Here is a 57671-nt window from a genome sequence, read left to right on the forward strand (position 1 = left end):
ACCCGCCACGAGCCTGACCAGCGCTTCGCCCAGGTCAGGCCCTGCGTGAGCAGCCGCGCAACCTCCTCATACCCCTGCCCGGAGAACAAGCACATCGCCAGCACGAAGTAGACCACCACCCGCGGCGGCAGCAGCCGAGTGCGCTGACCCGAACGACCGGACTCAGCGACCACCCGGTCCACCAGCTCCGGCGGAAATGTACGCGTTAGCAGCCCGACCGCGATCCGGTCCGACAACCGCTCATCCGTCTCCGGCTTGACCTGCCCAGGGCGTGGCATCCAGGCACCTCCTGGATGCCACGCTACCAGTCGAGACCCTTAAGTCACTGGTATTGCACGTAGCCCAGTTCTTCGATGGCTCGCCGCACGGTCTGGCGTGTCGACTCCTTCACGCCGGCCGCGTTGTTGATGACCCGGGAGACCGTGCCTCGTCCCACCCCGGCGTGGGCGGCCACTTCTTCCAGAGTCGGCGCTCCGGGTCGCCGCTTGGCCATGACCACCTCCCCACCCGCGAGATCACCGATCTTACGGGGAGGAGGACCCGGGCACATGCCTTCCGCACATGAACGACCGGACTCGGCACGAAGGGAAGTTGCGGTAGCGATGGTCCGCTGCGGACGAGCCCGCCGAAACCCGGGAAGAAACCCGCGGACCCACCCCGCCTGACAGAAGTGTCAGCCGGATGGATCCGCGGTACCGGGTGCACGCGGTTGGACGCGGGCCGGGCAGGCCTTCCAAGCGGCCGGTCAGACTGCCCGTCCCGGTGCCCTCACGCGGTGGCGCAGGACGTGCCGTTCAGGCTGAATGCGGCTGGTTCGGCGAAGGCGCCGTCATAGGTGCCCTGGAACCCGAAGGAGAACTGGCCGCCCGGTGCGATGGACGCGTTGTAGGCCATACCACCAGCCGTAACAGATCCCGACGAGGGTGAGATCTCGGCGCTCCACGCACTTGTGACCTTCTGCCCGGGCGGCAACGCAAAAGTGAGTTTCCAGGCGTCAACGGGCGACGAGCCCGTGTTGGTCACGGTGACGTCCGCCGTGAACCCTCCCTGCCACACGTTCGTGCCGTAGCCCACCTTGCAGGCCGACGAACCGCCCGAGCCACCCGTGCCGCTGCCGCTGCCGCTGCCGCTGCCGAGATTCACGCTGGACGAAAACGAGTTCACGGCCAGGCCCGCGCCGTTCTGCCAGGGCTCGAAGCCTGCCTGAATGCTCGTCAGGTACCAGTTGTCCTGGGCGAGTCCGCGGGAGACGGCCTGCCGGACGAAGTCCATCACGTCGAAGTTCCAGCTGTCGATCGCCGAGGGTGCGACGAAGGACAGGACGTCGTTGGAGCCGTTGTTCCCGGACCACACCTGCCAGTTGCGTCCGCCCACCGTGGCGGAACCGACGGGCGATCCCACCGGCTGCACGGGCCCCACCCGGTTGAACCAGATCATGATCTCGGTGATGTTCACGCCGTCGGTGCGTGGCGTCGGGTCCAGCCAGATGTCGTAGGCGGCGTCGTAGGCCGCACCGCTCACGTAGCTGTAGGAGATGCCTGAGGGCGCGCTCGCGATGGAGTTGAGCCGGGCGGGGAGGTTCGTTCCGGGCGAGCAGTTGGTGTAGTGGCCGTGCCTCGGATCAGCGGACGGCTCCTCCGAGCCCTTCCTGACCTTCGGCCACGAGGCCACGTCGACCCGTACACAACAAGGCAAGCGATCTCCTGCGCGCGCGCAACCAGCGGAGAAACCCTCCAACCAGAAGGAATGCTTCATCATGAGTCGCACCAAAACCTCATTGCTCGCGGCCCTCGCGCTGCTCAGCGGGACCTCAGCGGCCGCGCTCGTCTCGGCGCCGGCCGGAGCCGCCGCCGCGGCCGCACCCTGCACAGTGGACTACAAGGTGCAGAACCAGTGGGACACCGGCTTCACGACAGCCGTCACGATCACCAACAACGGCGCGGCCAAGTCGAGTTGGTCGCTGCAGTGGTCGTACGCCGGAAACCAGAGGATCAGCAATGGCTGGAACGCGAAGGTCAGCCAGAACGGTTCGTCCGTGACGGCCGCCAACGAGAACTACAACGGCACGCTTCCCACCGGGGGTTCGGCGAGCTTCGGTTTCCAGGCGTCCTACAGCGGGGCCAACGCCGTCCCTTCCACGTTCACCCTCGATGGCGTGACCTGCAACGTCGACGGCGGGCCGACCGACCCGGGGCCGACGGATCCGGGGCCGACCGACCCGGGACCCACCGACCCCGGTCCGGGTGGGTCCAAGGTCGCCAACCCCTATGTCGGCGCCAAGGCCTATGTGAACCCGGAGTGGTCCGCGAAGGCGGCCGCCGAACCGGGCGGCAGCCGCATCGCCAACCAGCCCACCGCCGTGTGGCTGGACCGGATCGCCGCCATCAACGGCGTCAACGGCGGCATGGGCCTGCGCGCCCACCTGGACGAGGCGCTGAAGCAGAAGGGCAGCGGCGAACTCGTCGTCCAGCTCGTCATCTACGACCTGCCGGGCCGCGACTGCGCCGCCCTCGCCTCCAACGGCGAACTGGGACCGAACGACCTCGACAAGTACAAGAGCCAGTACATCGACCCGATCACCTCGATCCTGTCCGAGTCGAAGTACGCGGGCCTGCGGATCGCCACCGTCATCGAGCCCGACTCGCTGCCCAACCTGGTCACCAACGCCGGTGGCACCAACACCACCACCGACGCCTGCGTGACCATGAAGAGCAACGGCAACTACGAGAAGGGCGTCTCCTACGCGCTCGACAAGCTCGGCGCCCTCGCGAACGTCTACAACTACATCGACGCCGGCCACCACGGCTGGCTGGGCTGGGACAGCAACCTCGGTCCGTCGGTGCAGGAGTTCTACAAGGTCGCCACGACCAACGGCGCGAGCGTGAGCGATGTGGCCGGCTTCATCGTCAACACCGCCAACTACAGCCCCGTCAAGGAGCCCAACTTCAAGGTCACCGACATGGTGAACGGGCAGACCATACGCCAGTCGAAGTGGGTCGACTGGAACCAGTACGTGGACGAGCAGTCGTTCGCGGTCGGTCTGCGGGACAAGCTGGTCGCCGCCGGGTTCGACTCCGGCCTCGGCATGCTGATCGACACCTCCCGCAACGGCTGGGGCGGCTCCGCCCGGCCCACCGGCCCCGGCCCGTCGACCTCCGTCGACGACTACGTCAACGGCGGTCGCATCGACCGGCGCATACACGCCGGCAACTGGTGCAACCAGAGCGGCGCCGGAATCGGCCAGCGGCCCACCGCCGCCCCCGCCACCGGCGTCGACGCCTACGTGTGGGTCAAGCCGCCGGGAGAGTCCGACGGCAACAGCGCCGCCGTGCCCAACGACGAGGGCAAGGGCTTCGACCGCATGTGCGACCCGACCTACGGCGGCAACGCCCGCAACGGCAACAACCCCACCGGCGCGCTGCCGAACGCACCGCTCGCCGGGCACTGGTTCTCCGCCCAGTTCCAGCAGCTGATGCAGAACGCCTACCCGCCCCTGTCATGACCCTGTGACACGGTGAGTGGTCGCCGGGGCCGGTCGTCAAGTGGCCGGTCCCGGCGCAGGCGTGCAGGATCGCCCCGACGTCAGGGAAGCTCGGCGGTGCCGGGTGAAGCCCGCCTCGCCGGACAGGGCGGTGGCCCATTCGGCCGGCCATCGCCGACGGTCACGCGGTGAGGGCGAGTGCCGGCCCTCCGTGCCCCACTGGGCCGCCGTGCCCCCCGCCGTACCGCACCGGCTTCCACTTGACAGAACTCTTTATCGGTAACACCGTATCCATTATGAGTTCCTGGTCTGAGCCGCAGCCTGATTCCCGCTTCGCCGTGGTGGACGGCCTGCAGCTCCACTACAAACGCACCGGGCGAGGGCCGGCCCTGGTACTACTGCACGGCAGCGCGTCCTCGCTCCAGCACTTCGACCGTGCGGCGGGACCGCTGTCGGAGTCGTTCGACGTGATCCGCCCCGACCTGCCCGGGTTCGGCCTGACCGGCCCCCGCAAGGATCGCGACTACCGCATCCCGACCTACACATCGACGGTGGCGGGTCTACTGGAGGCGCTGGGGGTTCCCCGCTACGCGGTGGCCGGCAATTCGCTGGGCGGCAACATCGCCTGGAACCTCGCGCTGGACCACCCCGAGCGGCTGACCGGCCTGGTGCTGGTCAATGCCACCGGGTACCCGGAGAAGGCGATACCGGCGGGCATGCGCCTGACCCGCAATCCGTTGCTGCGACCTGTGTTGCGGCGAGTGATGCCACGCGGCGCCATCGAGCGCAATCTGCGCTCGGCCGTCGGTCCAGGTTCGACCGTCGTGGACAAGGCCATGATCGACCGGGCCCACGAACTCATGAGCCGACCTGGGAACCGCTCGGCTTTCGTCGACTTCTGCAACACCGACCAGCCCGATCGCTCTGCACAGATTTCACGCATCACGGTGCCGACACTCGTGTTGCGCAGTGCGGCTGTCGACGGCCAGCACTTCGCCCGCGACATCCCCGGCGCCAAGGAGCTGGTGCATCCCCACGGCGGGCACCTGCTGCCGGAAGAGGAACCCCGGTGGGTCGCGGACGCGATCGTCGAGTTCCTCGGCTCTTCCGCCGGCACCCCCACGCACTGACGCCAAGGAGTCCCGTTCCATGAAGTACTTCGTCGCATCGGGCGAGGACCGCCGGCTCACCGCCGAAGCGCGGCAAGCCCTGCCCGGCAGCTTCATCGAGCTGTCCGACGGCTTCACCCACTACGAACTGAGGGGCCCCGAGGACGGAGACATCGTCGTCATGGCGGGCGGACTGACCATCCCGCTGTTCTACTGGGACAGCCTCGCCAGCGAGCTGCACGGCCGCGGGCTGCGCACTTTGACCTGCAGCGCGTACGGCCGCGGCTACTCCGACCGGGTGCGGTCGCGCTACGACGAGACGCTGTTCGCGCGACAGTTGGCCGAGCTGACGCAGCGGCTCGGTCTGACGGAGCGGCCCCTGCACCTTGTCGGCACCTCCATGGGCGCGTTGGTCGCCATGACCTACGCCGCCCAATACCCCTCATCCGTCGCCACCCTCACCATCGTCGGACCTGCCGGTCTCACGAAACCACGGCTGGCCTCCCCCCACCGGCTGCTGCGCAACGACTGGCTGGCCGGCTTCGTCGCCCGGCGACGTGGCCGTCAGATACTCCACGGGCACCTGGGACACAATGTCCGCGACCCCGAACTGGGCGCGGAACTGACCGAGATGGTCCTCGACGCGTTCCGCTTCGAGGGCTCGCTGTACGCGGTCTTCGACACGCTCCAGCATCTGCCGGTCGCCGGCCGGGACGACCTCTTCCGGCGGACGGGGGCCCTGAGCATCCCGACGCTGCTGCTGTGGGGCGACCGGGACGAAGTCACGCCCATGGCCCACTTCGAGACAGCGCGTAACTTGCTGAAGCCCCAGCGCCATCACGTCATTGCCGAATGCGGCCACATGGCCCCCTTCGAACGACCTCGCGACGTCGCCGATCAGATCGCCCCGTTCGTGGCCGCACGCGCCGAAAGGTTCGACTCATGAACCGCCCGCAGGTCATCGACGTCCTGGTCGTCGGTGCGGGCCCCTCGGGCTCCGCCGTCGCGATCGACCTCGTACGCCGGGGACTGGACGTACGCATCGTCGACCGGTCTCCCCACGCCTTCGACGGCTCCCGCGCCAAGGGCATCCAGCCCCGCAGCCTCGAAATCCTCGAAGACCTTGGTGCTCTTGACGACGTACTGGCCGGCGGCGGCATCTACCCCAAGCTCGGGCTCCACGCGGGCCCCCTCGCCGTGCCATGGAAGATGTTCCCGCGCGGGGAGCCCACCCCGGACGTTCCCTACCCGAACACCTGGCTGATCCCCCAGTTCCGCACGGACCGCGCACTGCACACCCGGCTGAGCGAGCTCGGGCTCAAGGTCGAGTTCGGCCGTGAGCTGACCGAGCTGACGCAGGGCGGGGACATGGTGGCCGCCAGAGTGGCGAGCGCGGACGGTACGGAGGAGATCGTCGCCTGCTATGTCGTGGGCGCGGATGGTGGTTCCAGTGCGGTACGCAAGCAGCTCGGCGTCGGTTTCGTCGGGACGACGCACGAGAGCGACCGGATGCTCATCGTCGATGCCTCGGTGACCGGTCTGGCCCGGGACCGTTGGCACATGTGGCCCGGCCTGGGCGGCAAACTCATCGGTGCCTGCCCGCTCCCCCACAGCGACATGTTCCAGTGGATGGTCCGTCTCGCGCCGGACGAGGAACCGCCGTCGGAGAAGGACGACATCCTCCGGCGGATCCACGACCACACCCGCGACCGGCGCATCCAACTGCACGACATCCACTGGACGTCGGTGTTCCGGCCCAACATCCGCCTGGCGGAGAGCTATGGCCGAGGACGTGTCTTCCTCGCCGGTGACGCCGCGCACGTCCACACCCCGGCCGGCGCCCAGGGCCTGAACACCGGCATGCAGGACGGCTACAACCTCGGCTGGAAGCTCGGCCAGGTCCTCGCCGGAGCGGACCCGGCGCTGCTGGACACCTACGAGGCCGAGCGGCAGCCGATCGCCGCCGGGGTCCTGGGCCTGTCCACGGCGAAGTGGGGAGGCATCGCCAAGCTCGACCCGTCGAGCATGAAGCGAGGCAAGGACGAACAGCAGCTCGCCCTTACTTACTACGGCGGCCCGCTCGCCCCGGCCGACGGAGTGCGCACCGAGACGCTGCGCGTGGGCGACCGTGCCCCGGACGCCGAACTGCGTGGCACCGACGGCGCCGGAATCCGGCTCTTCGACCTCTTCCGCGGGCCGCACTTCACCGCTCTCGCCTACGGCCCCCGCGCCGCCCGCGACCTCGAACGGATCGCCTGGCCGACGGCGGGCGCCCTGCTCAAACGACTCGCCGTGGGGCCGACTGCCGCCGACGGCCTCGGCTTCAGCGACCCCGCGAAGACCTTGCGGCGCGCCTACGGACTGACCGGCGACGCCTTGCTGCTGATCCGCCCCGACGGCTACATCGGGCACATCGCCACTTCGGGCTTCCTCGCCACCACACAATCCGCCGCACGCGCAATGACGCCGTAGCCAAGGAGCCGCACCATGTTTCAGCCGAGCCGCATCACCCCCGCTCGGGGAGCGCGGAGCGCAGGTCATCACCATGGCGCCGGACCGGCCCGACGCCGAACACGTCGACATCCTCGTCGACGGCGACCGCATCGCCGCCATCGGCGAGAACATCGAGACGTCCGACGCCGAAGTCGTCGACTTCTCCGGCCGCATCATCATCCCCGGCCTGGTCAACGCCCACCTGCACACCTGGCAGACCGCGCTGCGCTCCGCAGGCGCCGACTGGACGCTGATGGAGTACCTCACCCACCTCCACGGCGAGTGCGTCGGCCACTACACCCCGGCCGACATACACATCAGCAACCTGGCCGGCGCGCTGAACCAGATCAACTGCGGTACGACCACCGTGGGCGACTGGTGTCACAATGCCCTCTCCCCCGAGCATGCCGACGCGGCCTTGGAAGGACTGGTCCAGGCGGGAATCCGGGCCGTCTTCCTGCATGGCACGCCCTACCGGTCGCCGGAGACTCCTCACCCGCTCGCCGAGATCGACCGGCTGCTGGACGGACCCGTCCGCGGCCATGCGCTCCTGACCCTGGGCATGGCTCTGCAGGGGCCGCAGTATTCCTCGCCGGAGACGGCGGTGGCCGATTTCCGAGCCGGTGCGGACCGCGGTCTCGTCGTCTCGATGCACCAAAGCGGCGGAGAACTCTCCCCCGGCTGGGAGGCCGTGCGGGCCTCCGGGCTGTTCAGCCCCCTGACCAACATCGTGCACGGAGCCGATCTGCCCGGCGCCTGGATCGAGATGCTCGTCGAGGCGGGCGTCACCTTCACCACCACCCCGGAGAACGAGCTGGGCCAGGGTCACGGCACCCCCGTCACCGGGGCTCTGCTGCGCCTGGGCGCGGCGCCCTCCCTGGGCACGGACATCGACACCGCCGTACCCGGCAAGGTCCTCACCGCCGCCCGGATCGCCCTGGCCCATCAGCGCAGCCTGGACCACGCCCGGTACCGGGAGACGACTGGCATGCACGCCAACACGGCCTCGGTCACTGCCAAACAGGCCCTGGCCTGGGCCACGGTCGAAGGGGCCAGGGCACTGGGCCTGGCCGACCGGGTGGGCCGGATCGAGGTCGGCATGCAAGCCGACCTGGTCGCTGTCGACGCCCGGGCATTCAACCTGTGGCCGGCGCACGACCCCGTCGCCACGGTCCTGCACGCCGACATCGCCAACATCGAAGCGGTGTTGGTCGCCGGCATCTGGCGCAAACGTGATCACGCCCTGATCGCACCCGGCCTCGACGAACTCAGCGACCAGCTCCGCGAGTCCGGGCAGCGGCTGCTGCACAGCATCGGGAGTGTGCGCAGCCACGCCTGACACACGCAGCGGCCCCGACGTACGAAACGGACGCCGACGCGCACGACCTGCCGTCCCTCGTCGGCGCGAGGGCGACTCGCCACAGAGCCGCGCATCGCGGCCGCACTCCCACAGGAGAACGTGACATGAGCAGTCCCAGTTCGACCACCGTGGGGATGTCCCGCCAGGCGCTGCAGCAGGAACAGATCGTCCAGACCGCCATCGTCCTCCTGGACGATGGCGGCATCGAGAATCTGAGCATGCGACGGCTCGGCAGTCGCCTCGGCATCACCGCCGCGGCACTCTACCGGCACGTCAGGAGCAGACATGATCTGCTCCTGCTGGCCGCCGACACCGTCTGGGGGCGAATGCCTCTCCCCCGTCCTGACGGCCTCGAATGGCGTCCGGCGCTGCTGGCCATGGCCGGCGAGGTGCGTTCGATGCTTTCGCGTCACCCCTGGCTCCTGACCGCCATGACCCTCCAGCCTCTCGACGGTCCGTGCAGGGATCGCCATGACGAACATCTGATCGCGGTCTGTGAGACGTCCGGACTCGCCGGGCGAGATGCCGAGCAAACCGCCCACAGCATCGTCATGTTCGTGATCGGTGCCGCCCTCGCGACCGCCCCCGGCCCGTATGTGTCCTTCGGACTGCAGTCGATTCTCGACGGTGTCGAAGCCAGGCTGACCGCCCGTGCCTGACGACGAGACCGCCTGCCGACAGCGGCCAAGGATCGAGGGAGACGCCCAATGCGGGCCACGGTCCCGCGATATGTGCAACACAGGTGCAGTCGCGCATAGATCCGAGCTCTTGCGGAAGATCAGGTCACGGTCAGGCCAGTCGGGTTGGCTTGGTTTCGCTCATGTAGGGGTTTAAGCAGGGTAGTTGACTAATCCTTGCTTCAACCCTGGACGTCACGGTCGATCAGCGTCTATAAATTCATCCGATGTAGCTGACCGCGCTGACGGTCGGATTGCACCGCGTCCCAGGTACCCACGGCCCTGGCGTCCTTCACGAACCCCGCCCCGAACAGCGCACCTTGACGATCGAGGAGAGCCGCCCCATGTCCTCTGCACACCTCAGCAGACGTTCCCTGATCAAGGCTGCCGCTCTTGCCGGAGGCGTCGTGGCCTTCGGGCTGCCGCAAGCCCTTCTGCCTGCCACCGCCGAGGCTTACACCGTCCCCTCCAAGATGGACTGGTGGTACCAGGCCCGGTTCGGGATGTTCATCCACTTCGGGTCCTACTCCTACCTCGGCCACGGTGAATGGGCGTTCTCCAGCGAGAACTGGGCCAAGGCCAACTACCAGACCCAGGTGTCCGCGAACTTCAACCCCACCGCGTTCAACGCGGCGACCATCGCCCAACTGGCGGCGGACGCCGGCATGAGGTACCTGGTGATCACTGCCAAGCACCATGAGGGCTTCGCGATGTGGGACTCCAACGTCCCCGGCTTCACCGACACCACCGGCACCAAGCTGTACAACCTGCACGACTACGCCGGTGTCCAGGGTGATCTGCTGGCTGCGCTCAAGACCGAGTGCGAGGCGCGAGGCGTCAAGTTCGGTCTCTACTACTCGATCCTGGACTGGAACCACCCCTCCCAGACGATCCGAAGCGGCGGTGTCACCACGATGGCCTCGCAGGCCGCCCGCACGGCTTACATCGCGGACATGAAGGCCCAACTGCAGGAGCTGCTCGACCGCTACGACCCGGCGCTGCTGTGGTTCGACGGCGACTGGTTCGGCGAACCCTCCAGCCCCACCCTCCAGGACTGGTGGCTCCGGTCGGACGGTGTCGACCTCTACAACTGGTTGATCGCCCGCAAGCCCGGACTCGTCGTCAACGAACGGGTCAAGCGGGACCTCGGTCTGGGCGACTACGCGGTCGCTGAGTTCGGTGTCCCCAGTGCGCCGCTGGACCGACAGTGGGAAAGATGCGACACCATGAACGGCGCCTGGGGTTACAACGCGGGCCGGGAGAACTCCTACCAGCCCGTCAAGAACTTCGTTCAGGAGCTCGTCACCTGCGTCTCGCGGGACGGCAACTTCCTGCTGAACATCGGCCCCAAGGGCGACGGCTCGGTCACCACCGGGTCCGTGACCATTCTTCGCGGCCTGGCCTCCTGGATGACGACGTACGGCGACAGCGTGCACGGAGCCACGGCAAGCCCGTTCGGCACCGACCCCACCTGGGGAAGGGCCACGAAGAAGGACGGCAAGCTGTTCGCGCACGTCTTCACCTGGCCCACGGGCGGCGTGCTGCAGATCCCGGCGATCAACAACACGATCAGCCGCGTCTACCTGATGAACAACCCCTCGGCCTCGCTCGCCTACACCGTCAGCGGCGGCCAGATCAACGTCACTGTTCCGGCTACCGCCCCGGACGCCAATGACTCGGTGGTCTGTGTCGAGGTCAGCGGTGTCCCCACGTCCGCCGGCACGGCTCGGGTGACGGTGTTCAAGGACGTGGGTTACTCCTCGACGAACGCCGTCCTGACGCTGGGCAGCTACACCTCCTCCCAGTTGTCGGCCGCGGGGGTGGGGCCCGCGGCCATCTCCTCGCTGAGGGTGCCCCAGGGATACCAGGTGACGGGCTACTCCGGTGACAACTTCAGCGGCACGGCCTGGACCTTCACGGCGGACAATGCCGATCTGCGGGTGACCGGCAACAACGACGCCATCGTCTCGCTGAAGGTCACCTTCAATCCTGCCTCGTACTTCCGGCTGATCAACATCACGGACGGTCTGGCCCTGGACAGCGGCGGCAACGTCGCCGGCGGCTCGAACCTCAAGCAGTGGACGCCGGTCGACAGCCCCAACCTCCAGTGGCAGGCCGTCGACCTCGGCAACGGCTACTACAAGCTGGTCAACCGCACCAACGGCATGGTCGCCGACGGCTGGGGCTCGGTCAACAACGGCGCACCCGCCCAGCAAGCGCCCTGGAACAGCGGCCCCAACCAGCAATGGCAGATCACCGACCGCGGCAACGACCAGTACTCGATCGCCAACCGCGCCACCGGACTCGTCCTCGACGGCGGCGGAGGTGTCCCCTCCGGATCCGTGACCAAGCAGTGGACGTGGGTGAACAGCACCAACCTGCTGTGGACTTTCCAGCCCGTCTCCTGACCCCCGTGGGGGCGGGCGAGTTCGGCCCACACGCGAACCTTCGCCCACTCGCTGAAGCGATGTGGGAGGGCCGGGCCGCCGTGCGGCCCGGCCCACGACCCGCCGTTCAGAGGGCGACGGTCTGCCAGTCCTGGTTGGGGCCGTCGGTGGTGGGCCACTGGATCACGTAGGCGGCGTCGTTGGTCGAGGCGTCCTTGACGTCGGCGCACCAGCCGTTGTGGACGTTGACGAGCCGGTAGTAGCCGCTGGTCTTGGAGGGGGCCAGCTTCCACCACTGGTTGCCGCCGCCGTCGTCGGTCCCCTGGTCGAGGATCGCACCTTGGGCGGAGGAGCCGGGGCTTTCGAGGACCTTGCCGCTCTTGACGCTGACCAGCCGGTAGGAGCCGTCCGCGTTCGGCAGCAGCTTCCACTGCTGGCTGGGGCCGCCGGTCCAGGGATACTGGATGGCATAGGCGCCGTCGCTGGTCGAGGCGTCCTTGACGTCCAGCACCTTGCCGCTGGTGCGGTTGACCAACTTGAAGGTGCCCAGGTCCGCGGCGAAGGGTCGGTCGTAGACCTCCAGATTGCGGATGGAAGCCCACACCCCGGACGGCAGCCCGGTGACCGTGACGCGCACGTACCGCGCCTGCGCCCGGAACTGGGCGACCTGCACCTGGCCGGCGCTGGTCGTGGCGGTACGGTCGGCGAGGACGGTCCAGGTGGTGTTGTCGGTCGAACCCTCCACCCTGTACGGGTAGTTGGTCTTGTCCAGCTCCCAAGCGATGCGGGTGCCGGTGACGAAGCGGGTGGAGCCGAGGTCAACCTTCAACCAGTGGCCGGTGTTGCCGTTGTTCGCGCACCAGCGGGTGGCAGTGGACCCGTCGACGGCCTTGGCGGCGGAGTTGCCCTTGGAGGTCTCCTCGCTGTCGGCTGTGGCGGTCTTGCCGACGGCGATGTCGACCGGCTGAACGGACCGGTCCAGGGTGACGCCGACGACGCTGTCCTGAGGGTGGGTGGTGCGGTCGATACCGCTGATGGCGACCCGGCCGTCCCCACCGACCGTGTACGACAGGCCGGCTCCGGAGCGTACGTCGAAGACACGGGGGACCTGGGCGTCCCCGATCGACGGGGTGGTGAAGGCGGTGCCGCCGTAGCCGGGCAGGAGGTGGATGTAGAAGGTGTTGTCCTTGTAGGTGAAGCCGTACTGGCCGTCGACGGGGTTCCACGGGCCACCGCGGGTGCCGTAGACGGACTGGCCGCAGGCGGTCATGAAAGCGCCGATCTGGCGCAGCAGGCTCGCCTGACCGGAGGACACGGTGCCGTGCCGGTCCGGGCCGACGTTGACCATCGCGGTCATGTTCCGCACCCAGCAGTTGACGCCCGGGCGCCCTCAAGAAGATGGCCGCCCGCTGCCACACCTCCCCCGATGCCTTCACCACGGCCTACTGGACCCACCGCCCGCCCTACGACGCCGGCCGGCACCCCGCGTCCACCTACTGGACCGACGTCCTGCACGCGCTGTCCCGCCCCGCCGACGCCGACACGATCGAAGAGCTGCGCCTCACCGACATCGACAGCTGGTCCCGCGTCGACGACCGTATGGTCACCTACGTACGCGACCTGCGGGACCGCGCCCGGGTCGCCTTGCTGTCCAACATCCCCGCGGACCACGCGGACGCCTTCCTCGCCGCCCAGCCCTGCTGCTCGACCTCGACCACATCGCCTTCTCCGGAAAGATCGGTGCGGCCAAGCCCGACCCGGCCGCCTTTCAGCACTGCGTCATCACCCTGCGGGCCGCACCCGCCGACTTCCTCTTCGTCGACGACCGCGAGGAGAACGTCCGCGCGGCGCAGGCCGTCGGCATGGACGGACACATCTTCCGGAGCCAGGACGACCTCGCAGCCGTCGTCGACGAGTGGCTGCCGACCCGTTAGGTGAACAGCGCACAGCGGCGGGCGCGTTGGCGCAAGTCACCGGCCGCTGAGCTGCTGAGGGCGGAGGCCCTGGGGAGGGGGAACGCACAGTATCTTGAGCGACGCTGGTCCGGCCCGTCTTCGACTTCTGTGGCCGCCGCGATGACCTGGATGAACGACCGACTCACGTTTCCGCAGGGCGCCGCTGCCTCCTCCAGCCCCAGCCGGCAACGGGCGACGGCAAGTTGACCGGGCCCCCGGGCCGGTGTCCGGCGAAGTAGGAGATCCTCGCACGGCCCGCTCGACGATGCCGCGGTGCCCTCGCAGACAGGCCAAGGGTTCCCCGAAGCCTTGACGCCAGAGAGCCGTGATCCTACGGTCCCTACACCACCTCACGATCGGTCGCTCCATCGAAACATTCGATGACGAAGGGAGCGCTCCGGGCTTTCTGGTCTGCGCTTCGCTGCTTCGACGTCATTCCGCTTGCGTGGTCCCCGGGCTCGGCATCGCAGGCCATGTGTCACCGGCACAGTCGGCTGCCACCGCACCACGACACCCCGCCAGGACCGAAAGTTTCGAGAGGCACATCAGCGCCACGTCCAGATGGAGGAGCAATGTCGTTGCACCGTAGCGATTCCGGCAACACAGGTCCGGTGCTTCCCAGTCGCCGGGCCGTCCTGACGAGCATGACTGCCCTGCCGGTCGTCGCGGCCGCGGCACCTGCGGTGGGAGCGCCCCGAACTCCGTCCCTGGCAGCCGCCGCCGTGACCGTCGACCCGTCGGCCACCCGGCAGACGATCCGGGGGTTCGGCGGCATGAACCACCCGCTCTGGATCGGTGACCTGACATCTGCCCAGCGCGAGACGGCGTTCGGCAACGGTGAAGGACAGCTCGGCTTCTCCATGCTGAGAATCTTCGTCTCGGAGGACAAGGCGAACTGGAGCCGTGAGGTCGCGACAGCGAAGCGGGCCATCGAGCTCGGGGCCACGGTCTTCGCCTCACCATGGAATCCTCCCGCTCAGATGGTGGAGACCTTCGTTCACGGCCAGCAGACCGACGCGAAGCGGCTCCGGTACACCATGTACGGCGCCTACGCGCAGCACCTGAACGACTTCGTCGGCTTCATGCGGAGCAACGGGGTGAACCTGTATGCCATCTCCGTGCAGAACGAGCCCGACTACGCTCATGACTGGACCTGGTGGACTCCGACCGAGATGACCAGGTTCCTGCGGGAGAACGCCGGGTCGATCAGTACCCGGGTCATCGCTCCGGAGTCCTTCCAGTACGTGAAGAGCTTTTCGGACCCGATCCTCAACGACCCCGCAGCACTGGCCAACCTCGACATTCTCGGGGCGCATCTCTACGGCACCTCGTTCCAGAACTTCCCCTACCCCCTCTTCAAGCAGAAGGGCGCGGGCAAGGAGCTGTGGATGACCGAGGTCTACTACCCCAACAGCAGCGATTCGGCCGACCTCTGGCCGCAAGCGCTGGACGTGGGGGAACACGTCCACCGGGCGATGGTGGATGCCGAGTTCCAGGCGTACGTGTGGTGGTACATCCGGCGCGGTTACGGGCCCATGCGCGAGGACGGGCGGATCAGCAAGCGCGGTGCCGCCATGGCGCACTTCTCGAAGTACGTCCGCCCGGGGCACGTGCGGATCGCCGTGACCGCGAACCCACAGCCGAACGTCTACCTCTCGGCGTACAAGGGGAGCGGCTCCCGGGTGGTCATCGTCGCCGTCAACAACGGGACCTCGCAGGTGAGTCAGCAGTTCACCCTGCAGAACAATGCCTCGTCCGGCGTCTCTTCCTGGCTGACGGACGCGAGCAGGACCCTCGCGGCCCAGAACAGGATCACGGTGTCGAACGGCTCTTTCACCGGGCAGCTGCCCGCGCAGAGCCTGACGACCTTCGTGACCGGGTAAGGCCTTGCACTGTCAGGTCTGGGTGCCGGCTGCAGACCGGCGTTCGAAGGGGGCCCTGCCGCGGTGCGGCAGGGCCCCCTTCGGCCTGTCCGGGCCTGAAGGTCATCCGAACAGGCGCCGCTGGATCTCCCGCCGGTAGTCCTCCAGCGTCCGGTCGAGGTGTACGGCGGTGGCCTGGGCCGCCTCGTCGGGGTGGCCGTCGCGGATGGCGCGGTAGATGGCCTCGTGCTCCTCGACCGCGGCCGGGGTGCCCTCGCCGAGGCTGTCATGGATGCCGATCGCGCTGGACTGGCGCTGCAGCCGTCGGGCGTCGCGCACCGCGCTGCCGAGGAAGGTGTTGTGCGAGGCTGCGGCCAGTGCCGCGTGGAAGTCGTCGTCCGCCTGGTTGAAGACGTCGACGTCGCCGTGGGCGTACCCGTACCGGCACTGCTGCATGGCGACCTCGATGGCGCGCAGTTCGGCGGGCGTGGCGCGAGTGGCCGCGAGCTTGGCGGCGGCCATCTCCTGGACTCTGCGGAACTCGAACAGCATGAGCACGTGGTCGAGGTCCACGGGACGGAAGAAGCCGCCCCAGCGACTGGTGATCAGCATGCCCTCGTCGTCCGCGACGAACAGTCCGCGGCCCTTGTGCGCCCGCACCCGGCCGAGCGCCGAGAGGATCTTCACCGCTTCCCGGACCACCGCCCTGCTGGTGTCCAACTGCTGGGCCAGGTCGTTCTCCGTGGGCATGCGGTCACCGGGGACCAGACGGGCCTCGGCGATGAACTCGAGGATCCGCTCCGCCACGATCTCGTATCCGGGCCGGTAGTCGCGCCGCTCGTCCGCGCCGTTCACCACTGCCGCCACGGCGGGCGTGTCATTCATGTGTCCTGCCTCCGGGTGACTGCGACGACGCTGCCTGATCGGCACTTGAGCCGCGTTCATCGTACCTCAGACCCTAATGAGTCGTACTCATTTAGAGGACCACCGATCATGAATCGGTAGACAATTTGAGGCTTTGATGACGTTTCGCCTGGGTTTATGGCCCATATTCGCCGTCTCGACATGGACGCTGAACCTCGAAAAAGACCTACACACCCCTTGACGCACCCTTCGATATGGCGGCTAATTTCTTCCGCAGCGGTAATGACAGAGCCGTCAGCCTCACGCAAACCGAGTGGAGTCGCACATGTCCGTCTACAAGCCTTCGGTCACCCAGGAGACAGGGACCAGCAGGAGACGTGCCGCGTTGCTGGCCGGCTGTGCCGCCACCGTGCTGCTCACCGTGACCGCCTGTGGCGGGGGTGGCGGTTCGGCCGGCACGACCAAGGACGGATTCGCGCAGGCCGCGCAGAAGGACGGGGCGCTGACCGTCTGGGTGGACGCGACGCGCATGGACGCCGCGAAGCTGTACCAGTCGCAGCACCCGAACGTGAAGATGGACATCGTCAGCTACGACGGCGACGCCAACGGCTCCAACTACCTCCAGACGAAGGTCCAGTTGTTCAACCGGACGGGCAAGGGCTGGCCGGACGTCGTCTTCAGCTCCCAGAACAACGAGGCGAGCTGGGCGGTGGACGCGGGCTTCGCGGCTCCGCTGAACAAGGGCCTGATCCCGGACGCGACCCTCGGCGGGTTCGCCAAGGGGGCCAACGACGTCTGCACGGTCGACGGCACCCTGTACTGCCTGCGCAACGACCTCTCCCAGGCGGTGCTCTGGTACAACGCGCCGCTGCTGAAGAAGTTCGACTACACGGTCCCCACGACCTGGGAGGAGTACCGGGCGCTCGGCGAGAAGGTCGCCAAGGAGCACCCCGGCTACCTCGTCGGCGACGCGGGCGACTCCTTCACCCCCGAGATCTACCTGTGGGCGAGCAAGTGCGGCGCCAACCACATCACCGGGCCCAAGTCCGTGTCCGTCAACACCACCAGCGAGGCCTGCACCAAGATGGCCAAGCTGCTGGATGTACTGATCAAGAACAAGTCGATGTCGATCAGCGGCGTCTTCAGCACGGACTTCGCCAAGAACGAGGCCGACAAGGTACTGCTCATGCCCGGGCCGGCCTGGTACGGCGGCGCGGTCTTCAAGGACGGCCTCAAGACGCCGGCCAAGCAGATCGCGGTCGCACCCATGCCGCAGTGGCAGGGGGAGACCTCACCGTCCACCGGCAACGTCGGCGGCGGCACCTGGCTGCTGTCCAAGCACTCCACTCACATCAAGGCGGCCACCGACTTCCTGAAGTGGGTCACCACCGACAACGCCTACCAGGGCGAGAAGGCCCCCGGCTTCCCGGCGTACGCCCCGGCCGCCGAGAACTGGCTGAAGGCGCAGGCCGCCTCCGGGTACTTCGACGGCGACCTCACCGCGCTCAAGGACGCCTCCTCGCAGGTGTGGTCCGACTGGGGCTCGGGCCAGTTCAGCCAGGAGGCCATATGGGCCGCCACCGTCAAGCCGGGCCTGACGCAGGGCAAGACCATCGAATCGCTGCTGCCGGCCTGGCAGGACTCGATCGTCAAGTACGCCAAGGCCGACGGATACAAGGTGTCCCAGTGACGCTCACGCACTCCTCGGCCGGCTCTGTCCGGGGGCGCCCTCGCGGCACCTCCCGGCAGAGCCGGGCCGGCGTGGCTTTCGTCGCCGGTTACGTACTGCTGCTGATCGCCTTCGGCGTCCTTCCGACCTGTTACGCGATCTACTTCGCGTTCACGGACGCCGGAGGCGCCTTCACCGGCATCTCCAACTTCGTCACCACGGCACAGGACTTCCGCTTCGTCGACTCCCTGGGCCACGTGGCCCTGTACCTCCTGTTCTGGCTCCTGTCGCTCGTGGTGTTCGTCGTGGTCCTGGCGCTGCTCCTGCACCGGCTGTCCTCTGGGCCGCTCAGCCAGGCGCTGCGCTTCCTCTACTACATCCCCGGAGCACTCGCCGGCGCCGCGAGCGTCCTGGTGTGGCTGTTCATGCTCGACCCGACGGTCAGCCCCGTCAGCTCCCTGCTGGACTCACTGGGCTTCCACACCTTCGGCGAGGTCATCGCCCCCGGCAACCTGGCGCTGCTGTTCACGATCATCGCGTTCTGGACGGGCGCGGGCGGCTGGATCGTCGTCATGTACGGCGCGCTCAACAACATCCCCAAGGACGTCATGGAAGCCGCCCGCATCGACGGCGCCAACGGCTGGCAGACCGCCTGGCGCGTGCAGATCCCCATGCTCCGCAAGTGGATCGTGTACATGGTGATCCTGGCCTTCGCAGGCGGCGCCCAGCTCTTCGTCGAGCCGCAGCTGCTCTCCCTCGCCAGCACGGGCGTGGCCGGCCGCGACTACTCGCTCAACCAGCTGACGTACGACTTCGCCTTCCAGATGAACAACATCAACGGCGCGGCCGCGGTCTCGGTGGAGCTTCTGGTCGTCAGCGTGTCGGTCGCCGGTGTCTTCGTCGCACGGTCGGGGTTCTTCGATGCCGACTGATACCCGACCCACTGCCCCTGCCACCGCCCGCACGGAACGGGAGGCGACCATCATGAGCCGAAGCCGCCACAGGGGACCGCGGCAGCGCACCCGGCGCCCGGAGCACATGACGTCCCGCCTCCTCGCGGGCTCGGTGCTCACCGTGTTCGTGGTGTTCTTCGTACTGCCGGTGCTGTGGCTGCTGCTCGCGGCCACCAAGACCGACCAGCAGCTGGTCCACGACAACCCCCTGTCCTTCGGCTCCTGGCACGCGCTGAAAGCCAACTGGCACGCGCTCACCGGCTTCCAGGACAACGCCATCCTGGTGTGGCTGGGGAACTCAGCCGTCTACGCCTCGATCTCCCTGGTCATCACGCTCTGCCTGGCCATCCCGGCCGGATACGCGCTGGCGATGACCGAGTTCCGCGGCCGGCACACGCTCCTGATCACGACCCTCGTCGTGATGCTGATGCCGAACGCCACGCTGGTGGTGCCGCTGTTCCTGGAGATCAACGCGGTGCGTCTGATCGGCACCATGTGGTCGATCATCCTGCCGTACTCGTTCTACCCGTTCGGGGTGTACCTGACGTACATCTACTTCACCACCGCCGTGCCCAAGGACCTCCTGGCGGCGGCGCGGATCGACGGCTGCTCCGAGTTCGGCGTCTTCCGCCATGTGGCCCTGCCGTTGGCGACGCCCGTCATCGCACTGGTCGGGTTCTTCAGCTTCGTCGCCAACTGGACGAACTACTTCCTGCCGTACGTGATGCTCCCCGAGAGCGACCAGATGCCGATCCAGGTGGGCGTCGGCAGTCTCCTCAGCAATGTGCCGTCGTTCAACCCGACCGTCGGCACCCTCGCCATCCAACGCCCGCAATTGGCCCTGGCGACGCTGGTTGCCATCACACCCGTCCTCGTCGTGTTCCTGTTCGCCCAGCGCTTCCTGGTCAGCGGAATGCTCGCCGGCGCCACCAAGGAGTAACAGCTCTCATGCCCTTCAGCCCCCACCCCGACGCCTCCGGCGACACCCCGGCCATCCCCGCCCCCGATGTCCACGCCACGGTCCCATTGCTCGAACCACCCGGCTGGGCCGTCGCCCAGCGCGCCCTGTTCGACCTCCTCGACCACGCCTGGCGCCGCTTCGCCCGCGACTTCACCGGCCCCGACGGACGCCTGAACTACACCGGCCCGCTGACCACCCGCGACGGCGTGGACGACTTCTACGAGGTCTTCTTCAACTGGCCCCAGCTCTACCTCCTCGGCGGCGCCGACGACCTCCTGCCCGCCAGCGAGAAGCACTGGGAGGGCGTCACCCGGCAGCTGACCGAACTGGACATGCTGCGCGACGAGTACGAGCGCGGATACGACTGGTTCCACCAGGGCGAGAGCCTGCTGCTGCTGTACTTCCTGTGCATGGCCGCCCCCGACCGCTGGCGTGAGCGCGCCCTGCGCTTCGCCGAGTTGTACGTCGACCCCGCCAAGGGCAACTACGACCCCGAGCACCGCATCATCACCCGTCCGCACAACGGCAGCGACCCCGAGCGCACCGGCCTGTTCGACGGCGACGTCTACCCGTGGCTGCTCAAGGAGGCGGAGACCTACGGCTTCCCCCTCGAATGGCTGCCCGAGGCGGCCGACGGCCCCTTTCCGCTCTCGGCGGACCCGCGCCTCGGCGACCAGATGCGCGACCGGATGGGCGTCGGCGACACCGCGGTCAACCTCGCCGCGGCCGGACTGGTCCTCAACGCCTGGATCCTGTCCGGCGAGGAACGCTACCGGGACTGGATCGTCGAGTACGTGGGCGCCTGGCGCGAGCGCACCCGGGAACAGGGCGGCCTGATCCCGGACAACGTCGGCCCGGACGGAGTCGTCGGCAGCCTGCTGGAGGGCCGCTGGTACGGCGGCCACTACGGCTGGTCCTGGCCGCACGGCTGGCACAGCCTCGGACACGCGGCCTGCGTGGCCGCGCTCGCGGCAGCCACGGTCACCGGGGACGACGACTACCTCTCCATGGTCGCCACCTCGCTCGACACCCTCATAGACCACGCCAAGGTCATGCCCCACACCGAGTCCGACTCCAGCCTGCCCTCCAAGTGGGCGGTGGAGCTCGGTCCCGACCGGCACACACCCACGCTCCACCTGCCGTTCCGCCACAACGACTCCGGCTGGTTCGACTACAACCCGGCCACTCCCCCCGTGCCGGTGGCCCTGTGGCACCACACCTCCTCCCAGGCCGACCGGGCCCGGCTGGAGGGACTGCGCGAAGCGGACGGCATCGACTGGCGCACCGTGCGGCCGTTCCGGTCCAAGGAGGACTCCGGTCACGAGAAGGCCTGGTTCGCCTTCCTCGCCGGCGACGACCCCGGCTACCCGGAGCGGATCCTCGCGGCCGCCCAGGCCCAGGTCCGCCACCGGCTGCGGCGCATCGACCGCTACCGCGACCTCGACGTGCCCGAGGCCGACATCCACGTGTGGCAGCTGTCCAATCCGGTGGTCACCGAGGCCCTGGTGCAACTGACCTGGGGCGGCCCGCAGGTGCTGTACCAGGGCGGTCTGCAGCAGGCGAGGCTGCGCTACCACGACGCCGACGCCCGCCGGGCGGGCCTGCCCGCGGACGTCGCCGCCCTGGTCACCTCCATCGACCCCGAGGCGACCACCGTCGAGCTGGTCAACCTGGCCCCCGAGACGGACCGCACGGTGATCGTCCAGGCGGGCGCGTTCGCCGAGCACACCATCACCGGCGTCCGGTACACGACCTGCACGGACGACGGCTGGATCGGCGACATGTACGACTACGGACACAGCGAGCCGGTGGTCGCCGAGGCCGAGGTCGCGTGTGACAGTCCGTACCTGACGGTCCGTCTGCCCGCCTCCACGCGTGTGCGGCTCACCCTGCGGCTCGGACCGCGCACCCGCACACCCAGCTACCGGACGCCGTTCGACGGCTCCAACTCCCGTGACACGACAGGGGAACCGGCATGAAGCGCATCGCCCAGACCATCAGGCTCCGCCCCGAGCACCGCCAGGAGTACCTCCGGCTCCACTCCGCCGTGTGGCCCGGCGTCGAAGCCGCCCTGCACCGGGCGAACATCCGCAACTACAGCATCTTCCTCCACGGTGACGTGCTGTTCGCCTACATGGAGTACCACGGCGAGGACTTCGAGGCGGACATGGCGTCCATCGAGGCCGACCCCGAGACCCAGCGCTGGTGGAAGCTCACCGACCCGTGCCAGGAACCCTGGCCGGACCGGGGCGAGGGCCGCCAGTGGAGCGAGCTCCCCGAGATCTGGCACCTGAGCCCGCCTGGCGACGACACCACCGCCTGACCCGGCCCGCACCAGCCCGACCCGACTTGGATCACCCCGTGAACGCACCCGTGCTCCTCGACGCCCACCACCACCTGTGGGATCTCGCCCACCGTCCGCAACCCTGGCTGGACGACCCCGACGTGGCATCGATCCGCCGCACCTTCACCCCGGACGACCTGCGCGCCACCGCCGGCCACCCGATCGCGGGCCGGCGGCTGCACGGCACGGTGGTCGTCCAGTGCATCGCGGAGGTCGCCGAGACCGAGGACCTGCTCGCACTGGCCGAGCGGGAGCCGCTGATCCATGCCGTGGTCGGCTGGGCGGACCTCACCGCCCCCACGATCGGTGACGTGCTCGACCAGCTGCTCGCCGGGCCGGGCGGCGGATACCTGCGCTCCCTGCGCCACCTCGTCCAGGGCGAGACCGACCCGAACTGGCTGCAACGCCCTGACGTGGAGCGCGGGTTGCGGGCGGCCCGGGACCGCGGACTGCGCTACGACGTGCTCGTGCGCGCCCACCAGCTCGACCAGGCGATCCGGCTCGCGGAACGCTTCCCCGACCTGCCCCAGGTCCTCAACCACGCGGGCAAGCCGGACATCGCCCGACAGGACTCCGTGGACTGGGAACGCCGGATCCGACAACTGGCCGCACACCCGCACGTGGTGTGCAAGGTCTCCGGGCTGATCACGGAGGCCGACCACGCCCGCTGGACCACCACCGACATCCGGCCCGTCTGGGACGTACTGGCCTCCGCCTTCGGCCCCGGGCGGCTGATGTTCGGCTCGGACTGGCCGGTCGCCAACCTGGCGGGCGGCTGGAACCGGTGGGCCGCCACCGTGGACGAACTCCTCACCGACTGGAGCGAGAACGACATCGACGCGCTCCTCGCCGGGAACGCCACCGCGTTCTACGGCCTTGCGCCCGTTGCCGAAAAGGCAGACACGACGGCCCGAACGAGCTGAACACACCCCACCGAAGATCGCGCCGAACCCGCGCAGAACACATCCACACGGATGCCGAGCCCTCGGCATCCGCCTCCGGTCTGCGCCGAAGGGACCCTGCTCCGTGGCACTCGCAACCCGTTATCTGTCCGCCCGCACCCTCGACACCGCACCGGTCCCCAGCACACCACCGGGCCCCGGCGAGGTGGAACTGGCCCCCGCCTACGTCGGTATCTGCGGCACCGACCTGCACATCTTCCACGGCGACATGGACGCCCGGGTCGCCGCGCCCGCCGTCCTCGGCCACGAGATGGCCGGCCGTGTCGTCCGAGTGGGCCCTGACGTCGAGGACTGGACACCCGGTGACGCGGTCACCGTGATACCGCTGCGCTGGGACGACACCTGCCCGGCCTGCCGCAAGGGCCACCAGCACATCTGCCAGCACCTGGACTTCATCGGCATCGACTCCCCCGGTGCCATGCAGCAGCGCTGGACCGTGCCCGCCTCCACTCTCATACGGCTGCCCGACTCCCTGCCACTGGACCGGGCCGCCCTCGTCGAGCCCACCGCGGTCGCGGTGCACGACGTCGGCCGGGCCGGGGTGCGCGACGGTGAGCGGGTCGTCGTGGTCGGCGGCGGCCCGGTCGGCGTCCTGATCGCGCTGGTGGCCAGGGCGGCCGGGGCGGACGTCAGGGTGGTGGAGCTGAGCGCCCACCGGCGGCTGCTCGCCGAGGAGTTGGGGCTGACCGTGTGGGACCCGGCCGCCGAAAACCTGGCCGAGCTGGTCCGGCAGTGGACCGGGGACGCGGGAGCGGACGTCGCCTTCGAGGTGTCCGGCGCCGCGGGAGGCGTGGACACCGCGGTCGACGTGCTCGGTGTGCGCGGGCGGCTGTGCCTGGTCGCGATCCACTCCCGGCCCCGCGAGGTGAACCTGCACCGCTTCTTCTGGCGCGAACTCACCCTCGTCGGTGCCCGGTTGTACGACCGCTCCGACTTCGAGAAGGCGGTGGCGCTGGTGGCCGACGGCACCATTCCCGCCGACCGGCTGATCAGCAAGGTCGTGCCGCTCACCCAGGCACCGGCCGCGTTCGAGGCGCTGGAGGGCGGCGGTGACGTGATGAAGATCCTCGTGGACTGCACCGACGAGGCCCAGGAGGCCACCGTATGAACGCCTTCGACCTCACCGGACGGCTCGCCGTCGTCACCGGCGCCCGGCGCGGGATCGGCCGGGCCATGGCCCGCGCACTCGCCGAGGCCGGCGCGGACGTCATCGGGGTGAGCGCCTCGCTGGAGGAGTCCGGCAGCGCGGTGGAGAAGGACGTCACCGCCGCGGGGCGCGGCTTCGAGGCGATCCGCGCCGACTTCGCCGACCCCGAGGCCGTCCGGGAACTGGGCGCGGACCTCGCTGGCCGGGAGCGTCCGGTGGACATCCTGGTCAACAACGCGGGCACGATCCGCCGGGCCCCCGCGGCCGAGCACACCGATGCGGACTGGGACCTGGTCCTCCAGGTCAATCTCAGCGCCCAGTTCGCGCTGGCCCGCGCAGTCGGCGCGTCGATGGTGGCGCGCGGGCGGGGGAAGGTCATCTTCACGGCCTCCCTCCTGAGCTTCCAGGGCGGCATCACCGTCCCCGGCTACACCGCGGCCAAGCACGGCGTCGCCGGTCTCACCAAGGCGCTGGCGAACGAGTGGGCGCCGCACGGCGTCAACGTCAACGCCATCGCGCCGGGCTACATCGCCACCGACAACACCCAGGCCCTCCAGGACGACCCGGCGCGCAGCAGGGCGATCCTGGACCGCATCCCGGCCGCGCGGTGGGGCCGCGCCGAGGACCTGGCGGGCGCCACGGTGTTCCTGGCCTCGGATGCGGCCGCCTACGTCCACGGCACCGTCCTTCCGGTCGACGGCGGATGGCTGGGCAGATGACCGCCGACCTCACCGACATACTCGCCGAGGCGCGGATCGTGCCGGTCCTGACCGTGCCCGACCCCACCACGGCCGCCCCGCTGGCCCGTGCCCTCGCCGCGGGCGGCGCGCGTTGCGCGGAGGTCACCTTCCGCACCTCGGACGCCGAGCAGGTCGTGAAGGCGATGGCCGCTGAGGGTGCTCTGGTCGTCGGCGCCGGTACGGTCCTGACCGCCGTACAGGCCGAGCGGGCGGTGGCGGCCGGGGCGCGCTTCGTCGTCTCGCCCGGCGTGGACCACGAAGTCATCTCCCGGTGCCGGGAGTTGGGGGTTCCGGTGCTCCCCGGCGTCGCCACCGCGACCGAGCTGATGGGCGCCCTGCGGGCCGGCCTCGACACGGTCAAGCTCTTCCCCGCCGAGCCGCTCGGCGGTACGGCGATGCTCCGGGCGCTCTCGGCGCCCTTCCCCGGGGTGCGGTTCATGCCGACCGGCGGGATCGACGCCGCAGCCCTGCCCGGCTACCTCGCCGAACCGGCGGTCCTCGCGGTCGGCGGCAGCTGGATGGCCGCCCCCGCTCTCCTCGCGAGCGGCGACTACGCGGAGATCCGCCGGCTGACCGCTGACGCGGTGGGGCGGAGCGTGCCGTGGCCGACGTGATCGCCCTGGGCGAGGTCATGCTGCGGTTCGACCCCGGTGAGGGCCGGATCCGCACCGCGCGCAGCTTCCAGGTCTGGGAGGGCGGCGGCGAGTACAACGTCGTACGCGGACTCCGTCGCTGCTTCGGAGTGCGTACCGCCGTGGTCACCGCCCTGGCGGACAACGCGGTCGGACGCCTCGTCGAGGACCTGGTCCTCCAGGGCGGGGTCGACGCCTCGATGATCTGCTGGATGCCCGACGACGGCGTCGGCCGCAGCGCCCGCAACGGTCTCAACTTCGTCGAACGCGGCTACGGCATCCGCGGCGCGCTCGGTGCCAGCGACCGCGCCCACACCGCGGTCTCGCAGTTGCGCAAGGGTGACGTGGACTGGGAGTCGGTGTTCTCGGCCGGGGCGCGCTGGTTCCACACCGGCGGCATCTTCGCCGGCCTGTCGGACACCACGGTCGACGTGGCCGACGAGGCGATGGCGGCCGCGCGCCGGCACGGCGTCACCGTCTCCTACGACATCAACTACCGCCCCAGCCTGTGGGCCGACCGCGGCGGGCCGGGGCGGGCCCGCGAGGTCGACCTGCGGCTCGTCCGGCACGCCGACGTCGTGGTGGGCGCTCTCGGCCTGGCGGGCGAGCATCCGGGCGCCGTGCGCTTCTCGCCCGACGAGGTGCCGGACGCCCTGGCCGCCGTGGCCGACCTGCTGCCCGGCGCCAAGGTGCTCGCGACGACCCTGCGCGAGGTGCCCTCGGCGGGCGTGAACGACTGGACCTCCGCCGCCTGGTCAGCCGAGACCGGTCACGTCACCGGCCCCCTCATGCCCGGCCTGCACGTCCTGGACCGCATCGGCTCGGGCGACGGCTTCGCCGCCGGGCTGATCCACGGCCTGCTCTCCGGTCACTCACTGGAACGTGCCCTCGCCTGCGGCACGGCCCACGGCGCCCTGGTCATGACCACTCCCGGCGACGTCTCGATGGCCACCCTCGCCGAGGTCGAGGCGCTCGTCGCCGGCGCCCCGGCCCACGTCCGACGCTGACGGCGTCCCCCACCCCTGTCCCCAGGAGCACGCCTTGCACCACCGGAAGATCCAGCACACGCCGGTCGCCGTCACCGAACTCGGCTTCGGCGCCGCAGTGATCGGCAACCTCTACCGGGTGACCGAAGCCCATGTCGCCTCGGCCGCCCTCGACGCCGCCTGGGACGCGGGCATCCGCTACTTCGACACCGCACCGCACTACGGCCTCGGCCTCTCCGAACGCCGGCTCGGCGCCGCCCTGCACGACCGGCCCCGCGATGAGTACGTCGTCTCTTCCAAGGTGGGCCGCCTCCTCGTCCGCAACGGGCACCCGCGGGGCGTCGACGACGAGGGGTTCGTCGTGCGGGACGACCTGCGCCGGCAGTGGGACTTCAGCCGCGACGGCGTGCTGCGCTCCCTTGAGGACACGCTGGAGCGCACCGGCCTGAACCGCCTCGACATCGTCTACCTCCACGATCCCGACGACCACTGGGCCCAGGCCGCCGACGAGGCCATGCCCGCCCTCGCCGAGTTGCGCGACCAGGGCGTGATCGGGGCGATCGGCGCGGGCATGAACCGGTCCGCCATGCTCGCCCGCTTCCTGCGCGAGACCGCCGCCGACGTGGTGATGCTCGCCGGGCGCTACACCCTGCTCGACCAGTCCGCCCTGGACGACGTCCTGCCCGCCGCGCAAGCCCACGGCAAGAGCGTCGTCTCCGTCGGCGTCTTCAACTCCGGCCTCCTCTCCCAGGACCGGCCCGCCGAGGGCATGAAGTACGACTACCAGGACGCCCCGCCCGACCTGGTGCGGCGGGCCCTGGCCATCGCCGAGGTCTGCGAGCGCTACGGCACCACCCTGCCGGCCGCCGCCATCGCCTTCCCCCGCACGCACCCCGCCGTCGTCAACGTCACCCTCGGCATGCGTACCGCGGAGCAGGTCGGGCGCAACGTCGAACTGCACGCCCGCCGCGTCCCCGACGGGCTTTGGGACGAACTGCGGGCGCAGGGGCTGATCAGGGCCGATGTGCCCACCGCGAACGAGGAGCGGCACCCCCGCCGTTCCTGACCGGCACGGCGCCACCTCAGCCGTCGTCCGAACACACCTTCTGGAGCCGCTCATGTTCACGTTCCCGAATGTCCGCGCCCCGAAGAGGGGCAGACACCCCGCCGCACGCGGCCTGCGCCTCCTCCCGGCAGCGCTCACGATGGCGCTCTCGGCCACCGTGCTGGCCTCCCTCACCACATCGACACCCGCCTCGGCCGCGACCCAGGCCACCTACTACGTCTCCCCCAACGGTGACGACTCCAACACCGGCACGATCACGGCGCCGTTCAAGACCCTGCGGCACGCCCGGGACGTCGTGCGCACGGTCAACAACAGCATGACCGGGGACATCGACGTCTATCTCCGGGGCGGCACCTACCCGGTGAGCAGCACCATCAACTTCACCTCGGCCGACTCCGGCACGAACGGGAACCGTGTCGTCTACGCCGCCTACCCCGGCGAGAAGCCGGTCCTGGACGCAGGCGTCCAGGTGTCCGGCTGGACCCAGCACAGCGGGAACATCTGGAAGGCCACCCTCAACCGCGACAACAAGCTCCGCGCCCTCTACGTCAACGGCAAGCGCACCGAGATGGCGTCGGAGACGATCAACTCGGCCGGATGCTACGGGACCTACACCGTCACGGCCGGCCAGGCTCCCTGGGCCTGGGAGTCGGGTTCGCAGTGCGACGGGTCCAAGTACAGTCTCTCCGACCTGCCGGCCATCGCCTCCAACCAGGACGACGTCGAGATCATGTCGTCGAGCACCTGGAACACGGCCATCGTCGGAGTCCGCCAGATCACCACGAGTTCGGACGGCGCCAACCGCGTGGCCCAGTTCCAGGAACCTGGCGCGGCCATCGCCCAGGGATCGCCGTACGCCAAGTTCGTCGCCGGCAGCGGCAGCCACACGATCATGAACGCGTTCGAGTTCCTGGACAAGCCGGGCGAGTTCTACTTCAACAAGGGCAGCCACACGCTGTACTACTACAAGTCCAGCTCCGATGACATGACGACGGCGCAGGTCTTCGCGCCGAACAACCTCTCCACCCTCATCGACGTGGCCGGCACGTCCACGACCGACCACGCGCGGAACATCACGTTCTCCGGGCTCACGATCGAGCACTCCGACTGGAACCTGGTCAATGTCGCGGGCTCCGTCTTCCGGCAGGGCCAGCAGGGCAACGCCGGCTCGACCGTGTACTCCAAGCAGAACTTCCACGCGTACACCTACCGCAATGTCGATCTGCCGCCCGCGGCCGTGCAGATCGAGAACGCGGACGGGATCGTCCTGCAGGGCAACACGGTGCGGCACACCGGCGCCGACGGGATCACCCTGGCCAACGATGTGACGGACTCGCAGTTGACCGGCAACGTCACGAATGACATCGCCGGGTCCGCGGTCACCGTGGGGCACCCGCAGCACGTGTACATCGGGGACTACACCTCGACCAACCACGAGAAGTACCCGGTGAACGTCGAGGAGCTCTGCAAGAACATATCGATCACGAACAACTACCTCTACGACAGCGCGGTGCTGTTCCAGGGCTCCAGCCCGGTGTCGGCGTACTTCGTGGATTCCCTTTCCGTGCGGCACAACCGGATCGAGAAGTCTCCGTGGGCGGGCATCACGCTCGGCTGGGGTTGGTGGAACTTCGACGGTTCGGCGAACTCGATCAATCCCGGGAACCCGACCACCACGGCGAAGAACAACACCATCAAGTACAACGAGATCTTCGACACGATGCAGGTGCTCGGCGACTCCGCTCCCATCTACACGCTGGGCAGCCAGCCCGGTACGGAGATCAGCAACAACTACATCAAGGGTGTCCCGGCCGGCCACAAGTACGGCCTGCACCCCGACGAGGGCTCCGCGTTCATCAACGAGCACGACAACGTGCTCGACGTCGACCCGGGCCTGGCGTACACCGTCAATTCCGGCACCTGGGGCCGGCAGCACGACCTGACCATCGCCAACAACTACGGCACCGTCAACAAGATCGCCGGCAGGAACGTCCCGAACAGCACGATCACGGACGTGCGGGGATACGGGGACAACGTGTGGCCGTCGCAGGCGTACAGCATCGCCCTGAACGCGGGTCTGGAGGAGGCCTACAAGAAGCTCCTGCCCGCCGCGGTCACGGCTGCGCAGGACTACGCGCTGCCCGCGAGCACGTTCGCCGGCACGGGCGTGATGACCGTTCCGGTGCGCAGCCCCAAGGACGCGACCAAGACGCTGTGGCTGGCTCCCGCCGGTACGACGGCGTTCGCCGCCGGTCCCACCATGACCAGCGCGAGCGGCACCTCGACGAGCATCCGCGTCCCGCAGACGGCGGGTGACTACCGGCTCTACGTGGTGGACGCCCAGGGGAACGCGTCCCCCGCGTCGAACGCCCTCGTGCGGCAGCGCTGGAACCACGTCGACGACAAGGCCGCGGGCGTGGCCTACTCCGGGACCTGGTCGAACTGGAACGACACGAAGGACATGAACGGGTCCGAGAAGGTCACGGGCACCGCGGGCAATTACGCCGAGTTCTCGTTCACCGGCACGGGCGTGCGGTACCTCAGCATGACGCAGCCGAACATGGGCAAGGTGGACGTCTACATCGACGGCACCCTGGCCCAGGCGGGCATCGACGCCTACGCCCCGACGGTGACGAAGCAGGTGCCGCTGTTCGAGAAGACAAACCTGGCCGCCGGCCCGCACACGATCAGGGTGGTGTGCACCGGGACGAAGAACACCGCCGCCTCCAGCACCGTCTGCGCGTTGGACGCGTTCGCCTCCATCCAGTTCCCCGCGAAGAACGCCAACCACAAGGTGGTCAACAAGAGCAGCAACAAGGCGATCGATGTGTCAGGCGGATCGCTGACCGCCGGAGCCGACATCATCCAGTGGACCGACTCCGGAGCCGGGAACCAGAACTGGCGCTTCGTCCCGGTGGGTGACGGCAGTTACAAGCTCGTCAGCCGGAACAGTGCCCTGGTCATGGACGTCAGCGGTGCTTCCACCGCGGACGGCGCGTCCGTCGTCCAGTCGTCCGACACCAGCGCCGCGAACCAGCACTGGACCCTGACCGCCACCGGAAACGGCTACTACAAGCTCAAGAACGTGAACAGCGACAAGGTGCTCGACGTGTCCTCGGGAGGCAGTCAGCTCGTCCAGTCGACGGACACGAACGCCGACAGCCAGCTGTGGAAAGTCGTCAACGTCGACTGATCCACGAGACAAAGGGGTGTGAGGGACGGCGCCGGCCGAACCCGGACCGGCGCCGTCCTGCGTACCTCCATCACCGCGCATTCGAGTCGAGCAGTACCACCTCACATGTGATGACCCCTACCAAGGGACGGGACTTGTGGACCTCACCAGACGACAACTCGGTCGGCTCGCCGCGGTCGGCACCGGAGCGCTCCTGCTGCCGGGCCTGCTGCCACCGGGCAGGGCGGCGGCGGCCGCGCTGTCGGCCGGCAAGTGGGGCGACCAGGGCGACGGCACCTACGTCAACCCGGTTCTCCCGGGCGATTTCAGCGACTGGGACTGCGTCCGGGTCGGCGACGACTACTACGGCATCACCAGCACGTTCGGATACTCCCCCGGCGTTGCCGTGCTGCACTCGAAGGACCTGGTCAACTGGCGTACGCTCGGCGGCGCGGTCGGTGACGTGACCCAGATCGGACCACTGCTGAACTGGGACCGGATGAACCGCTACGGCCGCGGCGTGTGGGCCGGGGCCATCCGCTTCCACGCGGGGCGCTACTGGGTGTACTTCAACACTCCCGACGAAGGCTTCTTCATGACGTCGGCACCCTCGCCGGCCGGACCGTGGAACCCGCTGACGGCGGTGTGGCGGACCTCCGGCTGGGACGACCCGTGCCCCTTCTGGGACGACGACGGCCAGGGCTACCTCGTCGCCACGCACTACTCGGACAGTTACAAGATCAACCTGTTCCAGCTGTCCGCGGACGGCACGTCACTGCTCGGCACACCCACGGTCATCCACCAGTCGCCGGGCAGCGAGGCCAACAAGCTGTACAAGATCAACGGCCTCTATTACCACCTGTACAGCGAGGTGAAGTCCGAGGGCCGGGTGCTGATGATGAACCGCAGCTCCAACCTCTACGGCCCCTACGAGACCAAACAGCTCGAACACGTCAACGCCTCGGTGGACCGCGAGCCCAACCAGGGCGGACTGGTGCAGGCCCCCGACGACACCTGGTACTTCGTGACCCACCACGGCCACGGCGACTGGGAGGGGCGTCCGCTGTCCCTTCTTCCGGTGACCTGGGTGGACGGCTGGCCGATCCTGGGCCAGGTGGGCACGGACGGCATAGGCACCATGGTGTGGACGGGCCGGGTGCCCGCCGGCGGCACACCTGGGCTGCCGGTCGACGCACTTCCCGCCGTGGTGACGAGCGACCTGTTCACCGGCACCGGCCTCAAGCCGCAGTGGGAGTGGTACTACCAGGCGCGTGCCGGCTACTGGTCGCTGACCGAACGCCCGGGCCACCTGCGGCTCAAGGCGTTCGCCCCGCTGGCCGGCGACAACCTGACCAAGGTGGGGAACACCCTCACCCAGCGGGCGCTGCGCACGGCGGGCGGGGCCACGGTCACCGTCCGCATGGAACTGGCCGGCCTCGCCGACGGCCAGCACGCCGGACTGTGCCACTACGCGGCCACCTACGCGGGCCTGGGCGTCCGGCGCACCGGGACCACGACCACGATCACGCACAACGCCGGCGGCACCCTCACCGACGGCCCGGCCGTCACGCAGAACGCCGTGTGGCTGCGTACCACCTGGGACGTCAACGGCGTCAGCCGGTTCTCCTACAGTCTCGACGGCAGCACGTTCACTCCGTTCGGCAGCACATACCAGCTCACCTGGGGCGGCTACCGCAGCGACCGGATCGGCCTGTACACCTACAACCCGAACAACACCGGCTACGTCGATGTGGACTCGGTGCAGTACACGGTCGCGCCCACCCTGGCGTACAAGTGCGTCAGTGTGCGCAGCGGCAAGGTCGCCGATGTCTCCGGAGCCTCCCAGACTGACGGCGCCACCGTGATCCAGTGGGCCGACAACGGCAGGCCGAACCAGCAGTGGGCCTTCCAGTCCACCGGAGACGGCTACCACACCGTCATGTGCGTCAACAGCGGCAAGGTCCTCGACGTGGCGGGGTCCTCGACGGCGGACGGCGCACGGCTCGTGCAGTCGACGGCCGACGGGCGGACCAGCCAGCAGTGGCAGCTGCGTCCACTGAACGGTGGCGCGTTCGCCATGGTCAACCGCAACAGCGGCAAGGTGCTGGATGTCAGCGGTGGCAGTGCGGCCGACGGTGCCGCGCTGATCCAGTTCACCGACCGGGGCAGCACCAACCAGCAGTGGACGTTCTCCCGCGTCACCAGCTAGCTCGCGGCGGCGGGGCCGGAAAGCCATGGCTTTCCGGCCCCGCCGTCTTTCTGACCCTTACCGCCTCATCCGGTCACTGGATCGTCCACGCCTGGTTCGACTGGTTCAGTGCCGTCCACTGGTCGATGGCGGCACCGGGCGGGGTGGGCGGGCAGGAGGGCCGCGAGGACGACCACTCCGGCCGCGCACACTTTGGTCAGGCTCACACCGATGCGCAGCGTTCTCTAAAGACATCCATCACGACGTCGTTCTCGTAGTGCAGCGGCGACAGTTGAGAATCATGGAAACGCACAATGAGTAGTACTCATTTGCTATCCGCCTTTGTGGGTCTGCCGGAACGCGCCCGGCGTCACACCGGCGTGACGAGTGAAGAACTTTCCGAAGTTGGTGGGTTCTTGGAATCCCAGACGGCGGGCGATCGTCGCCACTGGTTCGTCGGTGTGGGCGAGCAGCCGCTGGGCCTCCAGAGCCACCCGGCCGTCGATGACGTGCTTCACGGGCTGTCCGGTGGCGGCGGCGCAGGCGCGCGTGAGGGTCTTGACGGTGTACCCGAGGCGGTGGGCGTAGTCGGCGGCGCGGCGGGTGGTGGCGTACCCGCGCTCCAGTTCGGCGCGGAAGCGCACGTACACCTCGCCGCCCGCGTGCGGGTCGCCGCGGCCGTCGGGGCGGGGCAGCCGGTCGATCTGCAAGAGCACGGTGGCCAGCAGGAGTTGGAGGATCTCCGCCGACACGGCCTCCTCGGGACGGCCGTATTCGGCCCGCATCTGACCGAGCAGGGTCGACAGCACTGCGTACTCGGGGCGCGCACCCAACTGCCAGCAGGCAGGCCCGTACCACTCCTTCACCAGCCGGTCGGCGCTGCTGCTGTGCGGCGGGAAGGCCGGTGTGAAGAGGAGGTGGGTGCCGTCGGCGGTTCCCGGCCGGGCGAAGCGCTGCACCTGGCCGGGACGAATCCACAGCAGGGTGCCGGGGCGGCAGGGGTAGGTCACGAAGTCGACCGCATGCTCCGTGCTGCCCTCCGTGATCAGCGTGAGGGTGTGGAAATCGACCCGGTGCACCAGGTCGGCCCGACTTCCCCGGCTCCGCCGCCGCTCGTGCAGGGTCGCCAGGTCGACGATCTCGAAGCCCGGAACGCGTTCCCGTGGCGGGTTGAAGTCGAGCCGCGGGATGGCACCTCGCTGCGAGGGGTCGGCACCCTCGGAATCCGCAGTCGGCATCGAACGCTCCACATGTCCTCGAATTACCATGCCGCGTCTTCAGCGTATCTCGCCTGCCTGCGGCGTTGCGACAAGAGTGGAGGACATCAAGACGGCGCAAGGGCCGCCTCCACCACCGCAAGGAGCTTCACCATGAATGGCACGGTCACGGTCCTCGACAGGGGCGCGGTCCGCATCCACAGCTACATGTCGCCGGCGGACACCTTCCACGTCACCACCCAGCTGATCGAGACCCCGGCTCGGCTGATCGCGATCGACGCCCAGCTGCTTCCCGCCTACGCGGACGAGGTCGTCGCCTATGCCAAGGGCCTCGGCAAGCCGATGGACCGCCTGATCGTCACCCACGCCCACCCTGACCACTACAACGGCGCGGCCCGCTTCGGCGTCCCCGTCCACGCCCTGGCCGAGGTGACCGAGCAGATCATCGCCCGCGGCGACAGCCACCTGCCGACCGGACAGGTCATCCCGCTCACCGAGTTCACCCCGAAAGTCGCCCTCACCCCGGGCACCGAGGTCCTCGACGGCGTCCCCTTCGTCTTCGAGGCCGTCTCCGGCGGCGAGGCCGCCGACGAACTCCTCGTCAAGCTGCCCGAGCAGGGCGTCCTCATCGCCCAGGACCTCGTCTACAACGACGTCCACCTCTATTTGGGCAACAACGACATCACCGGCTGGCGGCAGGCCGTCGACGCACTGGCCTCCGAGAGCGGCTACGACACGATCCTCGCCGGCCACGGCGCCCCTGCCGGCCCGGAGATCTACGACGCCGTACGGCGCTACCTCGACGACGCCCGTGAACTGCTCGGCGACGACGGCGACGCGTACAAGAAGGCGATCGTGGACCGATACCCCGCCCACGCCGGCCCGTTCATCATCGACATCGCCAACGGGTCGCTGTTCCCCGCCGCCGGCTGACCCCCGCTCGGTTCCCACCTCCCCTTCGGCACACCCTCGTTCAGAGAGATCCACCATGCCCTCAGTACGTTCGCGGCCCCGTGATGGTTGCGTTTCTCGGCCAGTTCCGTGATGACGTCGTTGGTCTTGTTGCCGGTGCCGATCACCTGGCCGGTCTTGCGGTCGACGAGCCGGTAGTAGGTGCCTGAGGAGTCGACGAGGTCGACCTCGGCGTAGGCGATCGTGGACGTGCCCTGGTCGTTGAGGATCGCTATGCGGCCGGTGCCGTCCACATTTCCTGGTCACCGGCCAGCCAGTGACGGCCGCCGGGCGTTTCCTGCTCCCGGTGTAAAAGGACATCGCGGAGTTCGTCGTCGATCGCTGAGGCGGTGACGCGGACCAGGGCATCAGTAGGCAGCTTGACAACAGAGTCCGGGACGTTGCGGTAGTCCTCCCACGACGACGGGGCGCCCCGAAGTGGCGCCCCGTCGCTGTGTGCTGGTCGTCGGTCAGTCGGCCGGTGTCAGGGCGACCTCGGCGCTGCCCGAGAGGGACGGCAGGCCGTCAGGGGGCGTGTCGGTGTAGGAGGCGTTGAAGACCGCCTTGAGGTTGTCCGAACCGGAGTGACCGCCGTCCACGAACGTCTTGAACGATCCGGAGCAGCCGTTGCTCGTCGACAGCGGGTGGCCGTGCGAGTCGTGGCCCAGGATGAACGAGACGCTGACCTTCGCGCAGTCCACCGGCTGGTCGTCGGTGACGGTGACCTGCCAGGTGACCGTGTCACCCCAGTGGAACGCGGTGCCGCCGTGCGGTGCCGGGTCGGTGGTGAGCGAGACGACGGGCGCCTTGTTGCCGACGACGACGGGAACGGACGCGGAGGCCGAACGCCCAGTGCTGTCGGTGACCTTCAGCGTGGCATCGTAGACGCCGTTCTTGGTGAATGTGTGCTTCGGGTTGGCCTCCCTGGAGTCGACCGTGCCGTCGGCGTCGAAGTCCCAGGCGTAGCGGAGGGCGTCGCCGTCGGCGTCCTTCGTGCCGGCGCTGGAGAACTGGACGGTCAGCGGGCTGGTGCCGTTGACCAGGTCCGCTGCGACCTTCGGCTCCGGGGTGCGGTTGCCCCGGGTGAAGTCGATGCGGGAGAGCTGGGCCTCGGGCAGCTCCGCGAAGTACCCGGTGCCGTACTCGAGGACGTACAAGGCGCCGTCCGGGCCGAACTCGGCGTCGATCGGGCCGTCCGTCGTGATCGTGGGGATCGCGTCCTCGATCTTGAGGACCTCGTTCTTCTTGCCGAGGGTGATGGCCTTCATCTGATCACGGGTCCACTCGTAGAAGAGCGGCTTGCCGTCGAAGTACTGGGGCCAGCGATTCTGTGCCTTGTTCCGCTTGTCGTACTGGTACACCGGGCCGCCCATGGGTCCGATGCCGCCCGTGCCGAGTTCCGGGAACTCCGCGGAGGCCCCGTAGCCGTACACGATCTCCGCGTCCTCAACCGCCGGCAGCACGCTGCGGCCGGTGTTGTGACGCGAGTCGTTGACCGGCTTCGCGCAGTCGAAGGCTCCGCTCGACTTCTGGGTGGCGAAGTCGTAGTCCTGGTACGGCATGTCCTGGGTCACGCAGAAGGGCCAGCCGTAGTTGGCGGGGCGGTCGATGACCATCCAGCGCCCCTGGCCTGCGGGGCCGCGGTTGGGGTTGGCCTCGTTGGCGTCCGGCGAGTAGTCGCCGACGTAGACCTCGCCGGTCTTCTCGTCCACGCCGAAACGGAACGGGTTGCGCAGACCCATGGCGTAGATCTCGGGACGCGTCTTCGCGGTGCCCGGCGCGAACAGGTTGCCACGCGGTATCTGGTAGCCGCCGCCGGGCTTGACCTGGATGCGCAGGACCTTGCCACGCAGGTCGTTGGTGTTGCCCGCGGTGCGCCGCGCGTCGTAGGCCGGGTTGCGGTCGGGGCGGTCGTCGAGCGGGGCGTAGCCGTCGGAGGAGAACGGGTTGGAGTCGTCGCCGGTCGACAGGAACAGGTTGCCCTTGCGGTCGAAGTCGATCTTGCCGCCGACATGGCAGCAGATTCCGCGGTCGGCCGGTACCTCGATGACCTTCTGCTCGGTGGCGAAGTCGAGCTTGTTGCCGACGAGTTTGAACCGCGACAGGCGGGTGACGCCCTTGTACTTGGCGAAGTCCGCGTCTGTGCCGAACTGCGGCGCGTCCCCTTCGTTGACTCCCGGGGTGGCCGGGTCGTCCATGGGGGTGGTGAGACGGGGCGAGTAGTAGAGGTAGACCCAGTGGTTCTTGGCGAAGCCGGGGTCGACGGCGATGCCCTGTACGCCTTCCTCGTCGTGCTGGTAGAGCCCTGCGGGGCTCTTCTTCATGTCGGCGGCAAGGAAGTTCACGCCGCTCTTGGGGTCATGGACGCGGACCTCTCCCGTGCGCGCCGTGTGCAGCACTCGGCGGTCGGGCAGGACGGCGAGGGCCATGGGCTCGCCCGGGCGGTCGTTGAGGGTGACCTTCTGGAAGTCCGACGAAGCCGGCGGTGCGGGGTCCGGTTTGGCGGCCTGCGCTGGGGAGAGCGGCAGGAGCCCGACGGCTCCGGCCAACGCAGCCGCCCCCACGAGGGTGACGATCCGTCTGTTGCGCACTCAGAACTCCTTTGGTCTGGCCTGCGGGTGAAAAGAAGAGCCAGGCGGAATGCGTGAGTTGGACGCCAGTGCGCCCGCTTTCCAGGCTCCCGTCCGACGCCAACACGCCGGGCGGGCACCATGGGTGACATGTGGTCAGTGGCGGGCGCGCAGGGCCGCGAGGTTGTCGTAGCCGATGCGGGCGAAGTCCAGGGACTGGCCGGGGACGCTCGTGCTGGGTGCGTTGTCCTGCTCGACCATCGGGTTGCGGTAGTTCTTGGCCCCCACCCGGGTGAAGAACCGCCGGTAGTCGATGTCACCGGTGCCGAACGGCACCATGTCGTAGCCCATGCCGTTCTGGGTGTTGACGACGCCGTCCTTGGCGTGGAAGAGCGGGAAACGGGTGCTGTTGCGCTCCACGAGTGCGGCCGGGTCGAAGACGCGCTCGCGCTGTGAGCCGTCGTGGGCGGTGTACGTGTGGAACTTGTACTGGGCCACGTGCGCCCAGAAGACGTCCAGTTCCAGGTAGACGCTCTTGCGGTCGGTCACCTTCAGGAAGTACTCCAGCTTGCGGATGCCGGAGCTGCGGGTGGGCCGGCCCTGGGCGTCGAGCGGGCCGCCGTCGAGCAGGAAGTCGTAGGCCGCGTCGTGGTTGTGGGTGTAAAGCTTGATGCCCTCACGGCACGCGAGGGCGCCCAGGGTGTTCCACTTCTGCGCGGCGACGTCCCAGTCCGCCCGGTAGGGGGTGTTGGTGGGGTCGGCGCCGGTGCCCATGTGCTCCATGCCGAGGATGTGGGCGATCTCCAGCCAGCGCTTGAACGTGTCCCGGTCGGCCGGCGTCAGCGGCCAGGACGGCGGGATGTAGCCGTGGCTGCCCTGCGCCCGCAGCCCGTACTCGTCGAGCCAGGAGCGCAGCAGCTTCGCGCCCTGGACCGTGCCGAGATCCGCGCCACCGGGCGCGTTGGCGTGCTGGCCGTAGCCGGCGAACTCCACCTGGCGGTAGCCGAAGCGCGACAGCTGCTTGAACACCTCACGGAAGCCGGAGGGCAGGTCGGAGGCGAGCGGGTCGCGGCCGATCGCGTCCCGGACGGTGTAGAGGATGATGCCGCGCTTGTGCGGCGGGACCAGGGCGGAGCGGCCGTGGTCATGGCCGCCGGCCTGTGATCTGTTCTGCGCCAGTGCGGGCGCGGCGCCGAAGACCGGGGTCGCGATCGCCGCCCCGGTGACGGCCGTGCAGGTGCTGAGGAAGCGGCGGCGGCTGACGCCTAGTGCGCGGCGCAGGGTGTCGCCGGTGACGGCTTCGTCGTTGAACGCGGTCACAGGGGTTCTCTCTTTCATCGTCGCAGTGCTGCGGGTGCCTTGCGGCTTTCGTCTCCGGCGAGGCCGACGAGCCGCGGGTGAAGGGACTTCACTTCGGTGGCCGCTGCACGGCCGGATACTGCGCGGGGGGTGGAGATCAGGACGAGCGGACAGTCGTCCGCCCGGGGCGCGCGTCGGGGGGAGGGAGCGGATCACCGCCCCTTCCGCAGGCGGTCGGCGAACGACAGCAGCGCGGTGAACTGCTCCGAGAGACCCGACGGGCCCCCGTCGGGGTCCTTGAAGTAGAAGCCCAGCTCCGGGAGCGGACCGGACAGGCCCGCCTCGTGGGCACGGGCCACCAGGCGGGCCAGGTCCAGCACGAGCGGTGCGGCCAGGGCCGAGTCGCAGCCCTGCCAGGTGGTCTGGAGGATCATGCGGGTGCCGAGGAAGCCGTCGAAGGCGATGTGGTCCCAGGCGGTCTTCCAGTCGCCGAGCACCGGTACGTCGTCGATGTGCACCTCGCCCTGCGGGGTGTGCCCGAGGGTGTCGGCCAGGACGCGTTCCTTGCCGGCGTTCTTCGCCGCGGCCGCGCCCGGGTCTGCCAGGGCCGCCCCGTCACCGCCGCCCAGCAGATTGGTGCCGGACCAGGCTCGTACCTCGAGGGCACGCTGGACGAACATCGGGGCGAGCGCGGCTCGCAACAGGGTCTGGCCGGTCTTGCCGTCCCGGCCCGCGTGGGGCAGTGCGCCGACCGCGGCGGCCTCCGTGAGGGCAGGGGTGCGCAACCCGGTGGACGGCGTGAAGTTGACGTAGGGGCAGCCGGCCCGCACGGCGGCGGCCGCGTAGAGGGAGCTGGGCGGCAGTCGTACGGCGTCGGGTTCGGGCAGCGGCTCGGTGGAGGAGACGTTGACGACGACCACGCGTGCCAGTGCGTTGCGCACGCGGAACGAGGTGAGGTCGGCCGCGAAGTCCGCGATGAGTTCCTCGTCGCCGCGCGTGTCGCCCGGGAGCGGGCCGCCGAGGCGTATCTCCTCGTCCGCTGCCTGGAGTTCGGCGCGCACGGCGGGGGCTAGCCCGTGCGGCAGAACACCCGCGTCGGTGAGGTGTTCGGCCCGCTTGTGCAGCGGACTGTGGGCGGTGTCATGACCGCCGAAGACGAGTGAGGGCAGGGGCGGCAGGCCCATGCCGTCGAAGGGGGCGGTCTCGGTCACCATGCCGGTCGGCGGCCGCAGTCCGGCGCTGACCGCCGCGCATCCGGCGACGGCGGTGGTGGCCACCGATCCGCGGGCTCCGACGAACCAGACACCGGTGCGTGCGGTCCGCCCGCCGGTCCGGGGCTCCGATGCGTTCCCGTCGTTCTTCACGGGCTGCCTCCCTGCCATGTCGATGTTCCGATGTGGTTGGAGGACGGTGGGCGGGGACGCGAGGGCCTCCCGCTCACCGTCGGCCTTGGGACGGCTTTGGCCGCGGCCTGGAGAGCTGCTCCGTGATGCGCGCGGTTGCGGCTTTCGAGGGGGCGGCAAGGAGCCGCCGGTGAGAAGTACGCGGTGCCTGAAGGTTCTTGGCCCTGCGCTGTGCAGGGTCGACCTCGGCCGGCCGCGGCCGAGGGCTGCGCTGTACGGCCGTGACGCGTCGTCAGTTCCGAACCACTGTGTGGTTCCTGTACACGAAGGGACCGTAGCCTCGTTCGTCCTTGGCCGGAACCCCTCGCGCAGGGAAACGGCGAACTTCTTCCAGAGTCAGGACAAAGCCGTGTTCGGACAGCCCGGTTCAGCCCGGTGGCTTTCCCGCTACCGGGCCATGACCCGATCGGCTCTCACCAGGCCGAAAGGCCGCTACGACGGCGTCAGCACCGCAACCGCTGTGCCGGTCTGCGCCTCCTGCTGAATGATGGCGTCGCACACGGCCTGGCCCACCAGGTGGTTGGAGATCGCCCAGCACTTGAGGCCGTACTTGTCGAGCAGCGCGTGCCGCGAGTCGAGATAGGACGGATCCGCGAGCGCCTTGTCGACCTCGAAGTGGTCGCCCCAGCAGGCGAGTTCAAGGCCGTCGTAACCGAAGTCGCGGGCGAGGCGGCAGACCTCTTCGAGGGGGAGGTCGGCCCACTGGCCGGTGAAGAGCGTGAACGTGCGCGGCATCTCTGGGAGCCTCCTCAGACGGCAATCGGGGTGTAGACGGAGTTCTTCTCGGCGCTCTCCTCCACGGCCGCGAGCACCCGCTGGACCTGCAGACCGTCGGCGAAGGAGGGGTCGGGGCGGCGGCCCTCGGCGATCGCGTGGACGAGGTCGCGGGCCTGGTGGACGAAGGTGTGCTCGTAACCGAGACCGTGGCCCGGCGGCCACCAGGCGTCCAGGTAGGGGTGGTCGGGCTCGGTGACGAGGATGCGGCGGAAGCCCGCTGTGGCGGCGGGCTCCCGATGGTCGTGGAAGGACAGCTCGTTGAGCCGCTCCAGGTCGAACGCGAGCGAACCGGACTCACCGTTGATCTCCAGACGCAGGGCGTTCTTGCGCCCTGTCGCCATCCGGGTCGCTTCGAACGTGGCGAGCGCTCCTGAGGTGAGCCGGCCCGTGAAGACGGCCGCGTCGTCGACCGTCACGGGCCCACGCCGGATGCCGGCGGTCGCTGTCAGGCCGGAGGACGCGCCGTCGAGGCGTGGGCGCTCCTTGACGAAGGTCTCCATCTGGGCGGAGACGCCGACCAACACCTCACCCGCCAGGTACTGCGCGAGGTCGACGATGTGCGCGCCGAGGTCGCCGAGCGCCCCCGAGCCCGCGTGCTCCCGCTGGAGCCGCCACGTCAGCGGGAAGTCGGGGTCGACCAGCCAGTCCTGGAGGTAGCTGACCCGTACGTGGCGCAGCGTGCCGAGCCTGCCGTCCGCGATGAGGCCGCGCGCGAACGTGAGGGCCGGCACCCGCCGGTAGTTGAAGCCCACCATGGCCAACTGCCCCCGCGAGCGGGCCGCTTCGGCGGCTTCGACCATGGCCTCCGCCTCGGCGACCGAATTGGCCAGCGGCTTCTCGCACAGGACGTGCTTGCCCGCCTCCAGCGCCGCGATCGCGATCTCCGCATGGCTGTCGCCGGGTGTGCAGATGTCGACGAGTTGTACGTCGTCGCGGGCTATGAGGGCGCGCCAGTCGGTCTCCGTCGCGGCCCAGCCGTGCTGGTCGGCCGCCGCCCGCACACCGTGTGCGTCGCGTCCGGCGATCGCGGCCATGACCGGCCGCAGCGGCAGGTCGAACACGTGCCCTGCGGTGCGCCAGCCTTGTGAGTGCGCGGCGCCCATGAACGCGTAGCCGACCATGCCGACGCCGAGCGTCGGCGGTGCCGTCCGGCTGTCCCTCTGTTCCATACGGATTCCTCCTCGTCGGAGTGTCACTGACTCGTGGTGCTGTGCGCGGGGCCCGTGTCCCGGCCCGGTCAGATGAAGCCGGTCGGCAGGTACTGGTCGACGTTGTCCTTGGTGACCACGGCCGAGTAGAGGGTCAGCGAGGACGGGATCTCGAACTCGGCGAGACCGCCGACGCCCTTGCCCTGGCCGAGCGCCCGGGCGAGATCGATGGCGGAGGCGGCCATGGTCGGCGGATAGAGGACGGTCGCCTTCAGCACGCTGTTGCCTGCCTTGATGGCGTCCATCGCGGACTTGGCCCCGGCACCGCCGACCATCAGGAAGTCGTCGCGGCCGGCCTGGTCGATGGCGCGCAGCGCACCCACGCCCTGGTCGTCGTCGTGGTTCCACAGCGCGTCGAAGCTCGGCTGGGCCTGCAGCAGTTGTGCCGTCTTGGCCTGACCGGACTCGACCGTGAAGTCGGCCGCCTGGCGGGCCACCTTCCGGATGTTGGGATAGTTCTTCAGGGCGTCGTCGAAGCCCTTGGTGCGCTGCTGGGTCAGTTCGAGGTTGTCCAGGCCGGCGAGTTCGACGACCTTCGCGTTCTTCTTGCCCTTGAGCTGCTCGCCGATGTAGTGCCCGGCGTTGAGGCCCATGCCGTAGTTGTCGCCGCCGATCCAGCAGCGGTACGCCTGCGGGGAGGCGAACACACGGTCCAGGTTGACGACGGGGATGCCCGCCCTCATGGCCTGCAGGCCGACCTGGGTGAGCGCCTTGCCGTCGGCCGGCAGGATCACCAGGACGTCGACCTTCTTGTTGATCAGCGTCTGGACCTGTCCGATCTGCTGCGCGGTGTCGTTGGAGCCCTCGGTGATCTCCAGCGTCACGTCCGAGTACTTCTTCGCACGCGACTTGGCGTTGGAGTTGATGGCGTTGAGCCAGCCGTGGTCGGCCTGCGGTCCGGCGAAGCCGATGGTGACGGCCTTGCCCGGCTTGTCGTCCGCGACCGGGGCGGCGTTGTCCGCGGCCTGTTCCTGCTCCTTGGGCTCATTGCTGGTACAGGCCGTGAGCAGCGCGCCGGCGGAGACGGCGGCGGTCCCGAACAGCAGTGCTCTGCGGCTGGTGGCAGGGGTTCTTGCCATGGCGGATCGACCCTTCGACTGGGCGGTGTGCGTCACATGGAGTCCGACTGGACGGTGTGCGTCCGACGGAGGAGGTGGGGGCCGGACGGCGGTGTCAGGGGCCGCCGTCCGGCGTGCGCTGCACGGTGTCAGGTGTCGCCGTGCAGCGAGCGGCGCTGAACCAGCACGGCGGCGACGATGATGGCGCCCTTCGCGATCTGCTGGACAGCGGTCTCGAGGTTGTTCAGAGCGAAGATGTTGGTGATCGTGGTGAACACCAGGACGCCGAGGACGGAGCCGATGATGGTGCCGCGGCCGCCGCTGAGCAGCGTGCCGCCGATGATCGCCGCGGCGATGGCGTCCAGCTCGTAGAGGTTGCCGTTGGTGTTCTGCCCCGAGCCGGCGAGCACGATCAGCATGAACGCGGCGACACCGCAGCACAGCCCGGACAGCAGGTACAGGTACAGGCGCTGGCGGCGCACGTCGATACCGGCGAGCCGGGCCGCTTCCGCGTTGCCGCCGACCGCGACGGTGCGGCGGCCGAAGGTGGTGCGGTTGAGCACCAGCCAGCCGATGACGGTGACCGCGGCGAAGATCAGCACAAGGGGCGGGATGCCGAGGACGTAGGAGTCCCTGGCCCCCAGATCGAGCACCGACGCGACGCTCACGATCTGCGTGCTGCCGTCCGTGATCTGCAGCGCGAGGCCCCGGGCGGAGGCGAGCATGGCCAGCGTCGCGATGAACGGCACCATCCTGCCGTAGGCGATCAGCAGACCGTTCACCAGGCCACAGCCCACACCGACGATCACCGCGGTGAAGAGGATGCCCGCGAAGCCGAACTCCTGGGTGGCCACGGTCGTCGCCCACACCGAGGCGAGTGCCACGATCGCGCCGACCGACAGGTCGATGCCGCCGCTGGTGATGACGAACGTCATGCCGACGGTGACGACGCCGATCACGGACGCCTGGGTGAGGACGAGTTGCAGATTGCTCGTCGCGAGGAACTCGTCCGGTGCGGTGATCCCGCCGACCGCCACGAGGACGGCGAGAACGCCGAGCAAGGACAGCGTGCGCACGTCCCACCACGGACCCGATCGGCGCGAACTGCGCTGCTCCCCCGCGGACTTGGTCGCGGACGTCGGTGCGTCCTTGTGCGCGGCGGTGGACGGCTGCGTCATGGCGTCGGGTTCCCTTCCATCACAAGATCGAGTACGCGGTGCTCGTCCAGCTCCTGGGCGTCCGCCATGTGCACGACGCTGCCTTCGCGGAGCACCAGCACCCGGTCGGCGAGCCCCAGGACCTCGGGCACCTCACTGGACACGAGGAGTACGGCCAGGCCCTCGTCCGCCAGCCGGCGAATCACTGCGTAGAGCTCCGCCCGGGCGCCGATGTCGACGCCCCGGGTCGGCTCGTCCAGCAGCAGCACCTTGCAGCCCCGCAACAGCCAGCGGGCGAGTACGGCTTTCTGCTGGTTGCCGCCGGACAGGGTCCTGATCGCGGCGTCGGGGTTGTCCGGCCGCAGAGACAGTTCCCGCACCGCCTGGTGCGTCGCGGCCCGCTCGGTGCGACGGTCGAGCCAGCCCGCGCGGGCGAACCGGGACAGCGTGGAGATCGAGACGTTGCTGCTGACGGACTCCAGCATCAGCAGGCCCTGCGCCTTGCGTTCCTCGGGCGCGAGACCGATGCCGGCGCCGACCGCGGCGCGGACGCTTCCGGGGCGCAGGGGTGTGCCGTCGACGAGGACACGGCCTTCGTCGGGCTTGCGGGCGCCGTAGATCGTCTCCAGGATCTCGCTGCGCCCGGAACCGACGAGCCCGGCCAGGCCGACGATCTCACCGGGCCGCAGCTCCAGGTCGACGGGGGCGAACTCCCCTGCCCTGCACAGTCCTTCGACCTTCAGTACGGGCTCCCGCTCCGCGGCGAACCCGGCCTCGGGCCGCTCGGGGAAGACGTACTCCACGTTTCGCCCGGTCATCAAGGCCACGACCTCATGGGTCGGTGTGCTCTCGGCAGACAGACCGCCCGCGACCGACCGGCCCTCCTTCAGGACCGTGACCCGGTCGCCGATGCGCCGGATCTCCTCAAGACGGTGGGAGATGTAGATGACGGCGACACCGTCGGCCGTCAGATCGCCCACGATCCTGAACAGGTTGTCCACCTCTTCGGGGTCGAGCGCCGCCGACGGCTCGTCCATCACGATCAACCGGACCTCGTGGGACAGCGCACGGGCCATCGAGACGATCTGCTGCTGCGCCGCGGACAGCTCACCGACGAGCCGCGTCGGATCGATCTCCGAGTGCCCCAGCCGTTTCAGCAGCTCCGCGGTCGCCGTACGGGCGGCGGAGCCGCGCACCACGAACCCGGCCGCGGTGGGTTCATGGCCGAGGAAGACGTTCTCCGCGACGGACAGCCCCTCGATCAGGTCGAGTTCCTGGTAGATGGTGGCGATGCCCAGACGCATGGCGGCGATCGGCGATCCCAGGGTCACGGGCTCACCGCGCCAGGTGATCTCACCGCTGTCGGGCTGGTGAGCACCGGCCAGCACCTTGATGAGGGTGGACTTCCCGGCCCCGTTCTGGCCGAGCAGACAGTGCACTTCACCGGTCTGGACCTCGAGATCCACGCCGTCCAGGGCCCGGACTCCGGGAAACGACTTGGTGATACCGGACATGGTGAGCAGGGGTGGTTGTGGTGCCATGAGAAATCCCCTCGTCGGATACGGGCCGTGAGTGGGCAGGGCTGGGCTGGATGTCTCGGTGATGTGGGCGGCTCTGGGAGCCCCTGGCGTCGCGTGCGCCGGGCCGGCACAAAGACTGTGAAGGGCAGGGCAGGGCAGCCTTGAGCGCCCGGCGACCATGCAGGCGTGCAGGTGTGCAGGCGTGCAGGAGGTGACGGCCGCCGACGCTTCATGGGCGGTTACGGCGGTGCTGTGGCTGTCGCGGTGGCGCTACTGGTGCGCCGGTGGCTCTGCTGATGTTGCCGGGACGTCACGGGGTTGCCGCGGCGCACCGGGTGTGCGGGATCGCCAAGGAGGTGGCGCTGACGCTTGGTGGCACCTGATCGGGTGGCACTTGATCGGGTGGCGCCACCGGGTTTGCACCGGCGCGCCTGTTGTTCCGCTGCCGACGGGGTCGGGCAACGGTCAGGCAGGTGAGAAGACATGGTCGCTGATGAGCCGGGCCGCGCCGATGGCTCCGGCAGCCGGCCCCAACTCCCCCAGCACGATCGGCAGGTTGCCCGTGGCCAGCGGCAACGACTGCCGGTACACCTGGGTCCGGACACTGGCCAGCAGCGTGTGTCCGAGTCCGGTCACGCCGCCACCGATCACCACCAGTCCCGGATTGAAGAAACTGACGAGCCCTGCGATGACCTGCCCCAGGCGTTTCCCGCCCGCGCGGATCAGCTCCAGAGCCACCGGGTCCCCGGCCGCCGCGGCAGCCGACACGTCCTCGGCCGTCAGACGCTCGACTGTCTCCAGCCGGGCGGCGAGGTGTGCCGAGCGGCCCTCACGCGCGGCCTGCTCCGCGTCAGCGGCCAGCGCGGCACCGCTGAAGTGGGCTTCCAGGCAGCCCCGGTTGCCGCACACACACGCACGGCCTTCCGGTTCCACCTGGATATGACCGATGTCGCCGGCACTGCCGGTTGTGCCCCGGTAGACCTCACCACCGACGACGATGCCGCACCCGATGCCGGTACCGATCTTGACGCAGAGGAAGTCGCCCACGGAGCGTGCGACACCTGCGTGCATCTCCCCCATCGCCATCAGGTTCACGTCGTTGTCGACCATGACCGGGCAGCCGAGTTCCTGGCTGAGCGCCTCCCGTACGGGAAAGCCGTCCCAGCCCGGCATGATCGGCGGAGCCACCGGAACGCCCTCGGGAAAGCGGACCGGCCCCGGGACGCCGATGCCGGCGCCGTCGAACCCCTCCGCGAGCCCCGAAGCCCTCAACTTCGCCGCCATCGCCAAAACTTGCTCGAACACCGCGACCGGGCCCTCGCGGACGTCCATCGGCTGGTTCAGATGCCCCAGGACCTCCAACTCCGCATTCGTCACGGCGACATCGATCGACGTGGCACCGATGTCGACACCGAGGAAACGCAGCGTCGGCGCGAGCCGGATGTTGTGCGACCGGCGGCCGCCCCGGGACGGGGCCAGCCCGTCCGCGACGACCAGTCCCGTCTCCAGCAGCCGGTCAACCTCGACTGCCAGCTTCGAACGGGACAGGTCGACCAGATCGCCCAGCTGGGCACGGGAGTTGGACCCGTTGTCACGCAGCAGACGAAGCAGCCGCGCCTGATGGGTGTTCTCAGGCCGAGCAGTCATCCGTCTCACGATCCCTCCCCTCATCCCCGCCTGGGTCCCGGACGCCCGTCTCCGCCCACTGCGTCGTCAGGCTGTCGGAGAGGAACGTAACAACGATTTTCCAGACTGGGAAGTACTTATGCAGGAGTTGGACCCTTCTTTCTCCACATGCAGGACAAAGTTTGAGAGTCACGCCTGCGCGAGCCGGACCGGCCGAGACCTACCTCTCACGCTGCCGTGTCACGGGCATCCGCGGCCACGCGCGACGAGTTCATGCGAAGGGGCACTGGAGCGGCAATCCGAGGCGGCGGTCTCGGTGATCGCATGGGCCGCAGTCAGACCCGGGCCAGTATGCGCGCCCGCAGGCAACGGCCGTGCAGTGGTCCACGCGAACCCCGGCAAGGTCAAGGCCTGGCTCGGCGGCTGACGTTCCGATCCTGCTCCATGCCGTGCACCCGGCGTCATCCTGTCGAGCGAGATGTACTTCGCGACGGTGTGCTGGTCGCCGTTGGTCCGGGCACCGTTTCGATCGGATTCGAGGTACCGGACGACTCCTTCGCCGAGATCGCGCCTCACTGGACGGCAAGAACTTCTCGACGGAGGTCCCGGGATGGCTTCACCGGGCGGGTCCGCGGCATGTTCGCCGCATCCGGCTCCGTGCACCTCGACTTGTTCGACCGCGAGTCACTCGGTCGGCGATCCGCTCCAGGGGAGGAGGCGTACGGCGCTGTCACCGATCTCGTGGGCCCGCCTGGTCGACGCTGGTCAGGGAGACGGGGCCGAAGGACGCGGAGGTCGTGTTGCCGTAGCCCGCCACCGAGATGTCGCCGGGAACGGACAGGCCGGCCTCGGCAAGGGCTTCCAGCACTCCCATGGCGGTGATGTCCGCCCCGGCGAAGATGGCGGTTCGCCGCTGGCTGGGCCGACTGCGGCAGGCTGTCCAGGACATTCGCGGCTCTGTGAACGCCGCCTCTTTGCGGGCGAGTTGTGGGGAAGACCGCGGCGAGCGCCTTCCAGTTGCCGAAAGCAGGTTCGTCCAGGACTCCGACGGTTCGCGGTAACCGTCGGCCGTCGCGATGAGTTCCTTGGCGCCGACGACGCGCACGGTCAGGCAGGTGACCGCGGCCGGTGAGAGGCCGGCCGAGCTGCCCGGGAACTGCTCCTGCGCGGGCACGAAGCCCCCGCAGGACAGGCCGTGCCGGCAGAGCAGTGGCAGCACCTCGGACATCTTCGGCAACTTCCTGGCCTAGGGCGGCAGGCTCGCCGAGGAGAACCTCTGCGCTCACCGGTGGTACGCCACCGCGCCGCATCGGTGCACCGAGCGGTGGCGGCCCGGGGGCGGTGGTGCCCCCGGGCGTGAGTGACATGCCAGGTCAGGTGAGCCAGGAGTTGGAGGCGCAGGCGGAGGCGGTGACCCACACATGGGACATGATGTTGTTGTCCACGGGGCCGACGGTGGTGCCGTCGCGCTTCTGGAACCTGTTGTCCGTCAGGTTGTCAGCGTACTTCTCGCCCGGGGCAAGGCAGGTGTACCCGTCCACGTCGCTCTGTCCCCTCCAGTAGTAGAAGGCAACGACGTCCTTGCCGCCGATCGTTCCGCTGTTCATGACGGACGAGGCCGTGTTCGCGTCACCACCGGTGAACGGGCCTTCGCTGTCGCCCCAGTCGGCGTCGTTGCCCTGGGTTGCGCCGAGCAGGGTGCCCTGGCAGTCGGCGTCGGCCCAGGCACGGACGTACCCGTCCCGTCCCGGCCACTTCGCATTGCAACCGGCTCCCTGGACCGAGGCCTGAGCGGAGGTGGCCGGTACCGCGAGGCCGAGTGCCGCCAGGCCGATGACCGCGGCGGCTGTAGCGAACTTTCGCATGATTCTCCCTTATGTCTGCCTCGTTCGAGGCGCGCTGATCCTCTGTCGGACCAGCGGAAATCTGTAGGGTCAGGTCCGGGAGCCGACGATGCCCGCGGCCCGGACGTATGCCTCGCGCTCGATACGGCGGCTGGTGTCCAGCGCCTGGCCGTACCGGCCGCGCAAGGCGTTCACGTAGTGCACCTCGCGCTCCTTGCCGATGGCTGCCAACGATGCGGTGCGGGCACAGGTGGCATCGGCGACGGCGAGTCGTCGCTCGGCTGCGAACGTCTTGTCGGACGTGCTGCGCAACGCCCGTTCCTTCGCTGCCTGACGCGCCGCTCCCGGATCCTTGTAGGGATGGCCCGCGCGTTGCATGCACGCCGACCAGACGTGCAGCGCCGCGACGAACTTCTTGTCCCGCATCACCTGGGGGACGTAGAGCGGCTGCAGATTCGAGGCGATCTTGTTGGCCCGGAACCACACCACCGGATCCCCGTACAGCCGTTTCTCGGCCTCGGCCACGCATCCGCCCATCTGTCTGCGGATGGTGCCACCGTTCGGGAGCTGCGCCGAGATCTCCGGTGCGTCGATCCCCCCGTCCAGAGCGTCGTCGTACGCCTTGCGCCGCTCTTCTGAAAGACCTTTGCGGTAGACGAGGTTGGGGTTGGCGAGCCGTGCGCGGTCCTCCTTGGCCGCGATCCGGCTGCCGTACCCGTGCTTACGGGCCCAGGCCACATCGTCCGCCACATAGCCGAGCGTCCGACTTTCCTCCAGACTGGGCCGCTCCGCCTCCCAGTACCTGAAGCCCTGCCGGTTCAGACACTGCCTGATCAGCCGCTGCTCGGCATCCGCGATCCGCAGCTCCTGCGCCTCGGTGAGCTCCTCGTCGGCCGTGGCGGCCTCGACCCGTGCGGCCGGTGAGGTGCGGTGGGCCGCATCGGTGTCTGCCGTGCAGCCGGTCAGGACGAGGCAGGCCAGTGCGGCGACCCCACCCAACGTGGTGCTCGCGCGCGCTGTGCTGCGGCCACTCGGTACCACCGTCCAGCGTGAGGCGTCGGCGCGCTTCATCGGCATCCTCCCCGGGCGAAGTCGAACTGGGTTGTTCTTACGAACCGTTGACGCCCTGGACGGCACATCCGTATGACCTGGACCGTGGATTTGTTTTCTTGCGCATTCGGTCATACGAGGACGGCACACGTACCGTCTTTCTCGTGCACCGCTCCACCCGCGCGGATCTTGTCCTCGGCACCACGCCGAACCGCATCGACACCTTGACCGCGATGGCGCGGCCGCACCCGCCGGCACCCGGCCTCCCCCAGTGCCGCGAACCCGTCCACATCACCGTGTCGATGCTCCGCAGCATCAACCGATCCATTCGACCTCACTGCCCGGCTCAGGTCTGCCCGGTCCGCCCGGTCGGGCCGGTCGGGCCGGAGGCCGGATCGACGCGGTGTGAACAACCGCGGACTACCGACGGAATGCGGGGGCCTGTGCAAACGCGGCCTCTGACTTGAGCAGATTCCCGGTGAACCTTCCAGAGCGGAAGCTGTCCGTCGGACGACGGCCGCTCGGGCGCAACCTTCCGGTCTTCTGACGTGTCCACATAGTGTGCTGACGATACGCAGAACCTGGTGGACAGCGGCGGCCGCCGCTGTCGCGACTGCCGCCCTGGCGGTAGCAACCCCGGCCGCGCACGCCGCCGGAACGACGCTCATCCTGGACTCCCAGGAGAACTACTACCTCCCCACCGAGGGCGAGGGCCCGAACCTGGACCTCGGCATCACCGCCTCGGGCGGGGATGCCCATGACGTCTCGGTCGCGGTCGACGCGTCGTCCCTCGCCGGAAAGGCGACGATGGTGGTCACGGGGGACTGCGTGAGCACCGGCACCCTCAAGGTGAGATGTGACGTGGGCCCGCTGTCGGGCGGCGAGTCGATCGACCCGTTCTTCCTGAAGCCCACCGCGGCCGCCAAGGCGGGCGACACCGGTGCCATCACCTACACCGCCACCGCCTCCGACGCGCCCACCGTGACCGGGAAGACGGACGTCCTGGTCGGCGGGCCGAAGCTCGTCAGCCGACCCTACCCGGCGCTGAAAGGCATCGCGCCCGGCGCCGTCTTCGAGCGCACCCCGGCCTTCGCCAACACCGGCTCAGCCCCCGCCGACAAGGGCGTCATGCTGCTGGTGCAGGACTCCGAAGGCGTCTCCCTCGCCCGTGAACACCCCAACTGCCACTACTCGAGCCGACCCGATGTCGGCGCCTGGTGCCGGTTCGACACCCCGGTCGCGCCCGGCTCCGCCTACGAGGCCGACGCGCCGCTGCGCTACACCGCTGCCGTGGACACGATGTACGGCTACAACACCTACGTCGTGTGGCCGGTCGGCGGCACCGCGCCCGACTCCTTCGACCCGTCCGACTTCCCCGAGACGGGCACCGGCGCGCCGCTCGCCCTGAAGTCCGTCGCCTCCGGCTCCGGCTTCACCGGCTCCGGGTACGGCACCTTCGCCACCACCCAGCACGCCGACTACCAAGCGCTCGGCGACACGGTCGAGGGCAAGGTCGGCGAGACCGTGAGCATCACCGTGGGCGTGCGGAACAACGGGCCGGGCCGGATGAACTTCCGGTGGATGGACGCCGAGAACTCCGGCACCTTCGTGGTGACCCCGCCCGCAGGCACCACCATCACCGGCGCACCCGGCCCCGGCGAGCAGGGCGACCCCGGGCCGCTGTGGAACTGCACACCGCAGAAGGCCGGCGCGAAAAGCTACACCTGCGACATCGGCAGCACGGACTTCAGGCCGGACGACTCCGTGACCCAGGAGTTCACGGTGCGGATCGACCGAGTCGTCCCTGACGCGCGGGGCAGCGTGAAGGCGGTGGAGAACCCCGACTACCCCAACCGAGACGACGACGCGGCGAATGACACCGCCGTGATCGCGGTGAAGGCCACCGGCTCGGCGACGTCCAGCCCGTCGCCCAGCACCTCCGCCTCCCCGTCGGCCACGGCTAGCGCGAGCCCGTCCGGCTCCGCGGTGGGAACCGGGAGCGGGACGACGGCCGGCGGCGGGCTCGCCGCCACGGGCGCGGACGGAATCCTGCTGCGGGCGGGTACCGCCGTCCTGCTGGTGGCGGGCGGCGCGCTGGTGTTCCTGACAGCGCGGAGGTCACGGCCCCGGAGCAGCCGCTGACGCCGCCGTCGGCGTGACAAGGCGTCAGCGGCCGATGAGAGTCGTCGGCCGCGACGCCTACCTCCCATGGTCCGGCCTGCCGGACCATGCCCCTACTCCTGCGCCGTCACGCCGTGCCGCCGGTGCGGGAAGGGGGTCAGTGGTGGTGTCCACCGCTGACCCCCTTCCCGCACCAGAGGTGTTGTCGATGAAGCGGCCGTGGTCGTTGCGCGAGGTGGCGGAGTTCACGCAGGCGCGAAGACCTCCGCCGATCACATCACCGCGGCCCGCCAGGCCCTGACCGGTCGCCGAAGAAGGCGCGGGCGGCACACCCTGGCGGTGATGCAATCGGTCCACTGTCCGGTCAGTGAGAGTATTCCGTCCGGAATGGAAGGGAGAGCGATCGTCGTGGGTGTCTTCGTCCGGATCAGAGGCTGGCTGGAGTGCGACGACCAGCAGCTCGCCCAGGTCAGAGAGATCGTCGAGGCGGACGACGCCGACCTGACGTACAGCGGTGGCTGGGCGTTTCCGCCGAGGCAGTACAACTTCACCAACTGGGTCTTCTTCGGAGCCGAGATGCGGGCTCAGTCCGTCGACCGGTCCCTTGACCCACTGCGGCGCGTGGCGCGGATTCCCGCCTCGGACGACGACGGCGACCTGGTCACCGGCCTGTTCTTTGTCAGCCACGAAGTCGACGGCATGAGCGAGTGGCAGGTCCGCGACGGCACGGTGATGATCCAGCCCGCGAGCCAGGGATATCAATTCCTCGACGAATAGGACGTTCAGTGCCCGTGCGGAACGGCTGAGCGGTCAGTCAGCAGGGCTGCTGGTCGGCGTTGGGGTGGGGTTGCCGGGCAAACAATCAACCGGGCTGTCGATGACACCGGGACACACGGCGTTGATGCGGATGCCCTGGGCGCGTACTCGACCGCGGTACGACAGATCCGTGAGCAGGGCAGCCGGCGGCACGTCAACTCCTCCTGGGCGGGCTGACGTCGTCGACGAAAGGGTCTTCGTCGGCGGTCAGCTCGTCGGCCCTCCTCGACGGTTGCGTCCTTGGCAAACGGCCAGGGAGCGGAAGACCCACAGTGGCGTCCGGGTACGGAATCTGGCGCAGAACGCCGCCTCACAACTGCGCCGACGTGGGTTCGGAAGAGGTGAGCAGGCGTCTTCCACGAGCAGGCCGGCAGTGGGTCCCGTCCACGATGGCGGGTCCCCGGACGGCGCAGTGCCCGGCCACCGACACGCGTTGCCGACACTGCCCGCCTGCTGGTCGTGATCACCGGTGTGAGTGTCGGCAGACGTCCGATCTGTCCTGCCAGTTAATCCCACGTCCGATTCCAGCGTCACGCGACGGCCGGACGGTGGGTCACGTCGTGCCGCGGACAGTCAAGCTCGGGGTCAGGACGATGGGGGGTGGCAACTCGCCGGCGAGGAGTCGGTCGACTTGGTGGATGGCCAACTCGCCCAGTCGTCGCTTGTCGAGATGGAGGGTGGTCAGTGGCGGGTCCACCAGATCGACGACGCTCAGTCCGTCGTAGCCGACCAACGCGCAGTCGTCCGGTACGCGGACGCCGAGCCGGCGGGCGGCCCGGAGCGCGCCGATCGCCACCAGGTCGTTGAAGGCGACCACGGCGGTGAGGTCCGGTCGCCCGGCATGCAGCGCCTCGAACGCGGCGGCGCCCCCAGCCGGGGACTGCTCGGCCATGACAATCCAATCCTCGTCAACGGGCAGCGCATGTTCGCCGACGACTTCGAGGAAGGTACGACGCCGGACCATCGGTGCGCTCAAGCACTCGCAGTCGATCATGCCGATCCGCCGGTGACCCGCGGCGACGAGGTGCTGCATCCCTGCCCGGATCCCGGCCGCGGTGTCGATGTGGACCAAGGCGTGGTTCGACGAGTCCAGCCCGCGGTCGACCAGTACCAGCGGCACGTTGCCCGCGTACGGCTCGAGCTGCGCATCGGCATGGGTGATGTAGCCGACCAGAGCGTCGACCTGCTGGCCGAGTGAGCGGACCAGGGCAAGCTCACGGGACCGGTCGTTCTCGGTGCTGGCGACGAGCACCTGCCAGTCCCGCGCGTCCGCGGCCGCGATCACTCCTGCCACGAACTCCGGGAAGAAGGGGTTGACCACGTCGGGGACGATGAGCCCGACGGATACGACGTCCGGGCGGACCAGCCCGCGGCCGAACCGGCTGGGCCGGTACCGCAACTGCCTTGCGACATCGAGCACGCGTTGCTGAGTCCCCGGGTCGATCTCCCCCTTGCCGTTGATCGCCCGGGAGACGGTCTGATGAGACACGCCTGCCGCCTGAGCGACGTCGCGGAGCGTGACACGCTTGACGGTTCTCACACCTCGCGCCTGCTGGTCTTCCGTTTCTCGCTGTCCGGCCACGCTGCCCACTCACTTCTGTTGCTGTGCCGCCCTGCGCCCAAGTGAATCAGGTTCACACCGGCCTGCGGCACCGTGAGCCGCCCGGCGGCGGGCGTTGACGGCATCCGCTCCCCTGAGCAAGAATCACGTTAGCGGTCACGTTAACGGTAACGGACCTAACGAAGGAGATCGCAGTGGCTTCTCTGAGGGGCCCTAAACCGCACGAACCTCACCAAACGTTCCGTGGCGTGTTCAGCAGCTGGCAGGCAAAGGCCGGCGTCTTTTCGGCACTGCCGGACGCACCTGTCGAGCCGGACGATCCGCGGCCTTGGTGGCATCGATTGAGCGTTCGGCTACAGAAGCCGAGCAGGGGTGAACGTGCGCCCGGACGCTCCACGGCGTGTTTCCGGGGCGGCCCCGCTCCCAGTGCGGATGGACGGAGCTGACGCCCGGGAACGGCGCATCCACACCCGCCTCGCCCACTTGAGCTGGGCGTTCTCTCTTCGGAGAATCAGCAGCTCGTCGGTGGTCGGCCGGACATCCTGCTCGCCGCGGTCGACAGCGAGCTTCTCGATCTGCGAGACCCTATGTCTTTGGTCAAGCGGGTCGGGTGTGGGTACGGGGCGCCCTGAACCCTGTGGCCGCCCATGCTGACGGTCAGGTGGGCCGAGGGCTCCGCAGAGCTCGCGGCATTCGTGCGGGGTGCGGTCGACGGCCGCCCCTCCGGGTCTTCACTTCCCAGCTGAGGGTCGGCGTGGAGACGACAGTCGTCGTTCAGTGAGCTGGTCGAGGGTGGGGAGACGGAAGAAGGTTGGGATGCCGGCGCTCTCCGACGCGCCGGCATCCCTCATCCGATCAGTTCGTCACACGGAAGGTGGCGTCGCTGCGTGCTGTCGTGGTGGTGATCGGGTCGAGCTTCAGGTAGTAGGCGTAGTGGCGGATGTACCTGTCAGGGAAGTTGTACGACTGGAACGACGACCAGGTGGGTTCGGCGAGTCCGGCGACCTGGCGGAAGGTGGCGTCGGCGGCGAACTGGGCGGTGCCGTCGTTGTAGACCAGCTGGAAGTCGTAGTTGGAGTGCCTCAGGAAGTATCCGGGGTAGTTCACCGACTCGAAGGAGACGGTGCCCGAGCCCGTCAGGCCGGTTCGCATCCGGAAGCGGGAGTCCTCGACGGGGCTGACGTCGGGGTCGATGCGCACGTCGAAGTTGGTGTGCCGCAGGTAGCGGTCCTGGAAGTTGAACGACTGGAGTCGGTTGGCCGCGATGTTGGGCCAGCGGGCCAGCACGCGACTCTCCTCGGCGGCGGTCAGGTTCATGATCCAGCCGTGGCGCTTCTTCGTGCCGCCCATGGTGTAGCTTCCCGACGCCTGCCTCTGGTAGGCGGCGGGGTTGGACGGGTCGGTCGTCACGACCGGCATGTAGCCGCCGCTGGTGGCGTACTGGTCGAGGTAGAGGGCCCACTTGTTGGTGCCGTTGAACTTCATCCACATCGGCCCCTCGACCTGGGAGCCGGTCAGACCGATGCCGGAGAGGTCACCGAGCTTGGTCCAGGTTCCGAGGATGGAGTTGCTGCCTTCGAGGGTGATCTGTCCGTCGCCGGAGGCGCGTACGTAGCGGTAGTTCCCCACTCCGGAGGGCATCTCGATGATCTGGGTGTCGATGATTTCCTGAGTGCCGGGGCGCTCGATGTAGGTCTGCGGGGTGGTGATGGTGCGGAAGTCGCTGGTGCGGGCGTAGAAGATGCGGTGCTTTGTCTTGCCGTCGAGAGGCACGTTCGTCGCCCAGTACAGGACGTAGCTGTTGGTCTGCGGGTCCCAGATCGCCTCGGGCGCCCAGGCGTTGCGGCCGTCGGGGATGGCACCGGCGACGTTGAGCAGCCACGGCTTCGACCAGGTGACCAGGTCGGTGGACTCCCACACCACCAGGTTGCGGCTGCCGTTGTTGATGGAGGAGTCCCAGGTCTGCCCGCAGCTGATGCACAGGTCGGTCGCGATGATCCAGTACTTGCTGCCGTCGGGGGATCTCACGAATGCGGGGTCGCGCACTCCCTGCGTACCGACCGTGGAGCGCAGGACCATGCCGCCACCGTTGAGGTCGCTCCAGTGCAGGCCGTCCGTGCTGTGCGAGAGGTACATCTGCTGATTGGTCGCCCCCTCGCCGGTGAAGTGCACCATCAGGTAGCCGGGGTCGGCGGCGGCTGCGCGCTGAGGTGCGGTCAGGGACTGGGAGGTGAAGAAGAGGCCGACGGCGACCAATATCGCCGCGATCCGGGTGAGAGCCCTCGACATACGTTTCCTGTCTTTCTGCGGGTGCCGGGACGAGTTGCGAGCCGAGCCTCAGGCGCGTGACCACTGGAAGCCGGCACCGCCGACGCCAACCGGCGCCGACGACGACGCCGAGGCGAACAGCCGACGGACGAGCTGTTCCACATCGGCTCATGCCGAGGCAATGCCCATGACAAGCTCATCCTTGTCTGCGCTTTGT

42 protein-coding genes and 4 pseudogenes are annotated in these 57671 nt (G+C 68.9%); 25 read left to right on the forward strand and 21 right to left on the reverse strand.

The window, feature by feature from the left end:
- The 3 genes and pseudogenes from H293_RS49920 to H293_RS49925 form a co-directional block, all read right to left on the reverse strand.
- Positions 1-278 (reverse strand): transposase domain-containing protein (locus tag H293_RS49920; protein ID WP_033415632.1); only part of this gene is annotated, 278 nt, incomplete at its 3' end.
- A gap of 56 nt (positions 279-334) precedes the next feature.
- A pseudogene (locus tag H293_RS0123630) lies at positions 335-493 on the reverse strand (LacI family DNA-binding transcriptional regulator); the annotation flags it as partial.
- A gap of 275 nt (positions 494-768) precedes the next feature.
- Positions 769-1869, reverse strand: coding sequence for a glycoside hydrolase family 12 protein (locus H293_RS49925; RefSeq protein ID WP_472726476.1), 1101 nt, complete (start codon positions 1867-1869; stop codon positions 769-771).
- Between H293_RS49925 and H293_RS0123640 the strand changes: the two genes are divergently transcribed.
- The 7 genes and pseudogenes from H293_RS0123640 (at position 1757) to H293_RS0123670 (ending at position 11528) form a co-directional block, all read left to right on the forward strand.
- Positions 1757-3502 (forward strand): glycoside hydrolase family 6 protein, encoded by a 1746-nt coding sequence (locus H293_RS0123640; protein WP_028808122.1) that lies wholly within the window; start codon positions 1757-1759, stop codon positions 3500-3502. The genes H293_RS49925 and H293_RS0123640 overlap by 113 nt on opposite strands.
- A 275-nt stretch (positions 3503-3777) precedes the next feature.
- A complete protein-coding gene (locus H293_RS0123645; protein ID WP_028808123.1) occupies positions 3778-4611 on the forward strand; it encodes an alpha/beta fold hydrolase in 834 nt (277 codons plus the stop codon).
- 19 nt (positions 4612-4630) lie between these two features.
- Complete coding sequence (locus H293_RS0123650) at positions 4631-5536, forward strand: alpha/beta fold hydrolase (RefSeq protein WP_020120319.1); 906 nt, start codon at positions 4631-4633, stop codon at positions 5534-5536.
- The gene (locus tag H293_RS0123655; protein ID WP_020120320.1) at positions 5533-7062 is read left to right on the forward strand and encodes an FAD-dependent oxidoreductase; all 1530 of its coding nucleotides are present in this window, start codon (positions 5533-5535) and stop codon (positions 7060-7062) included. The genes H293_RS0123650 and H293_RS0123655 overlap by 4 nt, the downstream gene beginning before the upstream one ends.
- A gap of 64 nt (positions 7063-7126) precedes the next feature.
- Positions 7127-8422: pseudogene (locus tag H293_RS0123660) on the forward strand (amidohydrolase family protein); the annotation flags it as partial.
- 155 nt (positions 8423-8577) lie between these two features.
- Positions 8578-9102 (forward strand): TetR/AcrR family transcriptional regulator, encoded by a 525-nt coding sequence (locus tag H293_RS49930; RefSeq protein WP_158694433.1) that lies wholly within the window; start codon positions 8578-8580, stop codon positions 9100-9102.
- A 362-nt stretch (positions 9103-9464) separates the two neighbouring features.
- Positions 9465-11528 (forward strand): alpha-L-fucosidase, encoded by a 2064-nt coding sequence (locus H293_RS0123670; RefSeq protein ID WP_020120323.1) that lies wholly within the window; start codon positions 9465-9467, stop codon positions 11526-11528.
- Between the two features lie 106 nt (positions 11529-11634).
- Here the strand turns inward: H293_RS0123670 and H293_RS49935 are convergent, their stop codons facing one another.
- On the reverse strand, positions 11635-12864 hold the full coding sequence (locus H293_RS49935) for an RICIN domain-containing protein (RefSeq protein WP_020120324.1): 1230 nt from the start codon (positions 12862-12864) through the stop codon (positions 11635-11637).
- Here H293_RS49935 and H293_RS55080 point away from each other — a divergent pair.
- Both H293_RS55080 and xynC read left to right on the forward strand, forming a co-directional pair.
- Entirely contained in the window at positions 12863-13441 is a 579-nt protein-coding gene (locus H293_RS55080; RefSeq protein ID WP_259294518.1) for an HAD-IA family hydrolase, read from the forward strand. The genes H293_RS49935 and H293_RS55080 overlap by 2 nt on opposite strands.
- A 593-nt stretch (positions 13442-14034) precedes the next feature.
- The gene (gene xynC, locus H293_RS0123690; protein WP_028808125.1) at positions 14035-15345 is read left to right on the forward strand and encodes a glucuronoarabinoxylan endo-1,4-beta-xylanase XynC; all 1311 of its coding nucleotides are present in this window, start codon (positions 14035-14037) and stop codon (positions 15343-15345) included.
- Positions 15346-15447: 102 nt separating this feature from the next.
- Here the strand turns inward: xynC and H293_RS0123695 are convergent, their stop codons facing one another.
- Positions 15448-16209, reverse strand: coding sequence for a FadR/GntR family transcriptional regulator (locus H293_RS0123695; protein WP_020120328.1), 762 nt, complete (start codon positions 16207-16209; stop codon positions 15448-15450).
- A gap of 304 nt (positions 16210-16513) precedes the next feature.
- Between H293_RS0123695 and H293_RS0123700 the strand changes: the two genes are divergently transcribed.
- The 13 genes from H293_RS0123700 to H293_RS0123760 all read left to right on the forward strand — a co-directional run bounded on the left by H293_RS0123700 (position 16514) and on the right by H293_RS0123760 (position 33029).
- Positions 16514-17878, forward strand: a complete 1365-nt coding sequence (locus tag H293_RS0123700) for an ABC transporter substrate-binding protein (protein ID WP_020120329.1) — start codon at positions 16514-16516, stop codon at positions 17876-17878.
- Positions 17875-18789, forward strand: coding sequence for a carbohydrate ABC transporter permease (locus H293_RS0123705; RefSeq protein ID WP_020120330.1), 915 nt, complete (start codon positions 17875-17877; stop codon positions 18787-18789). The genes H293_RS0123700 and H293_RS0123705 overlap by 4 nt, the downstream gene beginning before the upstream one ends.
- 106 nt (positions 18790-18895) lie before the next feature.
- Complete coding sequence (locus H293_RS0123710; protein ID WP_020120331.1) at positions 18896-19750, forward strand: carbohydrate ABC transporter permease; 855 nt, start codon at positions 18896-18898, stop codon at positions 19748-19750.
- 8 nt (positions 19751-19758) lie between these two features.
- Positions 19759-21750, forward strand: a complete 1992-nt coding sequence (locus tag H293_RS0123715) for a DUF8034 domain-containing protein (RefSeq protein WP_020120332.1) — start codon at positions 19759-19761, stop codon at positions 21748-21750.
- The gene (locus tag H293_RS0123720) at positions 21747-22094 is read left to right on the forward strand and encodes an L-rhamnose mutarotase (protein WP_020120333.1); all 348 of its coding nucleotides are present in this window, start codon (positions 21747-21749) and stop codon (positions 22092-22094) included. The genes H293_RS0123715 and H293_RS0123720 overlap by 4 nt, the downstream gene beginning before the upstream one ends.
- A 38-nt stretch (positions 22095-22132) precedes the next feature.
- Positions 22133-23038: an amidohydrolase family protein gene (locus H293_RS0123725; RefSeq protein WP_020120334.1), complete on the forward strand. Its 906-nt coding sequence runs from the start codon at positions 22133-22135 to the stop codon at positions 23036-23038.
- Positions 23039-23141: 103 nt separating this feature from the next.
- Complete coding sequence (locus H293_RS0123730) at positions 23142-24185, forward strand: zinc-dependent alcohol dehydrogenase (RefSeq protein WP_020120335.1); 1044 nt, start codon at positions 23142-23144, stop codon at positions 24183-24185.
- Positions 24182-24943 carry an SDR family oxidoreductase gene (locus H293_RS0123735; RefSeq protein WP_020120336.1) on the forward strand — a complete coding sequence of 254 codons (762 nt, stop codon included), beginning with the start codon at positions 24182-24184 and terminating at the stop codon, positions 24941-24943. The genes H293_RS0123730 and H293_RS0123735 overlap by 4 nt, the downstream gene beginning before the upstream one ends.
- Positions 24940-25578 (forward strand): bifunctional 4-hydroxy-2-oxoglutarate aldolase/2-dehydro-3-deoxy-phosphogluconate aldolase, encoded by a 639-nt coding sequence (locus H293_RS0123740; protein ID WP_020120337.1) that lies wholly within the window; start codon positions 24940-24942, stop codon positions 25576-25578. The genes H293_RS0123735 and H293_RS0123740 overlap by 4 nt, the downstream gene beginning before the upstream one ends.
- A complete protein-coding gene (locus H293_RS0123745) occupies positions 25566-26603 on the forward strand; it encodes a sugar kinase (protein ID WP_020120338.1) in 1038 nt (345 codons plus the stop codon). The genes H293_RS0123740 and H293_RS0123745 overlap by 13 nt, the downstream gene beginning before the upstream one ends.
- A 34-nt stretch (positions 26604-26637) precedes the next feature.
- The gene (locus tag H293_RS0123750) at positions 26638-27648 is read left to right on the forward strand and encodes an aldo/keto reductase (protein WP_020120339.1); all 1011 of its coding nucleotides are present in this window, start codon (positions 26638-26640) and stop codon (positions 27646-27648) included.
- Positions 27649-27700: 52 nt separating this feature from the next.
- A complete protein-coding gene (locus H293_RS0123755; RefSeq protein ID WP_020120340.1) occupies positions 27701-30841 on the forward strand; it encodes an RICIN domain-containing protein in 3141 nt (1046 codons plus the stop codon).
- Between the two features lie 136 nt (positions 30842-30977).
- Entirely contained in the window at positions 30978-33029 is a 2052-nt protein-coding gene (locus tag H293_RS0123760; protein ID WP_020120341.1) for a family 43 glycosylhydrolase, read from the forward strand.
- Positions 33030-33340: 311 nt separating this feature from the next.
- Here H293_RS0123760 and H293_RS0123765 read toward each other — a convergent pair whose 3' ends face one another.
- Positions 33341-34246, reverse strand: coding sequence for a helix-turn-helix domain-containing protein (locus tag H293_RS0123765; protein ID WP_020120342.1), 906 nt, complete (start codon positions 34244-34246; stop codon positions 33341-33343).
- Between the two features lie 132 nt (positions 34247-34378).
- Between H293_RS0123765 and H293_RS0123770 the strand changes: the two genes are divergently transcribed.
- Complete coding sequence (locus H293_RS0123770; RefSeq protein ID WP_020120343.1) at positions 34379-35158, forward strand: MBL fold metallo-hydrolase; 780 nt, start codon at positions 34379-34381, stop codon at positions 35156-35158.
- 488 nt (positions 35159-35646) lie between these two features.
- On the opposite strand, the gene H293_RS0123775 is transcribed toward H293_RS0123770, so the two are convergent.
- The 13 genes and pseudogenes from H293_RS0123775 to H293_RS0123830 form a co-directional block, all read right to left on the reverse strand.
- Positions 35647-37767 (reverse strand): PQQ-dependent sugar dehydrogenase, encoded by a 2121-nt coding sequence (locus H293_RS0123775; RefSeq protein WP_020120344.1) that lies wholly within the window; start codon positions 37765-37767, stop codon positions 35647-35649.
- Positions 37768-37902: 135 nt separating this feature from the next.
- Positions 37903-39066, reverse strand: coding sequence for a sugar phosphate isomerase/epimerase family protein (locus H293_RS0123780; RefSeq protein ID WP_020120345.1), 1164 nt, complete (start codon positions 39064-39066; stop codon positions 37903-37905).
- A gap of 191 nt (positions 39067-39257) precedes the next feature.
- On the reverse strand, positions 39258-40409 hold the full coding sequence (locus tag H293_RS0123785; protein ID WP_020120346.1) for an inositol-3-phosphate synthase: 1152 nt from the start codon (positions 40407-40409) through the stop codon (positions 39258-39260).
- A gap of 507 nt (positions 40410-40916) precedes the next feature.
- Positions 40917-41183: pseudogene (locus H293_RS0123790) on the reverse strand (sugar phosphate isomerase/epimerase); the annotation flags it as partial.
- A 14-nt stretch (positions 41184-41197) separates the two neighbouring features.
- The gene (locus H293_RS0123795) at positions 41198-42394 is read right to left on the reverse strand and encodes a Gfo/Idh/MocA family protein (protein ID WP_020120348.1); all 1197 of its coding nucleotides are present in this window, start codon (positions 42392-42394) and stop codon (positions 41198-41200) included.
- Between the two features lie 68 nt (positions 42395-42462).
- Positions 42463-43512, reverse strand: coding sequence for a substrate-binding domain-containing protein (locus tag H293_RS0123800; protein WP_020120349.1), 1050 nt, complete (start codon positions 43510-43512; stop codon positions 42463-42465).
- Between the two features lie 128 nt (positions 43513-43640).
- Entirely contained in the window at positions 43641-44669 is a 1029-nt protein-coding gene (locus H293_RS0123805; protein ID WP_020120350.1) for an ABC transporter permease, read from the reverse strand.
- Entirely contained in the window at positions 44666-46189 is a 1524-nt protein-coding gene (locus tag H293_RS0123810; RefSeq protein ID WP_028808127.1) for a sugar ABC transporter ATP-binding protein, read from the reverse strand. The genes H293_RS0123805 and H293_RS0123810 overlap by 4 nt, the downstream gene beginning before the upstream one ends.
- 444 nt (positions 46190-46633) lie before the next feature.
- A complete protein-coding gene (locus tag H293_RS0123815; protein ID WP_020120352.1) occupies positions 46634-47815 on the reverse strand; it encodes an ROK family transcriptional regulator in 1182 nt (393 codons plus the stop codon).
- A gap of 709 nt (positions 47816-48524) precedes the next feature.
- On the reverse strand, positions 48525-48743 hold the full coding sequence (locus H293_RS60225; RefSeq protein ID WP_310591906.1) for a substrate-binding domain-containing protein: 219 nt from the start codon (positions 48741-48743) through the stop codon (positions 48525-48527).
- Positions 48703-49073 (reverse strand): annotated as a pseudogene (locus H293_RS60230) (IS256 family transposase); the annotation flags it as partial. The pseudogene H293_RS60230 and the gene H293_RS60225, both read right to left, overlap by 41 nt.
- Before the next feature lie 94 nt (positions 49074-49167).
- Complete coding sequence (locus tag H293_RS0123825; RefSeq protein ID WP_020120353.1) at positions 49168-49659, reverse strand: hypothetical protein; 492 nt, start codon at positions 49657-49659, stop codon at positions 49168-49170.
- 69 nt (positions 49660-49728) lie between these two features.
- Positions 49729-50709: a hypothetical protein gene (locus H293_RS0123830; protein ID WP_020120354.1), complete on the reverse strand. Its 981-nt coding sequence runs from the start codon at positions 50707-50709 to the stop codon at positions 49729-49731.
- A gap of 540 nt (positions 50710-51249) precedes the next feature.
- On the opposite strand from H293_RS0123830, the gene H293_RS0123835 reads away from it, so the two are divergent.
- A complete protein-coding gene (locus H293_RS0123835; RefSeq protein ID WP_020120355.1) occupies positions 51250-52830 on the forward strand; it encodes a hypothetical protein in 1581 nt (526 codons plus the stop codon).
- 387 nt (positions 52831-53217) lie between these two features.
- A complete protein-coding gene (locus H293_RS0123840) occupies positions 53218-53586 on the forward strand; it encodes a hypothetical protein (protein ID WP_020120356.1) in 369 nt (122 codons plus the stop codon).
- Positions 53587-54178: 592 nt separating this feature from the next.
- Here H293_RS0123840 and H293_RS0123845 read toward each other — a convergent pair.
- On the reverse strand, positions 54179-55216 hold the full coding sequence (locus tag H293_RS0123845) for a LacI family DNA-binding transcriptional regulator (protein WP_028808130.1): 1038 nt from the start codon (positions 55214-55216) through the stop codon (positions 54179-54181).
- Positions 55217-56041: 825 nt separating this feature from the next.
- Entirely contained in the window at positions 56042-57475 is a 1434-nt protein-coding gene (locus tag H293_RS0123850; RefSeq protein WP_020120358.1) for a glycoside hydrolase family 43 protein, read from the reverse strand.
- Positions 57476-57671: the final 196 nt, after the last annotated feature.

It is taken from the genome of Streptomyces canus 299MFChir4.1 (assembly GCF_000383615.1).
Lineage (GTDB): Bacteria > Actinomycetota > Actinomycetes > Streptomycetales > Streptomycetaceae > Streptomyces > Streptomyces canus_C.

Excerpts from the sequence above, each read along its gene's own strand:
- H293_RS0123640 (WP_028808122.1), top strand. The coding sequence starts at position 1,757 with ATGAGTCGCACCAAAACCTCATTGCTCGCGGCCCTCGCGCTGCTCAGC.
- H293_RS0123645 (WP_028808123.1), top strand. The coding sequence starts at position 3,778 with ATGAGTTCCTGGTCTGAGCCGCAGCCTGATTCCCGCTTCGCCGTGGTG.
- H293_RS0123650 (WP_020120319.1), top strand. The coding sequence starts at position 4,631 with ATGAAGTACTTCGTCGCATCGGGCGAGGACCGCCGGCTCACCGCCGAA.
- H293_RS0123655 (WP_020120320.1), top strand. The coding sequence starts at position 5,533 with ATGAACCGCCCGCAGGTCATCGACGTCCTGGTCGTCGGTGCGGGCCCC.
- H293_RS49930 (WP_158694433.1), top strand. The coding sequence starts at position 8,578 with ATGTCCCGCCAGGCGCTGCAGCAGGAACAGATCGTCCAGACCGCCATC.
- H293_RS0123670 (WP_020120323.1), top strand. The coding sequence starts at position 9,465 with ATGTCCTCTGCACACCTCAGCAGACGTTCCCTGATCAAGGCTGCCGCT.
- H293_RS55080 (WP_259294518.1), top strand. The coding sequence starts at position 12,863 with ATGTTCCGCACCCAGCAGTTGACGCCCGGGCGCCCTCAAGAAGATGGC.
- H293_RS49935 (WP_020120324.1), bottom strand. The coding sequence starts at position 12,864 with ATGACCGCGATGGTCAACGTCGGCCCGGACCGGCACGGCACCGTGTCC.
- xynC (WP_028808125.1), top strand. The coding sequence starts at position 14,035 with ATGTCGTTGCACCGTAGCGATTCCGGCAACACAGGTCCGGTGCTTCCC.
- H293_RS0123695 (WP_020120328.1), bottom strand. The coding sequence starts at position 16,209 with ATGAATGACACGCCCGCCGTGGCGGCAGTGGTGAACGGCGCGGACGAG.
- H293_RS0123700 (WP_020120329.1), top strand. The coding sequence starts at position 16,514 with ATGTCCGTCTACAAGCCTTCGGTCACCCAGGAGACAGGGACCAGCAGG.
- H293_RS0123710 (WP_020120331.1), top strand. The coding sequence starts at position 18,896 with ATGACGTCCCGCCTCCTCGCGGGCTCGGTGCTCACCGTGTTCGTGGTG.
- H293_RS0123715 (WP_020120332.1), top strand. The coding sequence starts at position 19,759 with ATGCCCTTCAGCCCCCACCCCGACGCCTCCGGCGACACCCCGGCCATC.
- H293_RS0123720 (WP_020120333.1), top strand. The coding sequence starts at position 21,747 with ATGAAGCGCATCGCCCAGACCATCAGGCTCCGCCCCGAGCACCGCCAG.
- H293_RS0123735 (WP_020120336.1), top strand. The coding sequence starts at position 24,182 with ATGAACGCCTTCGACCTCACCGGACGGCTCGCCGTCGTCACCGGCGCC.
- H293_RS0123740 (WP_020120337.1), top strand. The coding sequence starts at position 24,940 with ATGACCGCCGACCTCACCGACATACTCGCCGAGGCGCGGATCGTGCCG.
- H293_RS0123755 (WP_020120340.1), top strand. The coding sequence starts at position 27,701 with ATGTTCACGTTCCCGAATGTCCGCGCCCCGAAGAGGGGCAGACACCCC.
- H293_RS0123765 (WP_020120342.1), bottom strand. The coding sequence starts at position 34,246 with ATGCCGACTGCGGATTCCGAGGGTGCCGACCCCTCGCAGCGAGGTGCC.
- H293_RS0123770 (WP_020120343.1), top strand. The coding sequence starts at position 34,379 with ATGAATGGCACGGTCACGGTCCTCGACAGGGGCGCGGTCCGCATCCAC.
- H293_RS0123795 (WP_020120348.1), bottom strand. The coding sequence starts at position 42,394 with ATGGAACAGAGGGACAGCCGGACGGCACCGCCGACGCTCGGCGTCGGC.
- H293_RS0123800 (WP_020120349.1), bottom strand. The coding sequence starts at position 43,512 with ATGGCAAGAACCCCTGCCACCAGCCGCAGAGCACTGCTGTTCGGGACC.
- H293_RS0123805 (WP_020120350.1), bottom strand. The coding sequence starts at position 44,669 with ATGACGCAGCCGTCCACCGCCGCGCACAAGGACGCACCGACGTCCGCG.
- H293_RS0123810 (WP_028808127.1), bottom strand. The coding sequence starts at position 46,189 with ATGGCACCACAACCACCCCTGCTCACCATGTCCGGTATCACCAAGTCG.
- H293_RS0123815 (WP_020120352.1), bottom strand. The coding sequence starts at position 47,815 with ATGACTGCTCGGCCTGAGAACACCCATCAGGCGCGGCTGCTTCGTCTG.
- H293_RS60225 (WP_310591906.1), bottom strand. The coding sequence starts at position 48,743 with ATGTCCTGGACAGCCTGCCGCAGTCGGCCCAGCCAGCGGCGAACCGCC.
- H293_RS0123825 (WP_020120353.1), bottom strand. The coding sequence starts at position 49,659 with ATGCGAAAGTTCGCTACAGCCGCCGCGGTCATCGGCCTGGCGGCACTC.
- H293_RS0123830 (WP_020120354.1), bottom strand. The coding sequence starts at position 50,709 with ATGAAGCGCGCCGACGCCTCACGCTGGACGGTGGTACCGAGTGGCCGC.
- H293_RS0123850 (WP_020120358.1), bottom strand. The coding sequence starts at position 57,475 with ATGTCGAGGGCTCTCACCCGGATCGCGGCGATATTGGTCGCCGTCGGC.